We start from the raw sequence: 57,671 nt of genomic DNA, 5'->3' as shown, positions 1-57,671 counted from the left end.
GATGACCGAGGAGCAGGTCGCCCGCATCTGGCGGGTGAACGTGGACGGTGTGCTGTGGGGCATCCAGGCCGCGGCGGCGTCCTTTCTCGCCCGCGGGGTGCGGGGCCGCATCGTCAACGCGTCGTCCATCGCCGGCCACGACGGGTTCGAGATGCTCGGCGTCTACAGCGCCACCAAGTTCGCGGTACGCGGGCTCACGCAGGCCGCGGCGAAGGAGTACGCCTCGGCGGGCATCACCGTGAACGCCTACTGCCCGGGCGTCGTCGGCACCGACATGTGGGTGGACATCGACCAGCGGTTCGCCGACCTGACCGGAGCACCGAAGGGTGCGACCTACGAGAAGTTCGTCGGCGGGATCGCCCTTGGCCGCGCTGAGACACCCGAGGACGTCGCCGGGTACGTCTCGTTCCTCGCGGGCCCCGATGCGGCCTACATGACGGGCCAGTCGGGTCTGATCGACGGCGGGCTGGTCTATCGGTGAGCGAGGGCGCGCCGACCCACCCCGGGGTGGCCGCGCGATGTGACGCGGAGCACAATCGATGACGATGACCCCCACCGCCGATCCCGAACCCGCCGTGTCCGCCGGGGAGGACCCGCGTCGCTACGCGCGACTGCTCACCGAGGTCTACGACGCCACGATGTCCGGTCGACGCGCCCCCGCGCGGCCCCGCGAGGTCATCGGTGACTCGTGGCGACGGGTCGCGGGGCTGGGCGTCGACCCCGATCACGGAGGTCCTGCGGACGCGCTCGGTGCCGGCGAGCTCGAGCGACTCCGCCGGGAATCGGGACTGGAGGAGATACTTCTCGATCTGACCGGCAGCCTGCGGTCGGTGCTGGCGGACTCGGAGAACCTGCTGGTGGTGGCCGACAGCGGGGGTCGGGTCCTCTGGCGCAGCGGTGCGCCCTCGGTGCTCGATCGGGCCGACCGGCTCGGTTTCGTCGAGGGCGCGGACTGGGCCGAGGACAGCGTGGGGACCAACGCGATCGGCACGGCGTTGGTGTCCCGCTCGGCCGTGCAGATCTTCTCGGCCGAGCACTATGTTCGGTCCCACCACGCGTGGACCTGCGCCAGCTCGCCCATCCAGGACCCACGCACGGGACGGGTGATCGGACTGGTCGACGTCAGCGGTCCGGCCTCGTCGGTACACCCGACCACGCTGGCGCTGATCGACGCGGTCTCGCGCCTGGCGGAGGCGCAACTCCGTGAGAAGCACCGGCTCTCCCTCGACACCCTGCGGTCGGTGGCCGCGCCCATGCTCGCCCGGTGCGACCGACCGGCGCTGGCCGTCGACGGACACGGATGGGTCGCCGCCGTTGCGTCGGTGCCGGTGCGCTCACGGGTGATGCTGCCGACCGACGTCGCCGCGGGGCAGCTCTGGGTGCCGTCCCTCGGCGTGTGCGACGTCGAGCCGCTGCCCGGCGGATGGATGGTGCGCCCGGCGGACCCCGCCGACACCGTGGTGGGAGGCGAGAGCGTGCCGACCACTCTGCGGATCGACGTCTCCGACACCGCGCGCACGCTGGTGGAGGTGCAGAGCCGATTCGGGCGGTGGAGTCACGAGGCGACGCCGCGGCACGCGGAGATCCTTTTCCTGCTCGCCGTCCACCGCGACGGCCGCACCGCCGCGGAGCTCGCGGCGGACCTGTTCGGCGATCACGGCCGGGCGATCACCGTGCGTGCCGAGATGTCCCGTCTTCGCAAGGCGTTCGCGGGGGTGGTGCTCGCGCAGCCCTACCGCATCGATCCCGCCGCCGTCGTCGAACTCGTGCTGCCGGACGACCGTGCCCGGTTGCTCCCGCAGTCGTCGGCGCCCGGCGTGCGCCCGTTCCGGGTAGCGCAGTGAGCGCGTGACCGACACTCGACTCGAACGCGAGGCGATCCGTGCCCGGCTGGCGGCGTTCGACGCCCGTCCGCTGAGTACCGGCGAGCGTCGCCGGGCGGCGGTCGCTCTCGCCGTGGCGGGGGAGCCGGGTGCCCGTGAGCTGGTACTCACCCGTCGACCGACTCGGATGCGCGCCCATCCCGGCCAGTTCGCGTTGCCCGGCGGCCGACTGGACGAGGGGGAGAGCGCCGAGGACGCCGTGCTGCGCGAACTGCACGAGGAAATCGGCGTGCGGGTCGGCCGCGACGCCGTCCTCGGTCGACTGGACGACTACGCGACGCGCTCGGGCTACGTCATCACCCCGTTCGTCGTGTGGATCGCCGACGTTCCCGGCCCGCTGCGACCGAGCCCCGACGAGGTCGAGGTGCTCTACCGCGTGAGCCTCGACGAGATCGACGTCGACGCGCAGTTCGTCACGATCCCCGAGTCGCCCCGACCCGTCGTGCAGTGGCCCTTCCGCACCACACGCATCCACGCCCCGACCGGAGCCGTGGTCCACCAGTTCCGCGAGGTGGTCCTGCACGGCCGGGCCACGCGCGTCGCCGAGTTCGAGCAACCCGTGTTCGCCTGGCGCTGACCAGGTCGAGACCGGGATGTGCCATGCTCGGGCGATGACGGCACCCGAGCCGGACCGGCCCGCCGGCACGATCGCGACCGTGTTCGCGGACCGCATCGTCACCGTTCCCAACGCGCTCAGCGTGATTCGGCTGATCGGCGTCCCCGTCTTCCTCTGGCTGCTCCTCGTCGACCGGGCCTACGGATGGGCTCTCGCCCTGCTGCTCGTCAGCGGAGCCACCGACTTCCTCGACGGCAAGCTCGCCCGAATCCTCGATCAGTCGTCGGCGCTCGGGGCGCTGCTCGATCCGTTCGTGGACCGCCTCTACGTCGTGGCCACCCTCGCCGGATTCGCGATCGCCGGCATCGTGCCGTGGTGGATCGCGGTGGTGCTCGTCGGACGCGACGCCGTCCTGGCCGCCGCGCTGCTGCTGTACCGGCGGCGCGGCCTCGGTCCGCCCGAGGTGATCTATCTGGGCAAGGCCGCCACGTTCGTCGTCATGGTCGCACTGCCCCTGCTGCTGGCGGCGAACCTGGACACCGCGGTGACCGACGCGGTGCGGCCCGTCGCGTCCGCGCTGCTGATCTGGGGCACGGGCCTCTACGTCTGGACCGGCGCGCTCTATCTGCGGTTGGCGTTCGGTCCCGTCCGGCGTCTGCCGCGACGGACCGGCCGGTGACGGTACGCTCGGCGCGGCAGCGGTGACCCGCCCGGGACGCACGTTCGCCACCCGGTGACCGAAAGGACCGAGATCACGTGAGCCAGACCGACATTCCCGCCGAGCTGCGGTACACGGCCGAGCACGAGTGGGTGCAGCGCACCGGGCCGACCACCGTCCGCATCGGCATCACCGACTACGCGCAGTCGCAGCTCGGCGACGTGGTGTTCGTGCAGCTCCCCGCCGAGGACGACGCCGTGACCTCCGGCGAGTCGTTCGGCGAGGTCGAGTCGACCAAGAGCGTCTCCGACATCTACGCCCCGCTGAGCGGCACCGTGGCCGCCGTCAACGGCGACCTCGACGGCGACCCCGAGCTGGTGAACTCCGACCCCTACGGCGCCGGGTGGCTCGTCGACCTGACCGCGGCGTCCGAGTCGGACCTCGACGACGCGCTCGAGGGGATGCTGGACGCGGAGGCCTACGCGTCCATCACAGCCGCATAACGGCCGACGTCGACGGGTGGGCAAGCATGCCCGTGCGGCCGGGTCCGCAAGGTACGGTCGGTAAGGTCCTCACGTCGGTCGCGGGCCCCACGGCCGAGTGTCCGACAGCAGTAGCCGGCAGTCCGCCGGAGAAGCACCATCGATACGTGCCGAGCCGATCGGTCGAGTCACGACCGATCGGACCGAGGAGGAGAAACGTGAGCGACAACGGCAACGACGGCGTGTACGGAGAAGCCCCGGCGGAGACCACCTCGGTCTTCCGTGCGGATTTCCTGAACGAGATGGATTCCGCTGCCGCGCAGGGGACGTCGTCCGAAGCCCCCGTGTCGGGCGTCGAGGGCCTGCCCGTCGGGTCGGCGCTGCTCGTGGTCAAGCGCGGCCCCAACGCCGGATCGCGCTTCCTGCTCGATCAGCCGACCACCTCCGCCGGGCGCCACCCGGACAGCGACATCTTCCTGGACGACGTGACCGTCAGCCGTCGTCACGCGGAGTTCCGGCAGGACGAGGACAACTTCCAGGTCGTCGACGTGGGCAGCCTCAACGGCACCTACGTCAACCGTGAGCCCGTCGACTCGGCCGTGCTGGCCAACGGCGACGAGGTGCAGATCGGCAAGTTCCGTCTGGTCTTCCTGACCGGCCCGAAGGGTCAGGCCAGCGACGCGGCCGGCGAGGCGTCCGCGGGCAGTCGATGACCGCAGTCGGGCAGCAATCCAGCAGCGGCGGAATGTCGATCGGCACGGTGCTCGATCGACTCCGCCCGGATTTCCCCGACGTCACCATTTCGAAGATCCGGTTCCTCGAGGCCGAGGGGCTGATCTCTCCGGAACGGACGGCGTCGGGCTACCGCCGCTTCTCCGTTCAGGACTGCGAGCGACTGAAGTACGTGCTCACCGCGCAGCGTGACCACTACCTCCCGCTCAAGGTGATCAAGGAGCAGCTCGACGCCCTCGACGAGGGCGCCACCGTGGCGGCCGTCGACGGCCCGGCGCGGGGGCCGCGCAGGGGTCCGCGAGCGCTCGCGCTCGCCCCGGCCGTCTCGCCCACCGAGTTTCTCGGCGAGCGCCGCGTCCGGATGAGTCGGGCGGACCTGCTTGAGCGCGCGGGAGTGGACGAGCCGTTCCTGCTCGACCTGCAGAAGGCGGGCCTGCTGACCGCGGGACCCGCGGGCTACTTCGACGAGGACGCGGTGGTCTTGGTGCGCACCGCCGCGGCGATGGCGCAGTACGGCCTCGAGGTGCGGCACCTGCGAGCGTTCAAGCTCGCGGCGGACCGCGAGGCCACTCTGCTGGCACAGGTGGCGGGCCCGGTGGCGCTGGGTCGCGACGCGGGGGCACGGGACCGGGCGGAAGAGCTGGTTCGCGAGCTCGCCGCGCTGTCGTTGACCCTGCACACGTCGCTGGTGAAAGCGGCCGTGCGGGGCGTGCTGGACTGACGGGGCCCGGCGGACCCGCGACGGGAGTCGGGGTGCGTCACTACACTCGAACGGGTGCGTCGAGCAGGTGGGAGGCAAGCGCGATGAGTGAGATGCGCGTCATCGGAATCAGGGTCGAACAACCCCAGAACCAGCCGGTTCTCCTCCTCCGCGAGGAGGACGGCGAGCGGTATCTGCCCATCTGGATCGGTCAGACCGAGGCCACGGCCATCGCGCTCGAGCAACAGGGGGTGCAACCTCCGCGGCCGCTCACGCACGATCTGATCGGGGACATCGTGACCGCGTTGGGGCGATCCCTGCGCGAAGTCCGCATCGTCGACCTGCAGGAGGGCACGTTCTACGCGGATCTGGTGTTCGACCAGAACGTCCGCGTGTCGGCCCGGCCGTCCGACTCCGTCGCCATCGCCCTGCGCGCGGGGGTGCCGATCCACGCGGAGGAATCCGTGCTCGCCGAGGCCGGTCTGGTCATGCCCGACGAGAAGGAGGACGAGGTGGAGAAGTTCAAGGAATTCCTCGACACCATCTCGCCCGACGACTTCAAGGCCACGGACGGATAACGATCGAGTCTCACCCTCGACTTGAGGTCGAGACTCACCGCGTGGCGCGTTGTGCGGCACCCCGTCGGTCTCTAGCGTTCGGGTCGATGAAGCACGTGCCGTCGGCGCGACTGGCGTAGTCTCGACCCGAGAGGTCGAGTTGTCGGATGTCACGGAGTTCATCGTCGGTTTCACCGCGAGAGACACATCCGAGAGGGAGAGAACAACGTGGCAGATCAGCCGCTGGAGCCGCAGCAGACTCCGCAGTCCGAAAACGGCGCTGCCGGTGCTGTCGGCGTAGTCGGTGCGGACGAGGTGCAGCCCGGCCTCTTCCCCGACGACTCCGTGCCGGACGAGCTGGTCGGCTACCGCGTCCCCAGTGCCTGCCAGATCGCGGGCATCACGTACCGCCAGCTCGACTACTGGGCCCGCACGGGCCTGGTGGTGCCCTCGATCCGCGGCGCGGCCGGCTCCGGCAGCCAGCGGCTCTACTCCTTCAAGGACATCCTGGTCCTGAAGATCGTCAAGCGTCTCCTCGACACCGGGATCTCGCTGCAGAACATCCGTGTCGCGGTCGACCACCTCCGCCGTCGCGGTGTGGCCGATCTGGCGCGCATCACGCTCTTCTCCGACGGCACCACCGTGTACGAGTGCACGTCCGCCGAGGAAGTGGTGGACCTGCTCCAGGGCGGACAGGGAGTCTTCGGCATCGCCGTCAGCGGCGCCATGCGGGAACTCACCGGCACCATCGCCGACTTCCCGGCCGAGCGGGCCGACGGCGGGGAAGCGCAGCCGACCCCCGAGGACGAGCTGGCGTCCCGGCGTAAGAACCGCGCCAACCGCAAGACCGGCTGAGCGCGGCCTATACTCGGCGGTGCGTCGACGCCGCACGGGAGAGCTTCGACCACGGTCCGACCGTAGCCGGTCGCGGCACGGGTCGAGCGCCGAAGGAGCAGCACCTCTCCGTCAATCTCTCAGGCCCCCGGACCGTGCGGGCTCCGACGCCTCTGGAAAGCGGTGGAACAGCCCACCCGCCCACGGGGAAAGGCGCACCCGCGCCGAATCTCTCAGGCGCCCGTGGTCACGGGCACACGACAGAGGGGGAGGGGCGTCCTTCCCTGCGCGGAGGACGTGCACCTCACCGCGAGCCCCTCGGGAGAATTCCGTGACCGCACGTACCTTCGTCGACCGCCACATCGGACCCGATGCCGAGCAGACCGCCCGTCTGCTCGACGTCATCGGCGTCGACAGCCTCGACGCACTGGCCGCCGCGGCGGTGCCCGCCGACATCCTCGACGACGCGCCGCACGGCATCGCCGACGGACTCGAGGCGCTGCCCGAGCCCGTGTCCGAGCAGGAGGCGCTGGCCGAACTCGCCGCCCTCGCCGCGTCGAACACCGTGGCGGTGTCCATGATCGGCACGGGCTACAGTGCGACGCTCACGCCCCCGGTCCTCGTGCGCAACATCCTCGAGAACCCCGCCTGGTACACCGCGTACACCCCGTACCAACCCGAGATCAGCCAGGGCCGCCTCGAAGCCCTGCTCAACTTCCAGACCATGGTCGCCGACCTCACCGGAATGGAGATCGCCAACTCGTCGATGCTCGACGAGGGGACGGCCGCCGCCGAGGCCATGACGCTGCTGCGGCGCGCCGGCAAGTCCAAGTCCGCCCGGCTGATCGTCGACACCGATCTCTTCCCGCAGACCCGCGCCGTGATCGACACGCGCGCCGAGCCGCTCGGCATCGAGATCGTCGAGGCCGACCTGGCCGACGGACTGCCCGACGGCGACTGCTTCGGGGTGATCACCCAGTCACCCGGCGCGTCGGGTCGGCTGCTGGACGTCACCGATCTGTGCGCGGCCGCGCACGAGCGTGGCGCACTGGTCGCGGTCGGCGTCGACCTGCTCGCGGCCACGCTGATCACCCCGGCGGGGGAGCAGGGCGCCGACGCGTGCTTCGGCACCACGCAGCGCTTCGGCGTGCCGATGGGCTTCGGCGGACCGCACGCCGGGTATCTCGCCGTGCGCTCGTCGCATGCCCGGCAGCTGCCGGGACGCCTGGTGGGCGTCTCCAAGGACGCCGACGGCTCCGTCGCCTACCGCCTCGCGCTCCAGACCCGTGAACAGCACATCCGCCGCGAGAAGGCGACCAGCAACATCTGCACGGCGCAGGTGCTCCTGGCCGTCGTCGCTGCGATGTACGCGAGCTACCACGGTGCCGACGGTCTGACCGCCATCGCTCGCCGCGTCGCCGGGCACGCGGCCGGCCTCGCCGCCGGACTTCGCGCTGCGGACGTCGAGGTGGTGCACGCATCGTTCTTCGACACCGTGCTCGCCCGCGTCCCCGGCCGGGCCGCCGAGGTGGTCGCCGCCGCGAAACGCGACGCGGGCATCAACCTGCGGCACGTCGACGACGACCACGTCGGCATCGCGACCGACGAGGCCACGACCGACGAGCACGTCGCCGCCGTCCTGCGCGCGTTCGGAGCGCCCGCCGAGGCGATCGAGGCACTCGAGGTGAGGCACCCGGCCATTCCCGACGCGCTCGCGCGCCGCACCGAGTTCCTCACGCACCCGGCGTTCGTCCGCTACCGCACGGAGACGGCGATGCTGCGCTACCTGCGCTCCCTCTCGGACAAGGACATCGCGCTCGACCGCAGCATGATTCCGCTGGGGTCCTGCACGATGAAGCTCAACGCCACCGCCGAGATGGAGCCGATCACCTGGCCCGGGTTCTCGCAGGTGCACCCGTTCGCGCCTGCCGAGGACGCCCCCGGCCTGCTGCGGGTGGTGCAGGACCTCGAGCAGTGGCTGGTGGCCGTGACGGGTTACGACGCCGTCTCCCTGCAGCCCAACGCCGGCAGCCAGGGGGAATACGCCGGTCTGCTCGCGATCCGGAACTACCACCTCGACCGCGGTGACGACCGGCGCACGATCTGCCTCATCCCGTCCAGCGCCCACGGCACCAACGCCGCGTCCGCCGTGATGGCAGGCATGAAGGTCGTCGTCGTCGCCTGCCGTCCCAACGGCGACGTCGACGTCAGCGATCTGCGCGCCAAGGTCGCCGAGCACGCCGACACGCTCGCGGCCATCATGATCACCTACCCGTCCACCCACGGGGTCTACGAACACGAGATCGCGGACATCTGCGCCGCCGTGCACGACGCCGGTGGTCAGGTCTACGTGGACGGCGCCAACCTCAACGCCCTGGTCGGCGTGGCGCGTCCGGGACGGTTCGGCGGCGACGTCAGCCACCTGAACCTGCACAAGACCTTCTGCATCCCCCACGGCGGCGGCGGCCCGGGTGTCGGGCCGATCGGCGTGCGCTCCCACCTCGCCCGGTTCCTGCCCGGCCACCCGCACGTCGACGGGCTGGGGGAGACCGGCGCCGTGTCGGCCGCGCCCTACGGCAGCGCGTCGATCCTGCCGATCACGTGGGCCTACATCCGTATGATGGGGGCCACCGGCCTGCGCCGCGCGACGCTGACGGCCATCGCGTCCGCCAACTACATCGCCCGTCGGCTCGACGAGTACTTCCCGGTGCTCTACACCGGCGACAGGTCGATGGTCGCCCACGAGTGCATCCTCGACCTGCGGCCCATCACCGCCCGTACCGGCGTGACGGTGGACGACGTCGCGAAGCGGTTGGCGGACTACGGCTTCCATGCCCCCACGATGAGCTTCCCGGTGGCCGGCACGCTCATGGTCGAGCCGACCGAGAGCGAGAACCTCGAGGAGATCGACGCCTTCGTCGACGCCATGATCGCCATCCGCGGGGAGATCGACCGGGTCGCGGCCGGTGAGTGGCCCGTCGAGGACAATCCGTTGCGGGGCGCACCGCACACGGCCCACTGCCTGGTCACGGAGTGGACCCACCCGTACACCCGCGAGGAGGCGGTCTACCCCGCCGGACTCGGGCGGCCCAAGGTGTGGCCGGCCGTGCGCCGGATCGACGGGGCCCACGGCGACCGCAACCTGGTGTGCTCGTGCCCGCCGCTCGAGGCGTTCGCGGAGTAGTCGGGTCAGGCCGCCGTCCGGAGTTCGAGCATCGTGATCTCCGGCGGCGCGCCGATGCGGACCGGCGGCCCCCAGGCCCCGGCGCCGCGAGTGGTGTAGATCGTGGTGTCGCCGATGGTGTCGAGCCCCTGCACGGTGGGCTGCTGCAGCGGCACCAGGTAGGGAATCGGCCAGATCTGTCCGCCGTGCGTGTGCCCCGAGACCTGCAGATCGACCCCGAGGTCCGACGCTTCGACCGCCTGTTTCGGCTGGTGGGCGACAAGCAATTGGAAGTCGTTCCGGTCGGTGCCGTCCAGCGCTGCGGGCAGGTCCGGCTGGTACGGCTCCGGGGCGGTGAGATCCTCGATGCCCACCAGGTCGATCGTGTCGACGCCGCGGGTGAGCCGAACCGACTCGTTGCGGAGCACGGTGGGCCCCAGGGAGTCGAACAGGTCGAGCCACCGTCCGCCGTCTCCGGCGTAGAACTCGTGGTTGCCGCTGGTGACGAAAACCCCCATCGGGGCGTCGAGACGACTCAGGGGCCTCAGCGACGGTCCGACCAGCTCTGTGGTGCCGTCGATCAGGTCGCCCGCCACCAGAATCAGGTCCGGTGACTGCGCCATGATCTCGTCGACCACGCCGTCGACGAAGCGCTCACCGCGCGCAGGACCGACGTGCAGGTCGGACACCACGGCCACCCGCATGACGTCGAACGACGCGGGCAGGCCGGGCAGGCTCACCTCGGTGCGGGTGACCTCGGGCGAGGCCGCGTCCACCACGCCGTAGCCGACGGCCGCAATCGTGCCCAGCACGAGCACGGTGTTGGCCCGACGCACCGTGGTGCGGCGGGCGTCCGACCCGTCCCGACGGGTAACGGCAGCGCCGAGTCGCATCACCCCTGCGAGCAGGGCGACGAGAAGGGACCCGAGCACGAGGTAGAGCAGCACGGCCAACCAACTCAGGCCCGGGTAGGCGATGTACCGGGCCCACGCGGGGTCGAGTACCTCACCGGAGCCGATGCCGACGACCGCCGCTGCCCAGAACAGGACGAGCACCGCATCGACCGCACGCCCCGTGCCGCGACGAAGGCCGCCTGCGACGACCAGGCGTCGGTGGAGCCAGAACGTCACGAGCCCGAGGACGACGGCGAAGACCGCCATGCGGATCACCGGGCGGAGGTCAGTCGCTCGAGGGTCCCGGCCAGGCCGGGGTCGGACGATGCTGTGACGATCACGTCTCCACCTGTCTGCCCCGCGGCGCTGCGCAGGGTGTCGATATCGGAATTGTCCGCCAACGACACGACGTCGAGGCGGACCGGCCGCGCCGGATCGACGGCGCCGGCCAGGGACTGCAGGAACGACGACGACGAGATCGACGTGTCGTCGTTGGGTCCGTCGGTCACGAGCAGGACGGACTGGGGGCCGTCGGGAGTCCAGTTCTCGACGGCGGAGCGGTAGGCGGCGAGCACCGCCGCGTACGTCGAGGTGGCGGTCTGCGGGGTGATGCTCGCCAGGGCGTCCAGACCCGTCCGTGCGCTCTCCGCCGCCGGGCCGAGGGGAGCCAGGACGCGGTACGGGCGGGATCCGTCCAGCCCGCGGCTGTAGATCCACACGCCGAGGCGGCCGTCACCGGACAGCGCGCCCGTTGCCTGGCCGAGGGCCGCGCGGACGTTGTCGAGCCGGGTGCTCCCGCCGTCGATGGACTCCATCGACCCGGACACGTCGAGCAGCAGCGTGGTCGAGGCCGGCTGACTCGGCGCCGCGACAGTTCCGAGCACTGCGGCCCGCGCGTCGGGCGTCGGAACCGGCGCAACCGTGTCGACGGCGGGGAAGTCCAACCCGGCGATCGGCTCCGGGGCGGTATCGGCGGATCCGTCCGTGGCCCCGGCGGATCCTCCGGGAACACGGAACCCGGCCGCAAGGAACGCCTCGCGCCCCGGCGTCGACCGGACGTACTCGAGGAACTCGGCGGCCGCGGCGCGAGCGGTCGGGTCGGCTGTGGCGAGGACCAGTCCGGGATGGTCCGCCATCGGTGTGGGCCCGGACGGTCGGAACGCCGCCAGTTGCTGGCCCTCGCGGACGCGGGTGGCCAGCTGCTGCTCGGTCACGGGGACGGCACCGAGCGGCGCCGCGGCCGGATCCGGTGCCCGAACGATCGCGTCGAGGGCGGTGTCGACGTCGGAGATCTCGGCCGGGACCTCGGCGGCGGCCAGGGCGACGCGGGACACCGCGGAGACCGCGGCGGGCGACGTGGCGCGGTCGACGGTGAGCGGTTGTGTCTCCGTCGCGGGGTCGGTGGCCACCGCCACCACCGTGGCCGCGGTGGTCGGGCCGCCGGGCAGGGCGAGTCGTACGGGGTCGGCCGACGTCACCAGAGCGGGAAGGTCGGTCCACCGCGACTCGGTGGCCGAGAGGCGGTCAGCGGCGGTGGGCGCGGCGCCGAGGACCACGGGGGAGGTGACCACCGATCTCGGGGTGATGTCCGTGCCGCGGGCGGCGACCGCAGCCGCCGCCGAGGCCGTGTCGGTGGGCACCCAGAGCGCGGGCTCCGGTCCCGCGACGGACGGGTCGTACATCGGGGCGGCGAGAGCCTCGGCGGCCACCGCCGTGGGCGTGGCCGTCACCTCGGTGGTGATGCACTGATCCCGTACCACCGGGCCGCCGGCCGTCCAGGACTCGCCGAGCGTGCGCAGCACGTCGGCGATGTCCGGGTCGGCGGTGACGGCCAGGGTCGCCTCACCCTCCACGCAGGCCCGGGCGGCCTGCTGGGCTTCCTCCGCGGACCGGTCGCGAACCGCGAACCAGCCGACCACGGCGGCCGCGAGCAGGACGAGGACCACGACGGTCGCGACGACGCCGCGGGAGACCCCGCGGCGTCGTCGATCCGCGTGACCGCGGCGGTGGTTACCCACAGGACGTCATCGGGCGTTGGCGGCCTTGTACTCGCGACGACGAGCGTGGAGGATCGGCTCGGTGTAGCCGTTGGGCTGCTGCGTGCCGAGCAGGATGAGGTCCTTCGCCGCGTTGAACGCGATGTTGGTCTCGGGGTTCTCGGCGAGCGGCCGATAGGTCGGATCGCCGGCGTTCTGCCGGTCGACCACCGGTGCCATGCGGTGCAGCGAGGCCAGCACGTCGTCCTCGGACACGACGCCGTGGCGCACCCAGTTGGCGAGGAGCTGGCTCGAGATGCGCAGCGTCGCACGGTCTTCCATGAGGGCGACGTCGTCGATGTCGGGCACCTTCGAGCAGCCGACGCCGTGGTCGATCCAGCGCACGACGTAGCCGAGGATGGACTGGCAGTTGTTGTCGAGCTCGCGCTGCTTGTCCTCTGCGCTCCACGAAGTGTCCGCGGCCAACGGGATCTCGAGGATCTGATCGACGGTGGCCCGCTTGGCCTTCGCGATCTCCTCCTGCCGGGCGAACACGTCCACCTTGTGGTAGTGCAGCGCGTGCAGGGTCGCGGCCGTCGGGGACGGCACCCAGGCGGTGTTGGCGCCGGCCTTCGGGTGGCCGATCTTCTGCTCGAGCATGTCGGCCATCAGGTCCGGCATGGCCCACATGCCCTTGCCGATCTGCGCCTTCCCCTCGAGGCCGGCGGCCAGGCCGGTGTCGACGTTCCAGTCCTCGTACGCGGCGATCCACGTCTGCTTCTTCATCTCGGCCTTGCGGACCACCGGCCCGGCCTCCATGGAGGTGTGGATCTCGTCGCCGGTGCGGTCGAGGAAGCCGGTGTTGATGAACACCACCCGCTCCTTCGCCGCGGCGATGGCGGCGGCGAGGTTGACGGTGGTGCGCCGCTCCTCGTCCATGATGCCGACCTTGAGGGTGTTGCGGGACAGACCCAGCAGGTCCTCGACGCGGGCGAACAACTCGTCGGTGAACGCGACCTCGGCGGGACCGTGCATCTTCGGCTTGACGATGTAGAGCGAGCCGGTGCGGCTGTTGGTCAGCTCCACGTCGCCGGTGAGGCTGTGCATACCGCACAGCGAGGTCATGATCGCGTCCAGGATGCCCTCGGGCACCTCGTTGCCGTCGGCATCGAGGATCGCGTCGGTGGTCATCAGATGCCCGACGTTGCGCACGAACAGCAGCGACCGGCCGTGCAGCACCAGCTCGGAGCCGTCGAGGGCAGTGTAGACGCGGTCGGGGTTCATGGTGCGGGTGAAGGTCTTGCCGTTCTTGGTGACCTCCTCGGCGAGGTCGCCGCGCATCAGGCCCAGCCAGTTGCCGTACCCGAGGACCTTGTCCTCGGCGTCGACGGCGGCGACGGAGTCCTCGAGGTCCATGATGGTGGTGACGGCCGACTCGACCAGCACGTCCTTCACGCCGGCGGCGTCGGTGCTGCCGATGGGGCTGTCCGCGTCGATCTGCAGTTCGAGGTGCAGGCCGTGGTGGCGGAACAGGATGCCCGTGGGCGCCGACGGCTCGCCGGTGTAGCCGACGAGCAGGGCGGGGTCGGCCAGGCCGGTGGTCTCACCCGAGGCGAGGGTGACCACGAGGGCGGAGCCGTCGATCACGTAGGACGTGGCGTCGACGTGCGAGCCCGACTCCAGCGGCACGGCCTCGTCGAGGAACGCGCGGGCGTAGGCGATGACCTTGTCGCCGCGGACCCGGTTGTAGGAGGTGCCTTTCTCGGCGCCCCCGTCCTCGGGGATGGCGTCCGTGCCGTACAGGGCGTCGTAGAGCGAGCCCCAGCGAGCGTTGGAGGCGTTGATCGCGAAGCGGGCGTTGAGCACCGGCACCACCAACTGCGGACCCGCGGTGGAGGTGATCTCCCGGTCCACCCCGGAGGTGGTGATCGAGAACGGGGCAGGCTGCTCCTCGAGGTACCCGATCTCCTGCAGGAACGCCTTGTACGCGGCCTTGTCGTACCCGGCGCCCGGGTGCTCGGAATGCCAGGCGTCGAGCTTGCCCTGGATCTCGTCACGGGTATCGAGCAGAGCGCGGTTCTTCGGGGCGAGGTCCGTCAGCAGCGACTCCACCCCGGACCAGAACGCCTCCGCCTCGACACCGGTACCCGGCAGGGCCTTCGACTGCACGAACTCGTGCAGAACAGCGGCAACCTGCAGACTTCCGACCTGGACGCGTTCCGTCATCTGTAGCCCCTCACTCGACTCTCGTCGGCCGCGGCACCGTTGCCGCGCCACGGCTGATGTTACCCACTGGTATTCACGCCGGAGTGCACCAGGAGTGTCCGACACCCGTCGATCACCCGCGCTCGCAGTCCGGTCGCCCGCTCCGCGACGTCCTGCTGCGCCCGCACGTACTCCGCCCGCCCGGCCGGCGTCTCGACCGCGATCGGGGCGTAGCCGTACTCTCGCAGGTCGTACGGACTGGCGCGCATGTCGATCTCGCGGGCGGTCCGTGCCAGGTCGAAGCAGTCCAGCAGGAGGTCGGACGGGAGCAGCGGTCCCAGCTTGGCCACCCACTTGTAGAGGTCCATGGCCGCGTGCAGGCAGCCGGGTTGCTCGGTCCGCAGACGGTGGTCGGGGGAGAGCTCCGTGTCGTTGCGGGGGACGGCGTCGGGGGTGAAGAAGCGGAACGCGTCGTAGTGCGTGCACCGCAGCGGCATGTCCTCCACCACCCGGTCGGTTCCCGCGTGCCCGAGCCGCAGGGGGACGTCGTGGCGCAGGGCGTCGTCGCCGCCCCGGTAGACCATCGCCCACTCGTGCAGGCCGAAGCAGCCCAGCCGGGCCGGTCGCGCCGCGGTACGGGTGAGCAGGGTGTGCACGAACTCGACCGCCGCGAGTCGCTTGACGAGGAACTCGTCGGACACCGCCACCGCGGGAACGCCGCCGACCACGACGGACGTGTAGCCGGTGCGGTCGCGGTAGGCCGCCGCGCCGTCGCCGACGAGCGCGGTGCCGTGGCCGGGATGCCACCGGCGCAGATGCCCCGGCTTGAGGCTGTAGTAGGTGAAGAGGAAGTCGGTGACCGGATGGGTCGCCCCGCTCGCCCGGCGCGCGAGATAGTCGCCGATCGCGTCGTCCACGCGCTGCTCGTGTGCCGCCCGTCGCGTGTCCAGGTCGGCGGGATCCAGCACGATCACGTCTGCTCGTCCGGCCCCGGAACGACGTCCTCCACGCGGTGGGTGCCGTCGCGCACCGTGCCCACGAATTCCTCGACCAGGTCCTCGAGCGCGACGATGCCGATGGTGCCCTGCCCGGGTTCCGCGACCGCCGCGAGGTGGCTCCGGCGACCGCGCAGGCGCGCCAGCGCCTCGTCCAGCGGCGTCCTGCTGTCGACCACCGGCAGCATGCGCACGTCCGACCGCGGGATCACCGTGTCGGCGTCCGCGTTCGGGTCGGCCATGAGGTCGAGCACGTCCTTGAGGTGGAGGTAGCCGATGAGCCCGTCGGCGTCGTCGCGCACGGGGTAGCGAGAGAAGCCCGTCTCGCGCACCGCCTCCTCGATGGCTCCCAGGGTGGGTCCGTCCGGACCGGTGCGCACCGTGCGGGCCCGGTCCAGCGGGATGAGAACCTCGCGCACCGTGCGGCCCGACGTCTCGAGCGCGCGGGCGAGCCGGCGGTGCTCCTCCTCGTCGATCAGGCCTTCGGACCGGGATTCGCCGATCATGTCCGAGAGCTGATCGGCGGACACGGACGATTCCAGTTCGTCGCGGGGTTCGACTCGCAGGGCTCGCAGTGTCGCGTTGGCGCACAGGTTGTAGAAGGCGATCAACGGCTTGGCGACGGCGAGCCAGCGCAGGTGCATCGGCACCAGCAACATCGCGGTCGATTCCGGGCCGGCGATGGCGATGTTCTTCGGCACCATCTCGCCGACGAGGATGTGCAGGATCACCACGATCATCAGCGCCAGCGTGAACCCGACCGGGTGCAGCAATTGCTCCGGCAGTCCGGCCCACTCGAACGGTCGCTCGATCAGATGGGCCACGGCGGGCTCGGCCACCCGGCCGAGCAGGATCGAGCAGATGGTGATGCCGAGCTGCGCCGCGGCCAGCATCAACGACAGGTTCTGGCCGGCCTCGATCACGACCGCGGCCCGCTTCTTCCCCTGGGCCACCAGGCTGTCCAACCGGTCCCGCCGAGCGGAGATCAACGAGAACTCGGCGCCGACGAAGAAGGCGTTGAGCAGCAACAGGATCACGGCGAGGCCCACCGCGGCGACGTCACCCACGGTCGTCCTCCACCCCGGTGCCGCGCAGCCGACCCATCTCCTCGGGACCGGCGGGCCGCACGAGAATCCGGTCGATCCGTCGTCCGTCCATCGACTCCACCCGTGCGATCCATCCGCCGTGCGCGTCGTCCTCGGACTCGCCGACGGCCGTGGGCAGTACCACGCGATCGCCGGCCTCCGGAATGCGAGCGAACCGGGTCAGCACCAGCCCACCGAGCGTCTCGTAGTCACCGCTCGGCGCGGCGTACCCGGTGTGTTCGATCACCTCGTCGATGCGCAGCAGGCCCGAGCACAACCAGCCGTCGCCGACTCTCTGTACGTCGACGTCCGGGGTGTCGTGCTCGTCGCGCACGTCGCCGACGATCTCCTCGATGAGGTCCTCCATGGTGACGATGCCGGCGGTGCCGCCGTACTCGTCGACGACGAGCGCGACCTGCATCCCGTCGGCGCGCACGCGGTCCATCACCGTGTCGCCGTCGAGACTCGCGGGCACCGTCGGGACCCGGGCGGCCAGGGTCCGAACGGGTGTGGTCGCGCGCTCGACGGCGGGCACGGTGAACGCGTGCTTGATGTGCACCACGCCGAGGGTGTCGTCGAGGTCGCCGGCGACGACCACCGGGAATCGAGAGAAGCCCGTGCGGGCCGCGGTGTCGATCAGATCGGCCACCGTGTCCTGCGCGGACAGGGTCTCGATCTTCACGCGGGGTGTCATCAACTCGTCGGCGCTGCGGTCGCCGAACTGCAGTGACCGATCCACCAGCCGGGCGGTGCGCGCGTCGAGCGACCCGTGCTCGGCCGACGTCCGGACGAGGGAGCCGAGTTCCTGGGGAGAGCGAGCCGAGCGAAGTTCCTCGGCCGGTTCGATCCCGAGCCGACGCACCATCCAGTTGGCGGACCCGTTGAGGCCGTCGATGGCCCACCGGAACACGAAGGAGAACGCCGCCTGCGGGCCCGCCGCGACGCGGGCCACACCGATCGGGTTCGCGATGGCGAGGTTCTTCGGCACCAACTCGCCGAACACCATCGACAGTGACGTCGCGATGATCAGCGCGAGGACCAGCGACGCCGCGGTCGCGACCCCGTCCGAGGCGCCGAGCGCGAGCGCCACCGGCGAAATGAACCTCGCGAGAACCGGCTCCGCGATGTAACCGGTGATCAGCGTGGTGATGGTGATCCCGAGCTGTGCTCCCGAGAGCTGGAAGGACAGCGTCTTGTGGGCGCGCAGCACCTGGCGGGACCGCGCGTCGCCGTCGCGGGCGGCCGCCTCGACGGTGCTGCGTTCGAGCGCGGTCAGCGAGAACTCCGCCGCCACGAAGAGGGCGGTACCGGCCGTGAGTGCGACGAAACCGACGAGGCTGAGCACGGGGACGAGCACGGTCACGACGGCACCGGTGTCCTTACTGGTCGAACGGGTCGTGCGAGGTGCGATACCCGGCCGCGGCGTCGGTCAACCGCGGAGTCCGCCGCGATCACCACCCGGTGGGCAGCGGGCGGCCCTCGGCGAACCCGGCGGCCGACTGGATGCCGAGCACCGCCTTCGCGTGCAGGTCCTCGAGGGTGCGGGCGCCGGCGTAGGTGCAGGTGCTGCGGACGCCGGCGCAGATGTGGTCGAGAAGATCCTCGACGCCGGGGCGTTCCGGGTCGAGGCGCATCCGCGAACTCGAGATGCCCTCTTCGAACAGCCCCTTACGGGCCTGGTCGAACGCGCTGTCGGCAGCGGTGCGGGCGGCGACGGCGCGCTTGGACGCCATGCCGAAGCTCTCCTTGTAGGCGACACCCGCCGCGTCGACGCGCAGGTCGCCGGGGGACTCGTGCGTTCCGGCGAACCACGATCCGATCATGACGTTCGAGGCGCCGGCCGCCAGAGCGAGGGCGACGTCGCGCGGGTGGCGGACCCCGCCGTCGGCCCACACGTGCTTGCCGGACTCGCGGGCCGCGGCCGCGCACTCCTCGACGGCGGAGAACTGCGGCCGGCCCACGCCGGTCATCATGCGAGTGGTGCACATCGCGCCGGGGCCGACCCCGACCTTGACGATGTCGGCGCCGGCGGCGATCAGGTCGCGCGTGCCCGCCGCGGAGACCACGTTGCCGGCCGCGAGCGGAACGCCGAGGCCGAGGCCGGCCACGGTGGCGAGCGCGTCGAGCATCTTCTGCTGGTGGCCGTGCGCCGTGTCGAGCACGAGAAGATCGGCTCCGGCGTCGACGAGGTCCTTCGCCTTGGCGGCGACGTCGCCGTTCACCCCGACCGCGGCGGCGATCCGGAGGCGGCCGTGGTCGTCGACCGCGGGACGGTAGATGGCGCTGCGCAGCGCGCCGGTACGCGTGAGGACGCCGGACAGCAGGCCGTCCGGCGTCTCGAGGACCGCGAGGTTCTCGTGCCGCGACTCGAGCAGATCGAAGACCGCCCGCGGGTCGGTGTCCACGGGCGCGGTGACGAACGAGGCGTCCATGACCGTGCCGAGGCGGGCGAAGCGGTCGACATCGGTGCACGCCGCCTCGGAGACGACGCCCACGGCTCGGCCCCGATCGACCACGACGACGACGCCGTGGGCGCGCTTGGGCATCAGCGCCAGGGCATCGGAGACCGACGCGTCCGGAGCGAGGGTGACGGGGGTGTCCGCGACGAGGTGGCGGCTCTTGACGAAGGCGACCGTTTCCGCGACGGCCGCCGTAGGCACGTCCTGAGGCACGACGACGATGCCGCCGCGGCGGGCGACCGTCTCCGCCATGCGCTTGCCGGCGACCGCGGTCATGTTGGCGACGACGACGGGCACGGTGGTCCCCGACCCGTCCACGGTGGCGAGGTCGACGTCGAACCGCGACGTGACGTCGGTCCGGTTGGGAACGAGGAAGACGTCGTCGTAGGTGAGGTCGTACGGCGGGCGGCGATCGTGGAGGAACTGCACGGAGCGTCATCCTACTGCGGGTGGGACACCGTCCGGGGACCGAGCGGTCTGCGGTTCCCCCGCGGTGGCCTGGACGCGGCTGAGCGCGATCGTCGTGACGATCATGACGGCCAGGGCCGCGATCACTACCGGACCGCGGACGCCGCCGACGTCGATCCGTTCCTGCAGCACGACGACGCCCAGTGCCACCGCGGCGAGCGGCTCGCCGATCGTGACGGCCGGCAACGACGCGGCGAGCGGGCCGGCCTGGAAGGCGCGCTGCTGGAGATAGAACCCGGCGACACCGGCGGCGACCAGCGCGTAGGTCTGCCAGGAGGTCGCCGCGACGAGGAGTCCCCGTTCGACGAGATCGGTGACGTACTTGGTGAACGCAACGGCGACGCCGAACAGCAACCCGCCGGCGATGCCGAAGGACAGCGCGGCCCGCGACGCCCGACGGCGGGCGGAGACACCGACGGCGGCTGCGACGAGGGCGATCCCGACCACCACCGCCAACGGAGCCGCCCACGCCGACCACGGCGCGTCGGCGTCGCCCTCGGTCGGCTCGCCGACCGCGACGAAGATCACCAGGGCGGCGGTCAGACCGACCGCGGCGACCCACGTCGACGGACGCATGCGCAGCCCGGAGAACCGCGCCGACAGCGGAAGCGCGAACAGCAGCATGCTGACCAGCACCGGCTGGACCACCGCCACCGATCCGACCGCCAGCGCGGCGACCTGGACGAGATAGCCACCCAGGTCGCCCCCGACCCCGGCCCACCACCGCCCGCTGCGCAGGACGCCGCGGACGAGCGCGCCGTCCGGGACGGCCGCGGCGGCGGACTGCTGGGCCACGGCCGCACAGGCGAAGAGGGCGGCGGCGACCAGCGCGAGGACGATCGCGAGGGAGGACGACGCCGACGAGGTCACGGCCTCACGCCTGGACTTCGGACCGATCCTCGCTCCACAGGGTGTGGAACTTGCCCTCGGCGTCGACCCGTTCGTAGGTGTGCGCACCGAAGAAGTCGCGCAGCCCCTGCGTCAGGGCGGCGGGGAGACGCTCGGCGCGCAGGCCGTCGTAGTACGACAGGGCGGAGGCGAAGCCCGGCACCGGAATGCCGAGCATCGTCGCGGTGGACACCACCCGCCGCCAGCTGTCGACGGCGTTCTCGACGGCCTCGCGGAAGTAGGGCGCCAGGACGAGGCTCGGCAGTTCGGGGTTCTCGTCGTACGCGTCCTTGATGCGGTTCAGGAACCGGGCGCGGATGATGCAGCCGCCGCGCCAGATGGTGGCCAGGTCGCCGGGGTGCAGGTTCCAGTCGTACTCGGCGCTGCCGGCCGCGATCTGGTCGAAGCCCTGGGCGTAGGCGATGACCTTCGAGGCGTAGAGCGCGGAGCGGATGTCCTCGACGAACGCGTCGACGTCCTGCGGCCCGTCGGCCAGCGTGCCCGAGGCGAGCTCCCGCGCGGCGGCGCGCTGATCGCGGGCACCGGACAGCGCCCGAGCGAACACCGCCTCGGCGATGCCGGTGACGGGCACACCGAGATCGAGGGCGGACTTCACGGTCCAGCGACCGGTGCCCTTCTGTTCCGCCGCGTCGACGATGACGTCCACCAGCGGCGCGCCGGTCTTGGCGTCCTTGTGCGAAAGCACTTCCGCGGTGATCTCGACGAGGTAGCTCTCGAGGTCGCCGTCGTTCCAGGTGCGGAAGACGTCCGCGATCGCGTCGGGATCCTTGCCGAGCGCGTCGCGCAGCAGGTGGTAGGCCTCGCCGATGAGCTGCATGTCGGCGTACTCGATGCCGTTGTGCACCATTTTCACGAAATGACCGGAGCCGTCCGGTCCGATGTGGGTGCAGCACGGCGTGCCGTCGACCTGCGCGGCGATGGACTCGAGCAGAGGTCCGACGGACTCGTAGGACTTCGCCGGTCCGCCGGGCATGATCGACGGCCCGTTCAGGGCGCCTTCCTCGCCGCCGGAGATGCCGGCGCCGACGAAGAGCAGACCGCGTTCCTTCAGGTCCGCCTCACGGCGGATCGTGTCCGTGTAGAGCGCGTTGCCGCCGTCGATGATGATGTCGCCCTCGTCCATCACGGCCGCGAGCTCCTCGATCACCGCATCGGTGGGATCGCCGGCCTTGACCATGATCACCACGCGGCGCGGCTTCTCGAGACTCGCGACGAAGTCCTCGATGGATTCCGACGGGACGAAGGTGCCCTCGGACCCGTGGTTCTCGATCAGCGCGGTCGTCTTGGCGCTGCTGCGGTTGTGCACGGCGACGACGTGACCGCGCCGGGCGAAGTTGCGCGCCAGGTTGGAACCCATGACGGCGAGGCCGGTGACGCCGATCGGGGCGAGGGGAGCGGATCCGTCGGAGGTGTCGCGAGGGGAGGTCATGTGCCCAGCTTTCCCTGCCCGGCCCCGGCTGAAAAGTCCGGGGCCGGGCAGGAGCCGGCGAGCGGGTCGGTTCTAGTCGGCCGCGTGCGATGCGCGGCTGCGGAAGCCGCCGCCGGAGGTGCTGCCGGTGTCCCGGCGGGGCGCGGCCTCGCGGCGGGGTGCACCCTCGCGACGGGGTGCGCCCTCGCGACGGAATCCACCGTCACGGCGGGGTCCACCCTCGCGACGGGGTCCACCCTGGCCGCGGTAGCCACCCTCTCGACGCGGCGCGCCGGCGGGACGCTCACGACGCGGCGCCTCCCGCACGGGCTCGCCCGACGGCTTCTGCGCGCCGGTGATGGCGCCGAGCTCGGCCGACCCGGGGGAGACGTTCACCTCGGTTACCTTCACGCCGGCCTGGCCGGTGAGGCGCCCGATGATGCGGCGCTGGTTCGGCAGGGCGATCGCGACGACGGTCCCGGCGGCTCCGGCGCGCGCGGTGCGGCCGGCGCGGTGCATGTAGTCCTTGTGGTCGGCCGGCGGGTCGACGTGGACGACCAGGTCGATGCCGTCGACGTGGATGCCGCGGGCGGCGACGTCGGTGGCGACGAGCACCGGGGTGCGACCGTTCTTGAACCGGTCCAGGACGCGGGTGCGCTGATTCTGCGCCTTGCCGCCATGCAGCGACTCGGCGTGGATGCCGACGGCGCGCAGGCGGTCGGTGATGCCTTCGCAGCCGAGCTTGGTCCGCGCGAACATGATGGTGCGGCCACCCTGACGTGCGGCGATCTCGGACAGCACGATGTCCTTCTGGCCGCGTCCGACGTTGAGGATGTAGTGCTCCATCGACTCGACGGCGGCCTTGCTGTCGCCGGTCGAGTGCTGCACGTGGTCGGGCAGGAACCGGCGGACCAGGGACTGGACCTCACGGTCGAGCGTCGCCGAGAACAGCATGCGCTGGCCGTCGGGTGCGGTCAGTCCGAGGATCTCGCGGACCTCGGGCAGGAAGCCCATGTCGGCCATCTGGTCGGCTTCGTCGAGGGCCGTGATGCACACGTCGTCGAGCAGGCAGGTGCCCTGACGCAGATGGTCGCCCAGTCGACCGGGCGTGGCGACGAGAACGTCGACCCCGCGCCGGAGCTGGTCGGCCTGCCGACCGAACGGGGTGCCGCCGACGGCGGGCCGGACCGACAGGCGAAGCGGGGCGGCGTACGTCTGAAGCGAGTCGACCACCTGGAACGCGAGTTCACGGGTGGGCACCAGGACGAGTGCCCGCGGGCGCTTCGCGGCGGGCGTGTCACCCAGCTCGGCGAGGCGGGCGAGCATCGGCAGGCCGAAGGCCAGGGTCTTGCCGGATCCGGTCTGCGCGCGGCCGAGCACGTTGCGGCCGGCGAGTGCGTCGCCGATCGCCATGGACTGGATGGGGGAGGGAACGGTGATGCCCTTCGCGGCGAGGGCCGTCACCACGGGGGCGGGGAGGCCGAGCTCGGCGAAGGTGGCGACGGCCGCCTCGGCGGCGGCAGGGGACAGCGGTGTTGCGTCGATCAACGCGGGGGACCTCTCGGGTTACGGGCGCGTCGAAGTCGACGGCACCCTCGGGCGCCGATCGACGAGACGAGCCAGGGCACACATCACCTGGCTCGCAGGGCGGGGAATCCCGCCGGACAACGAAAGAAGGTGTCTCGAACGACCACGGAGCCGAATGCGCGGGGCATCACGGTCGGCGGTGAAGGAAATAACGTGCCGTATCGAATATCTGATGGTTCGACGTGCGAACCGCGGTCCAGCCTACGCGACGAGGACGCCCGGCCACGACTCGTGTGAGCAGCGCAACCGTCGCGGGTGTCCGGCCGGCTCTAGTGGCCCATCAGGCGGCGCAACTCCGTCAGCCACGGCACGGCGACGTAGATGGTGGGCACCACGAGGATCGCGGCGGACGCGAGATAGGCGAGCGCGGCGACGCGGTGATCCGGTCCCGGTCGGGCGAGACGCTCGACCCGGACGAGGGTGCTGGGCCCGCCTGCGGCGAGTGCCCCCTTGGGCGCCGCCGAGCCGGCACAGGCGACGAGGGCGCGCGCCAGGGGCTTCGGGCCGGTGACGCGGACGGCGCTGTCGTCGGCGAGCAGTTCGACCAGCAACTGCACCGAGCCGAGTGCGGACCGACTGCGGACCACGCGGGGAAACGCCTGGTTGACGGCCATGAAGGCCTCCAGCACCAGATCGTGCCGCGCCCGCAGGTGCGAACGCTCGTGGGTCAGGATCGCGGCGAGTTCGGCGTCGTCGAGATGGGCCAGGGTGCCCTCGCTGAGGACCACGCGTTGCCGAAGACCGGGGAGGCAGTAGGCGATGGGGTCGAGCGAGTCGAGTACCCGGACGTCCGCGCCGTGCCGAGACGGGGTGTCCGAGCCGCGATCGAGGATGTCCACCAGCGTCCGGTGCCGGGCGCGACGCCGGCGCGTCTTCACCGCCACCAGCGACGTCGCCCAGACCAGTCGCGCACCGATGACGAGAGTGACGACGAAGACCGTGACGTAGACGATCCAGAGCGGGAGACCCAGGGCCGCGATCTCCGCGGTCGGCGCCGTGGTGGGCCGACCGTCCGGGCCGGGGACCAGGAGCTGGCTGGCGATGGCGAGACCCGAGGAGAACGCCGAGAGCACCGCGGCCAGCGCGATCGCCTGCCACAGGACGAGCGCGGCCCGCGGCGTGCGGTGCGGCCACGTCGCCCGCGCCAGCATCGCCGGAACCGGGCCCGCGAGCAGCAACGCCAGTGCGGCGAATACCAGCGCGGTCGGTGCGTTCATGTCCTCGGGTTCGTCGTCGGGCGGTTGCGCTCAGTCGGAGCGGGTGTCGGGGTCCCGCTCGTCCAATGCTGCCAGAGCCTGCCGCAGCGCTGCGGCCTCGTCGGCGCTCACTCGGCCGACGAAGTGGACGAGGGCCGCTGCGCGTCCGCCGGATCGGTCGGCCTGATCGAGCGCATCCACCATGAGGCTCGCCACCAGTTCCTCTCGACCGTGGACCGGGGCGTACCGGTGGGCGCGATCGTCCCGACGTTGAGTGACCAGCTTCTTCTTGGCCAGCCGCTGCAGCACCGTCATGACGGTGGTGTAGGCCAGCTCGCGCTGGGACGCCAGGGCCTCGTGGACCTGTCGCACGGTCTGCGGCGAGTCGCTGGCCCAGAGATGTTCCATCACCGCACGTTCGAGATCGCCCAGGCCTGCCATTCGGCTCATGGTAGTGCTCCTCCGACACGAGTGCGTATTACGGGGTGTAGTAGGGCGCGCCGGGCCACCCGCAGCGAACCGAACGCGGTGGGGCGGGACGGCGCTACTGTGACGCGGTGGCCCTTCTCGACACCTCGCTGGTCAGCGGACCGCTTCCCACCGTCGTGACGTCCGTCGGCGTGGTCGGGCTGGTCGTCCTGGTGGTGTCGCGTCGTCGGCCCCACCTCCTGCGGTCGGTGCCGATCTCCCTGCTCGCCGCCGCCGCACTCACCGCCCTCGGCTGGGTCGTCGTCGAGAAGATCTGGCGGGGGTTCCCGGACCCGATCCAGATCGCGGTCTACGTCTGGATCGGTGTGGGGCTGCTGGGGCTGCTGCTCCTGGTTCCCCGCATCGTCGCCGCACGCCGATGGTGGACGAAGATCCTCGCCGTGCTCGCCGCCGTCGCCGTGGTGGCCACCGCCTCTCTGCAGGTCAATCTCGTCTTCGCGGCCTACCCGACCGTCGGGAGTGCTCTGGGGCTCGACGCCGCCGAGCAGGTCGGACTCGACGAGGCGACGGACCGTTCGACGGATCCGATCACCGGATCGCCGCTCGAGTCGGTCTGGACGCCGCCCCCGGATATGCCGTCCGGGGGTCGCATCCTCGACACCCCGATCCCGGGTACCGCCTCGGGATTCTCGGCGCGCAACGCGCAGGTCTACCTGCCGCCCGCGTACTTCGCTCCGCGTCGTCCCCTGCTTCCCGTCCTCGTCCTCATGGCGGGCCAACCCGGCGCTCCGGACGACTGGCTCACCGGTGGCCGATTGGTGCAGACGATGGACGCGTACGCCGCCGAACACGGCGGGCTCGCGCCCGTCGTCGTGGTGGCCGACGCGACCGGAAGCGCCGTCGCCAACCCGCTCTGCGTCGACTCGCCTCTCGGCAACGTCGCCACCTATCTGTCGACGGACGTGCCCACCTGGGTCCGCGCCACCCTGCAGGTGAATCCGGATCCGAGGTCCTGGGCCGTCGGCGGGCTCTCCTACGGCGGTACCTGTGCGCTGCAGATGGCCACGAACTTCCCGCAGGTCTATCCCACGTTCCTCGTGCTGTCGGGGCAACTCGCGCCGACGCTGGGGGACAAGCAGCGCACGCTCGACGCGGCGTTCGGCGGTAGCGAGGCGGCGTTCGAGGCCGTCAACCCGATGAACCTCATGGCCACCCGCCGCTACGACGGGTCCGCCGGCGTGTTCGTCGTCGGCGCGGACGACCCCGAGTACAAGGGCTACGCCGCGCAGTTGGTGGCCGCCGCACGGGCGGCGGGGATGGACGTGCAGTACCTCGAGGTGCCCGGTGGGCACAGCTATCAGACGTGGTCCGAAGGCCTCCGGCGCGAGATCGGATGGCTGGGAACGAGAACAGGAATCACCGCGTGAACGCCACCCCGAACACCGGCGCCCCGGAACCGGCCGCGACCGTCGAGACCCCGGCCGAGTCACCACCCTCCGCTCTGCGGCGCCTCCGGACGTCCGTCGCGCGCCAGGTGGGCCGCGCGGCACCGACCGTGCGCGACGGTGCCCGACGCGCGCCGGTGACGTTGGCCGTCCTCGCGATCATGTGGGGCGTCTTCGTGGTCGGCATGCTCACCACGCGGAGTGTGCGCAGTTTCGTCGACCACCATCTGGCGCTGGGCATCGTGCCGATCGAGAACATGCGGTTGTGGACCCCGCTGACCTCGGGCGTCGTGGTGGTGGGGTGGCTCGCGGCGATCGCCTCGACCGTGCTGCTGCTCGTGGTCGCGGCGCCCACCGAGCAGCGGCTCGGCTCGCGGCGGTTCGCGCTGGTGGCGGTGCTGACGCAGGTGGGCGGCGCGCTGGTAGCGCTCGCGTTCGCGGCCGCCGCGCAGGTGCTCGACGAGGCGTGGGGGTTCCAGCTGCACCTCGGCGTCTTCTCGGGACCCTTCGCGTGGATCCTCGGCACGCTCATGGCCGCGAGCGCGTCGGCCACCACGCTCTGGCGACGGCGCATCCGGGTCGGGCTGGTGGCGTTCACCGCCGTGCTCGCCCTGTTCGGTGGCCACCTCGGCGACGTCATGGCGCTGGCGACCGTGGCGGTGGGTGCGGTGGTCGGGCCGCTCGTGATCGGCCGGTCCCCGCGTGGATCACGGTTGGCCGGGACGCGGCGCGAGGAGCGCGTGCTGGTCGCTCTGATCGTCGCGGCCAGCGCCCTCGGACCGATGATCGCGGCGTTCTCGCCGAACGCCGTCGGCCCGCTGGCCGTCCTGCGCGAGCTGTTCCGCAGTCAGCCGTGGACGGTGGACGAGGTCAACCTGGTGTGTGCCGCCGATCAGACGTCGGCGGACTGCCGCCGGGGGCTGCTCGATCTCCGCCTCGGCGGCGTCGGGCCCGTGATCGCGAGCGTGCTGCCGTCCGTCTATCTCCTGGTGCTGGCCGACGGACTGCGCCGCGGGCGACGGTTCGCCTGGATCGCGGCCGTCGTCGCGCAGGCGGCGCTGGTGGTGCTGGCCGCCGCCAACGTCCTCATCCGCTTCGTCGACGACAACGACACGATCTTCTACGGCACCGCCGAGCCGACGCTCTACCGCTCGGTGGTGCCCTTCGTGGTCCCCGTACTGGTGCTGGCGCTGCTCGTCGTGACCCGACGGCGTTTCGACGTCGCCGCGCCGCGCGGTACGTACCGCGAACTGTGGACCCTCGTCGCCGCCACCGCCGTCGGACTCGGCGTGCTCTACGTCCTGCTGGGCACCTGGATCCGGCGCAGCTTCGACGGCGACCCGTCGGTCGGCGCGCTGCTGCTCGACTACCCCCAGCGGCTCGTCCCGCCCGTGTTGTTGCAGTGGTTCGACGCACCGTTCCTCCCGAACAGCGGGCCCACCACCCTGCTCTACGAATGGACCGGCATCGTCTTCTGGCTGGTTCTCGTCGTCGCCACGGCGGCGTCGTTCTCCCGCGTCACCTACGGCGTCGACTCCGACGCGGCCGAACGGGCGCGCGAGGTGCTCCGCGCGTCGAGCGGCAGTGCGCTGTCCTGGATGACGACCTGGCGCGGCAACCGGTACTGGTTCACCGACGACGGTCGCAGCTACGTCGCCTTCCGCGTGATCTCGGGCGTCGCACTGACCACCGGGGATCCCGTCGGTCCGCCGGCCGACCGACGATCCGCGATCGTGGGCTTCGCCGAGTACGCCGCCGCCAACGGTTGGTCGCCGTGCTTCTACTCGGTCACGCCGGACGCCGCGGCGATCACGTCGGACCTCGGGTGGGAGAGCATCCAGGTCGGCGAGGAGACGGTGTTGCCGCTGAAGGATCTCGCGTTCACCGGCAAGAAGTTCCAGGACGTGCGCACCGCGGTCAACCGGGCGAAGAAGGCCGGCGTCGAGGCCGAGTGGATCTCGTTCCCGACCGCGCCGCTGGCGGTGACCGATCAGATCACCGCGATCTCGGAGGAGTGGGTCGCGGACAAGGGGATGCCCGAGATGGGCTTCACCCTCGGCGGGCTGGACGAGGTCGACGATCCGGCGGTGCGCTGCCTGGTGGCCATCGACGAGCACCGCACCGTGCACGGAGTCACCTCGTGGATGCCGGTCCATCGTGACGGCGTCGTGGTGGGGTGGACGCTCGATTTCATGCGGCGCCGCTCCGAGGGCTTCCGCCCGGCGATGGAGTTTCTCATCGCCTCGGCCGCGCTGTCGCTGCAGGAGGAGGGCGCGGAGTTCCTCAGCCTGTCGGGCGCACCGCTGGCCAAGGTCGGCGACCCCACCGAGGACAGCCCGCAGGCGACGACCTTGTCCACGATGCTGGAGCGACTGCTCGACGTCGTCGGGCGCACCCTCGAGCCGGTCTACGGCTTCCGGTCGCTGCTCGCGTTCAAGTCGAAGTTCCAGCCCGTGTACGAGCCGATGTACATGACGTTCCCGGACCCGGCGGCCCTGCCGAGCATCGGCAACGCCATCGGCCGCGCCTACCTGCCGGACGTCTCGATCGCGCAGAGCGTGCGGCTGGTGCGCACGATGATGGATCGCTAGGGGAGAAGATTCTCGGCCGGGCGCCGATCGTGGACGTGGCGCGTCCCGATCGGCACCACCAGCGGGCGGTCCGACACCGGATCGTCGATGACGGCGGCGGCCAGCCCGAACACCTCGAGCAGAAGTTTCTCCGAGATCACCTCGGCCGGGGTGCCGGACGCGACGATCGATCCCTCGTGCATCACGACGAGGCGGTCGCTGTAGCGGATGGCGAGATTGAGATCGTGCAACACCATCACGACGGTGCGGCCCATCTCGTCGTGCATCCGGTCGACGAGGTCGAGGACCTCGATGGAGTGCGCGAGATCGAGGTAGGTCGTGGGCTCGTCGAGAAGGAGCACGTCGGTGCCCTGCGCGAGAGCCATGGAGATCCACGCGCGCTGACGCTGACCACCGGAGAGCTGGTCGACCGGCCGCTCCGCCAGTTCCTCGATGCCCGTCAGTTCGAGTGCCCGCGCCACCTCGGCCTCGTCGTCGCGGGACCACTGCCGGATCCACGACTGGTGCGGGTGGCGTCCGCGGGCGACGAGATCCGCGACCGTCAGCCCTTCGGGGGCGATCGGGGACTGCGGCAGGACGCCGAGCGTCCGCGCGACGTCGCGGGTCTTCATACTGCCGATCGCCTTGCCGTCCAACGTCACCTGGCCGGTGCGCGGGGTCAGCAGCCGACCCAGCGCGCGCAGGAGGGTCGACTTGCCGCAGCCGTTGGGTCCGATGACCGTGGTGATGACGCCGGTGTGCACCGCGAGGTCGAGTCCGTCGATCACCACCCGGTCGCCGTAGCCGACCGAGATGCCGTCGGCGGCCAGGCGATGCTCGTGCGCGAGAGGGGAAGCGCTCATACCGACGCCTTTCGATTGGCCTTGATCATCAGATGCAGCAGGAACGGTCCGCCGAGGGCGGAAGTGACGATGCCGACGGGTAGTTCGACCGGCAGGATCGTCCGGGCGACGAGGTCCGATCCCACCACGATCGCCGCGCCGGTCAGCGCCGAGGCGACGATCGGCGGCTCCGGCGATCGGGTCAGGCGCAGAGCGATCTGCGGGGCGGCCAGGGCGACGAAGCCGATGGGTCCGGCGACGGAGGTCGCGACCGCGGCGAGGGCGACGGCGACCACGAGCAGCGCGGCCTGCGAACGCTGCACGTTCACGCCCAGCGAGCGCGCGGTGTCCCCGCCGAGGCGCATGGCGTTCAGGCGGAAGGACAGCGCCAGCGTGGCGGTGCCGAGGACGACGACCACGGCGAGCACCGGCCACACCTGCGTCCAGGTCGCCCCCGCCAGTGTTCCGGTGAGCCACAACTGCGCTCGGGTGACGTCGGTGATGGTGGCGCTGACCAGCAGCCATCCGATGAGAGCGATGTTCATCGCGTTGATGGCGATGCCGATCAGCACCAACCGCATGCCCTCCACGCCGCCGCGCCACGCGAAGACGTAGATCAGCGCTGCCGTCAGGAAGGCACCCACCAACGCCGCGCCCGAGGTGCCGAGGGTGGCCAGCAGCCCGACGGCGGTTCCGCTGCCGCCCAGTACGATCAGGGCGACCGCGGCGACACTGGCACCCGAGGTGATCCCCAGGATGTCGGGGCTCGCGAGGGCGTTGCGGGTGATCGACTGGGTGACCGCACCCGCGACGGCCAGCGCCGCGCCGACCAGGGCGCCGGTGAGGGCGCGCGGCAGCCGGAGCTCCGTCACGACGAAGCGTTCGATGCGCGATCCGCCGCCGAGCAACACGTTCACCACGTCCGGGATGGACAGCGGGTAGTCGCCGCGGCCGATGTTCAGGCAGAAGAGGAGGAACAGCGCCGCGGTGACGCCCAGGGTGATCAGCACCCGTGTGGTGCGCCGCACTGTGGAGAAGCGGCCGATCCGGAACGCCGGGCGCCCCGCGACCCGCGTCTCGGGTGCCGTCGTGTCTAGTGCACTCACAGCGCCACCAGCTTCCGACGCCGGACGAGGGCGATGAAGAACGGCCCTCCGATCAGAGCGAGGACGATGCCGACCTGCAGTTCGCCCGGACGCACGACCACGCGTCCGACGACGTCGGCGACGAGGAGCAGCAGTCCGCCCAACGCGCCGGAGAAGGGCACGATCCAGCGGTAGTCCGGTCCGACGATCGACCGCGCGATATGCGGGACCACCAGGCCGACGAAGGCGATGGGACCGCAGGCCGCGGTGGCGGCGCCGGTGAGCAGGGTGATCGCGACGATGCCCGCGGTGCGGGTCAGCGCGATGTTGGTGCCGAGCGAGCGGGCGACGTCGTCACCGAGGCCGATGGTGTTGAGCGCCGGCGAGCCGGCTGCGGCGACGACGAGGCCGGCGAGGACGAAGGGAAGCACCGTCCAGAAGATGTCGATGCCCCGGCCGGAGACGGAGCCGACGATCCAGAAGCGGTAGCTGTCGAGCGTGGCCTGATCGAGCAGGACGACCGCGTTGGTGAGGGCCTGGAGGAAGAACGCCACGGCGGCCCCGGCGAGCGCCAGGGAGAGGGGGTTGGCCCGGCCACCACCGATGGACGCGCTGCCGAACACGACCACGCTGGCGATCGCGGCGCCGGCGAAGGCGAACCAGAGGTACCCGCCGGGCGAGGTGATGCCGAAGAGATAGATGGCCATCACGACGAAGAACGCCGCCCCCGCGTTGAGCCCGAGGAGCCCGGCGTCGGCAAGCGGGTTCCGGGTGTGGCCCTGGATCAGTGCTCCCGCGACGCCGAGGGCGATGCCGACCAGCAGTCCGAGGGCGGTGCGCGGCAGGCGGAGCGACCGCACGATCACGTCGGTGTCGGTTCCGGTCGAGTTCAGCAAGGCGTGCGCGATCTCGGCGAAGGTCAGCGGCCGGGCACCGACGGCAATGGACATGGCGACCACCAGCACCAGTGCGATCGCGAGGACGAGCAGTCCGCCGGTGCGTCGTCGCCGCGTCGCGGCGGAGGTCGTGTCGGGTGGAATCGCGGTGAAACCGTCGGCGACGGCGATCTCCGTGCGGACCACCTCCGCCGTGCGACCGTCGCGGCGGAAGGCGGCGCGAGTGCCGATGGCACCGCGGTGGTCTCGGTCGCGCAGGACGAGTCCGGCCATGGTCTTGCCGACGCTCTGACCGGCCCGTCCGTCCCGGATGCCGCGGTTCCAGTACGCGATTCCGACGGCGGCGAGCACGGCGAGGGACGCGAACACGGCGCGGTCGATCTCGCCGCCGCCGTTGGCGTCGGTCAGCGAGCGGACGACGACGGCACCGATGACCAGGGGGAGAGCGGGCAGGGCCACGTCGACGGCGAGCGCGACCAGTCGGGGCGTCGCGCCCGGCGGCCGGCGATCGAGGGATGCGTAGTCGCGGTCGGAGGGCAGCGTCGAGACGCGAGCGGTGCGCTCGGACACGGGGCCTCCTGGTCGTCGATCGGGGTTACGCAAGCCTAACCATAGTCCTGCGGAGCCCCTGCGATGGTCGCCTCGGGTCTGTGACGGGTCCCACGCCGAAGTACGGGATCTCATCAGGTTAGGCTTACCTCAATTCGAAACGGAGGTGTGCGATGACCGTCGTCGACGAGGTCGGAGTGGCGGGCGAGTTCGATCGGGCCATGACGTGGCTGCGTGACCTCGACCCCGCAGCTCCCCGGGTGTACGCCGTGGCGAACATGCGTCACCAGACCAAGCGCCGCTGGTGGGCGCTGACCTCGGGGGAGTCGTCGGGCCGGTTCGCGGCCCTGCAGGCGAGAGCGATGGCCGATCGGGGCGATCCGGCGCAGGCCGTGCTCGGGGTCGCCGCCGACCTCGTCCACTGTGTCGTCGGCCGGGTCGCGGCCTCGTTCGTCGGCGTCGGACGGGTTTGGGATCCGGGTCCGGAGAACGTCTGGATTCACCTCGACAGCGACTGCGGTATCGACTGGGTCGGGGTGTGGGACCTCGTGCTGCGTGACAGCGGGTCACTCGCGGGGCGCGCCGGCGTGGTGTCCCTGCCGTGCGAACGGTCGCTCGCGGCCTGGACCGCGCACCGCGCGTCGCGATCTCTGCACGCGGTGACCCGCGGACTGTCGACGCTCGGCCCGATCGACGCGGACGCCGTCGGACGCATCGTCGGCGACTCGGTACTGGGCGCCTCCGTGCGAATCCCGCATCTGGGCACCGTGGACGCGGAGGAAGGGTGGCGCCGAGGTCAGGTGCTGCTCGACGCGTTCACCGACATCGGCATTCCGGTACGAGCCGGATCGACACGCATGACTTAGGACAGCCTGTCCTATATAGTTCGACACGTCGGATCGAGCGGAGTCCTGAGGGCTGCAGTGACACCCGGTCCGCGCCCCGGTGGGCCTCGCGAACAGTGACGTTCGCGAGGCCCACCGTGCATCCGATCCACCGAGGTTGATTGACTGAAGCAATGACCTCCACCGACCCCGACGCTCCCCGCCCGTCGCACGCGGACGTGAGCCCGGACATGGCCACCCTTCTCGACACCGGCTTCGGCAAACTCCTCGGCCTGCGCTTCGTCGAGCTGGGCCCCGACCGCGTGACCGCCACTTACGAGGTGCGCCCCGAGTTGCTGCAGCCGTTCGGCATCGTGCACGGCGGCGTGCACTGCGCCGTGGTGGAGTCACTCGCCAGCACCGGGGCCGGGCTGTGGTTCCAGGACGGCCACGTGGTGGGTGTCAACAACTCCACGGACTTCCTCCGTGCCGCGCGGGAGGGAGTCCTGACCGGTGAGGCGACCCCGATCCACCGAGGACGCACCCAGCAGCTCTGGCTGGTCACGATCACGGACGAGCAGAACCGCCCGATCGCCCGCGGTCAGGTCCGCCTGCAGAACATCGCCGACACGGGCAGCATCGGGCGCTGATCTTCCGTCCCCGATCAGCCCGCGCGTTCGGCGCTGGTCGGGGACGCCCCCGACGCCGCCCGCTTCTCCGTGCTGTCGACCTGCTTGCGTCGCCCCTCGGCGTCGGCGTCGGCCTTCGAATCCCGACGTCCCGCCGCCGAGTTCGCGTCGATGGTGCGCGTGGGGAGAGCAGCGTCGTCGATGCGGTTCTCCTTCTCCAGTGAATTGAGTTGTTCGATGGCCAGTCGGGCGAACACCTGCTGTTCCGTCGACGCCATCTGCGCACGTCCGCGGCCGAGGAACGTCACGAACCACGAGATGACCGTGGTGAGCCGGTTGCGGTATCCCACCTGGTAGAAGAGGTGCAGGCCCAGCCACGCGACCCAGGCGATGAAGCCGCCGAACTCGAGCTTGCCCACCTTGCAGACCGCGCTGAACCGCGACACGGTGGCCATCGAGCCCTTGTCGAAGTAGGAGAACGGCTTGCGCTGGCTCGGCTCCTGCCCGTCGAGGCCGGCCTTGATGGCCTTGGCGGCATAGCGAGCGCCCTGGATGGCGCCCTGCGCCATGCCCGGGACGTCCGGCACGGACATCATGTCGCCCACGACGAAGACGTTCGGGTGGCCCTTGACCGTGAGATCGGGCTCGACGATGACGCGACCGGCGCGGTCGACCTCCGTGCCGTCGGACTGCTCGGCGAGCTGCTTGCCGAGCGGGCTCGCCTGCACGCCGGCCGACCAGACCTTGCACTGCGCCTCGATGCGGCGCTCGCTGCCGTCCTTGTCCTTGACCGTGATGCCGTCGTTGTCCACTCCGGTGACCATCGCGTTCAGCTGGATGTCCACACCGAGCTTGCGGAGGCGGTTCGCGGCCTTCTCGCCCAGCTTCTTGCCCATCGGCGGCAGCACTGCGGGGGCCGCGTCGAGAAGGACCACCTTGGCGTCGCGCGCGTCGATGTTGCGGAATGCGCCGTCGAGCGTGCGGGTCGCGAGTTCGGAAATCTGGCCGGCCAGCTCGACACCGGTGGGGCCGGCGCCGACCACGACGAAAGTCATGAGACGCTCGCGCTCGGCCGGATCGGTGGACAGCTCGGCCTGCTCGAACGCGCCGAGAATGCGCCCACGGAGCTCGAGAGCGTCGTCGATGGTCTTCATGCCGGGGGCGAACTCGGCGAAGTGATCGTTGCCGAAGTACGACTGCTGCGCTCCGGCGGCCACGATCAGGCTGTCGAAGTGGGTCACCGTCTCCCGCTCGAGCAGTCGCGACGTGACGGTGTTGTTCGTCAGATCGATCCGCTCGACGTCGCCCATCAGCACCTCGGCGTTCTTCTGCTTGCGCAGGATGACGCGGGTGGCCGGGGCGATCTCGCCGACGGACAGGATGCCGGTGGCCACCTGGTACAGCAACGGCTGGAACAGGTGGTGGGTGGTGCGGGCGATGAGCGTGACGTCGACGTCGGCCCGCTTGAGCGCCTGCGTGCCGAAGAGGCCACCGAAGCCGGAACCGATGACGACGACGTGGTGGCGCTTCTTCTCGTTCGTCTCGCTCATGTGTATCGCTCCTAGAAAAAAGGTCCGGTGTACGGCTCAACGCTAGTCTTCCGTCCCGACAGGATTCGCGCGAGCCCGACATGGGGGTTCCCGATCCGACTCGTCCGTACGCTCCGGTGTGACCGAAGCATCGGTGACCGGGCACACTCGGTGACCGCCGGAACGAGAGGATCAGCCGTGCATCTCGCCGTCCACTACCCGTATTTCTCCTACCCGGGCGGTGCGGCCGCGACGGCGACCCTGCTGTCCGACACCGCCCGCGCCGCCGAGGACGGCGGGTGCACGCTGTTCACCCTGATGGACCATTGGTTCCAGATGGAGAACCTCGCCACCGCGCAGGACCCGATGCTCGAGGGGTACACCGGCCTGGGGTTCCTGGCCGGTCGGACCGAGTCGATCCGGCTCGGCCTGCTGGTGACGGGAGTGACCTACCGGCATCCCGGGTTGCTCGCGAAGACCGTCACCACGCTCGACGTGCTCTCGGGCGGGCGCGCGATGCTCGGCATCGGCGCCGCGTGGTACGAGCGTGAGCACAAGGGTCTCGGTGTCCCGTTCCCGCCGATGAAGGAGCGGTTCGAGCGGCTCGAGGAGACCCTGCAGATCGTGCGGCAGATGTGGAGCGACGACGACGGCCCGTATCGCGGTGCGCACTACTCCCTCGAGGAGACCATCTGCGAACCCCGGCCGCTGCAGTCGCCGGCCCCGCCGATCATGGTGGGCGGGTCGGGCGAGAAGAAGACCCTCGCGTTCGTGGCCCGCTACGCCTCGCTCTGCAACCTGTTCGCCGCGGACACCGACACCGTGGCGCACAAGCTCGCCGTGCTGCGCGAGCACTGCGAGCGCGAAGGACGCAATCCCGACGAGATCGAGAAGACCATCATCTCCTCCCTCGACCCGGTCGCCGATCGCGACGGGTTCCTCCGCGAGATGGAGACCTACGCCGCGATGGGCATCGACACGGTCTGCCTGAACCCGCACGGCGACGATCCGGCGGGATGGGCTCGGGCGGCGACGGCTGCCGTGGTGGCTCCACTCGCCGAGATGGGGGCGTGAGATGGACCTCGGCAGCAAGCACTTCCTGGTGGTGGGGGCATCCGGCGCGCTCGGACAGCGCATCGTTCGGCGGCTCCGGGACGCCGGCGCGTCGGTCTCCCTGGCCGGACGCGACGCGGACCGGGTCGCCAACGTGGGCGGCGCCGACGCGCACGTGCTCACGGGGGACCTCATCGACCCGACGGTGCCGGGGCGATTCGTCGCCGAGGCCGCTGAGCACGCGGGCCGTCTCGACGGGGTGGTGATCGCGTCCGGCGTGGTGGCCTTCGGCCCCGCGGCCGAGGTCGACGACGACACGGTCGACGATCTGCTGCTCGTCAACCTCATCGCACCGTTGCGCCTGGTCCGCGCCGCGCTCGGCGCGGTCGAGGAAGGCGGCGTGGTGGTCAACCTCGGCGCCGTCGTGGCCGAGAAACCCGTCGGAGGCATGGCCGCGTACAGCGCGTCCAAGGCCGGCATCGGCGCGTTCCTCGCGGCGACGCGCCCCGAGGCCCGACGTCGGAAGATCCGCATCGTCGACGTCCGACCGCCGCACACCGAGACCGGTCTCGCGACGCGACCGGTGGCCGGCGAGGCGCCGCGGATGCCCGAGGGACTCGATCCGGACGTGGTCGCCGACCGCATTGTCGCCGCGATCACCGGCGACGAGACCGACGTGCCGTCGACCGAGTTCGGCTGAGCCCACCCATCAGGGTGTTCCTCGACGTCTGACGTCCGTCGGGGTCCGGCCCCACCAGCGGCGACAGGCTCGCGTGAACGTCGACTGTTCGGCCAGCCCGACGGCGGCGGCGATCTGCGTCATCGGCAGGTCGGTGGTGGTGAGGTAGCGCCGAGCCTCGTCGCGGCGCGCGTCGTCCAGGATCGCGCCGAACGACGTGCCCTCGTCGGCCAGTCGACGTTGCAGGGTCCGCGGGTGCATCGAGAGCAGGTGCGCGGCGCCGGACACCGTCGGCACACCGGTGCCGAGGGACTGGCCGACGATGGCTCGGACGCGGGGGGACACCTCGGGGCCCCCGCCCGGACCCGATTGCGCGAGGAACGCCAACGCCAGGCGGCGCAGCGCGTCGTCGCCGCCGTGCAGGGGCCGCGCGGCCAGGGTCGCCGGCACCCGCAACAGGGCCGCGGCTCGGCCGGGACGGACGGCGACGCCAAAGAACCGCTCGTAGACCTCGAGAGGAGCGGGCGGGTCGTACGGCAGTTCCACCGACCGCAGCCCGTAGGGGCCGCCGACGAGCGCGACGGTCGCGCGGTGCAGGAAGCCCAGCCCGAGATCGGTGCCCTGGATCGGCGCGATCAGGCCCGCGGGCACGCCGTACCGCAGGGCCACCACGCCCGGGGCGCCGTACGGATCCTCCTCCACGGCGAGCGAGAGCGACTGCGCGTGCACGAAGAGGTACCGCTCGGTGCACTCGAGCGCCTCGCCGACGGTGGACGAGTTCTGGATGGCCAGCGCGAGCGGCCCCAGCATCCCGAGGTCCTGCCGGCGGGCGATGCGCAGTCCCAGGTCGGGGCACTGCAGGGCGTTGGCCGCCACCTCGAGGGTGGCCGCCATGGCGATGTCCTCCACGAGGAGGTCGTCCGCGTCCAGCGCGGCCACCGGCAGCCCGGCGGTCCGGGCGAACGCTTCGGCGTCGCCACCGAGTTCCGCCACCGCGGCGCGGAAGCCTCGGAGGCCGGCGGATCTGATGGCGGGCATGTCGCACAGAGTCAAGGACTTGTCGCGTGAAGTCAAGCGTCGGCCGAGTCCGATGGGGACACTGGGTGCCATGACCTCCACCGAACGCGACCACGCCCGCCATCTCGACGTCGTCGTCGTCGGAGCCGGACTGTCCGGCATCGGCGCGGGATACCGCCTGTCCACCGAGCACCCGGACAAGACCTGGGCCATCCTCGAAGCGCGGCAGGCCATCGGGGGCACCTGGGACCTCTTCCGGTACCCCGGGGTGCGGTCGGACTCCGACATGTACACCCTCGGCTACCAGTTCAAGCCCTGGCGCGACGCGAAGTCCATCGCGGACGGGGCGTCGATCCTCGACTACATCCACGAGACGGCGCGCGAGTTCGGCATCGACCAGCACGTCCGGTTCGGCACCAAGGTGGTCGGCGCGAACTTCTCCACGGCGGACTCGCTGTGGACGCTCGATCTGCAGGTCACCGACGAGCAGGGCCGCACCCACTCCGAGACACTGACCTGCACGTTCCTCTACAGCTGCGCCGGGTACTACGACTACGACAAGGGGTACGACCCCGACATTCCCGGTCTCGAGACCTTCGCCGGCACGGTGGTGCACCCGCAGTTCTGGCCCGAGGACCTCGACTGGACGGGCAAGCGGGTGGTGGTCATCGGCAGTGGGGCCACCGCGGTGACCCTGGTGCCGTCCATGGCGCCCGACGCCGAGCACGTCACCATGCTGCAGCGCACGCCCACGTGGATCAGCGCCGTGCCCGGTCGCGACAAGCAGGCGGACGCTCTGCGCAAGTACCTGCCGGCGCAGCTGGCGCACACGGTGATTCGGCTGAAGAACATCGCGTTCTCGACGGCGTTCTACCAGTTCTGCCGCCGTCGTCCGCAGGCCGCCCGAAAGCTGCTGACCAACCTCTCGACCCGGATCCTGAAGGACGAGAAGCTCGTCTCCCAGCACTTCACCCCCGAGTACAACCCCTGGGACCAGCGCCTCTGCGCGGTGCCCGACGCCGACCTGTTCAAGGCGATGAAGAAGGGGAAGGCGTCGGTGGTGACCGACCGCATCGAACGGGTCGAGGCCGACGGCATCAAGCTGGTCTCGGGCGCCACGTTGCCCGCGGACATCGTGATCACCGCGACGGGCCTGCAGCTGCTGGCGTTCGGCGGCATCGAGCTGCGCGTCGACGACTCGCCGGTGACGCTGTCCGAGCAGTTCGTCTGGCAAGGCGCGATGATGACCGGCGTTCCGAACTTCGCGATCTGCATCGGGTACACCAACGCGTCCTGGACGCTGCGAGCCGACATCACCCACCGCCTGGTGTGCCGCGTTCTGGAGTTCATGGACAAGCGCGGTTTCGGTGCCGTGGTTCCCACGCCGGACGGTCCGCTCGAGGAACGGCCGCTGCTCGACCTGCAGTCCGGCTACGTCCAGCGGTCCATCGACGCGTTCCCGCGCCAGGGCGATCGCGGCCCGTGGCAGGTGCGGCAGAACTACGTGCTCGACAGCCTCACCACGCTCCGGGGCGATCTGAGCAAGACGTTGAAGGGCACGCCGCGTCGCGAGCGCGTCGGAGCGTCAACCGCTCGTTGACGATGCGCAGTCGTCAACCTCGACCCATCCCGACGCCCTGGACCGACTGAGCATCGTCGACCAGGCGCGCCGGTCCGGCGCCTCGTGGGCGGACATCGGCAGGAGCATGGGCGTCACCAAGCAGGCGGCGCAGAAGAAATTCGTCCCCAAAGCGTCGGACGACGCGCCGATGGACGCGAGTCAAGGCTTCTCGCGCTTCACGCCGCGGGCGCGAAACGTGGGTTCCTCGCCGCGCAGGGGCCGTCGGCGGACGCGATCCGCGAGGCCGCGCTGGCGGTGACCGGACCGACCCTCGACGCGGATGCCGAGCAGGCACCGCTGATCCCCTTCGACGCCGCCGCCAGGAAGGCGTTGGAACTGACCTTCCGCGAGGCGCTGCGGCTCGGTCACGACTACGTGGGAACCGAACACGTGCTGCTCGCCCTGCTGGAGAACGAGAACGGCGACGGTCTGCTCACGTCGCTCGGCGTGACCAAGGCACGCGTGGAAGCCGACCTGGTCGCCGCTCTCGATCTCTCCTGAGTCTCACATCGCGCGGCGCATCACCGCGTAGTACGACGACGGGAACAGGCGGGCCAGGGCGTCCACGCTGAACGCGCTCGCCGCGATGAGCACGCGCCCCTTCCGCTTCTCGACGCCGTCGAGGATCCGCAGCGCCGCTTTGTCCGCGGGGTACGTGAGGAGCCGGGCGAAGGTGGCCTTGCCGTCGGCGATCTCCTTCTCCGTGGCGCCGGCCGCGGTGCCCGCGGTCTCCGCGATGCGGGTCTTGATGCCGCCGGGGTGCACCGAGGTGACGCCGACGCGACCGACGAGCTCGTGGCGCAGGCTCTCCGTGAAGCCGCGGATGGCGAACTTGCTCGACGAGTAGGCGGACTGCCCGGGCGGGGCGACAATGCCGAACAGCGACGAGATGTTGACGATGTGCGCGCCCGGCGACTTCAGCAGGGTCGGGAGCAGGCGTCGCGTGATCTCGACGGGGGCGGTGAAGTTGATGGTCATCACGGAGTCGAAGTCCTTGGCGCTGAGCTGCTCGAAGGAGCCGCCGAAAGCGATTCCGGCGTTGTTGATCAGCAGGTCGATCCTGGGGTGTCGTTCGAGCACACCCTCGAGCACGAGACCGAGGGCGTCGAGGTCGGACAGGTCGGCCACCACGGCGTCGACGGATCGCCCGGGCGACTGCGCGTGCAGTGCCTTCTCGACGTCCGCCAGCCGTTCCCGATCGCGATCGAGGATCACCAGATCCGTTCCGCGGCGGGCCAATTCGTAGGCCATCTGCTCACCCATGCCGCTGGCGGCGCCGGTGACCAGCGCGACGGAGCCGGGGAAACGGAACGGGGGCAACTTCGGCACGAGCTCTCCTGAGGGTCGACGACACAACGATGCGAATCCCGAGACTGCCGGATGGTCGGACGGTGTTCTTGACTCTGCGCGACAACCGCCTACGCTCCGGTCATGACCTCACCCGCCGGCCCCGCGCTCGCCTCCGGGACCACCACGGTCCGGGTCGCCCCGGACGCGGTGTTCGCCCTCGTCACGGATCTGTCCGGACTGGCCTCGGTCGCGGTCGAGGCCGAGTCGATGGAGTGGGTCTCCGGTACGAGGGCGGCGCCGGGGGCGGTGTTCCGGGGCCACAACCGCAACGGACTGCGTCGGTGGTCGACCCGCTGCACCGTCACCGACACTACCGAGGGCCGGGTCTTCGCCTTCGACGTGGACTACGGCCCCCGCGGAATCGTGCCGATCGCGCACTGGCGCTACGACCTGGAGCCGACCGAGAACGGCACGCTCGTCACCGAACGCATGTGGGACCGTCGGCCGTCGTGGTTCGTCGGGCTCGGCGGGTTCGCGACCGGCGTGCGAGACCGGGCAGCCGGGAACACCGCCAACATCGAGGCGACGCTCGATCGCCTCCGGGTTGTCCTCGAACGCGGCGGGGCACACTGACGTCCATGACGACACCGGACCCTCGCCCCTCCATCGGACTCTGGACCGGCACGCTCGACGGCGTCCCGGCGCGGCAGGCGCAGGACGCCGCACGCGATATCGAGGCGCAGGGGTGGCAGTCCCTGTGGTTCGGCGAGGCCTACGGCCGCGAGGCCCTGACCGCCGCCCAGCTCTACCTGTCCGCCACCGAGCGGCTCGAGGTGGGCACGGGAATCGCCAGCATCTACGCCCGGGACGCGGTGGCGACGGCGGCGGCGTCCCGAACGCTCCATGCGACGTCGGGCGGTCGGTTCGTCCTCGGACTCGGCGTCTCGCACGCACCCCTGGTCGAGCGCATGCGCGGCCACCTGTACGGCAAGCCCGTCGCGGCGATGCGGGACTACCTGGACGCGCTCGACGCGGCGCCGGCCGCAGTGGCGGGGGAGGAGGCGAACGCACCCCGTGTGCTGGCCGCCCTGGGGCCGAAGATGCTCGAGCTCTCGCGGGAGCGGACCGCCGGCGCGCACCCCTACCTCGTGACGCCCGAGCACACGGCGACCGCCCGCGAGATCCTCGATGCCGGAGACGCGGATCGGCCTCGACTGGTCGTCGAGCAGGCCGCCGTGGTCGACCCGGCCGCGGACGCCGACGAGAGCGTGTGGAGCGAGCGTGCGCACGCCCACCTGAACATCTACACCGGCCTGCCGAACTACCGGAACAATTGGGCGCGACTGGGTTTCGGCGAGGAGGACTTCGTCCGCGGAGGCTCTGACCGCTTGGCCGACGCCATGGTCACGCGTGGGCTCGACGCCACCGTCCGCCGGGTCCACGAGCACCTCGACGCCGGGGCGACGACCGTGCTGCTGCAGGTGTTGGGGGAGTCGATGGCGGTTCCGCCGGTCGAGGACTGGCGCCGTCTCGCCGCCGCGCTGGAACTGGGGTAGGTGCCGACGCCGACGCGTCCGAGCCGTGAGGTTAGCCTTACCTCGATCCGTCGTTCCGTCGAAAGGCCCCGCATGCGCCACACCGTCGCCCTCTCCGCCGCCGCCGCGGTTCTGTTGCTCGGCACCGCTGCGTGCAGTTCGGGTGACGACGGCGCTCCCGCCGGCGGATCGTCCGACGGCGCGTTCCCCGCGCAGATCACCGACAAGTTCGGCACGGTCACCGTCGAGTCGGCGCCCGAGCGCGTCGTCACCGCCGGCTACAACGACCAGGACTTCGCGCTCGCGCTGGGTGTGACGCCCGTGGCCACCCGTGGATTCACCGGATACGAGTACCGCACCCGACCCTGGGCGCAGGAGCAGTTGGCAGGAACCGACATTCCGGAGGTCGGCAGCGACACGCTCGACCTCGAGGGCGTGGCGGCGGCGTCGCCGGATCTCATCATGGCCACCTACGCCTACCTCGAGCCGTCGCAGTACGAGCAGCTCGGCGGCATCGCCACCACCGTCGGGGACATCCCCGGAGCGGACGGCGAGGAGACGCCGGGGTGGCGCGATCAACTCGCGGCCTACGGCACGGCCCTGGGACGCGCGGCGGAGGCCGACACCGTGCGGGAGTCGGTGGAGGAGTCGTTCGCGACGGCCACCGCCGAGAACCCGTCGTTCGCCGGCCGCACCGCCGCCGTGGCGCTCTACCTCGACGGCACCTTCTACATCCTCGAGGCGGGCGACCCCCGCAACCGCTTCTTCACCGACCTCGGCTTCGTGACCCCCGAGACCACGGGCACGGTCAGCGCGGAGCGCTACGACCTGCTGAACCAGGACACCCTGGTCCTCCTCGGTGTCGACCGCGAGGACGTCGCGAACGACGCCCTGTTGCAGAGCCTGCCCGTCGTCCGGGAGGACCGGACCGTCTACACCGGCAAGTTCGGGACCGACGTGCCGGCCGCGCTCGGGTTCGCCTCGCCGCTGTCGCTGCCCTACGCGGTCGACGCTCTGGTGCCGCCGCTGGCGCGCGCGACGGACGACGATCCCGCGACCGTCGTGGGCACCGTCGAAGGCTGAATCGACGTCCCGGGGTAGACAGTCCCCATGACTGCACCGCGACCGGTCGAGCCGGAGGACGCCACCGCGGAACCGTGGGTGGTGGAGGAATGGTCGGAAGGTCCGGTGACGCCGCCGGAGCGGGACCCGTTCTACACCGCGCCCGACGGCTGGGAGACCGTGGCGTGCGGAACCGTGCTGCGCACGCGGCCGGTGCGTCTGGCGCTCTTCGGGCGGCTGCGGCAGCGCATCGACGCGTGGCAGTTGCTGTTCCGTACCCGTGATCTGGAGAACCGTCCGCACGTGAGCGTCACCACGGTGCTGCTCCCGGCCGATTCGGGCCGGGGCAGCGCCGGCGGACGACCCCTGCTGTCGTACCAATGCGCCATCGACGCGGTGTCCGGTCGGTCCTTCCCGTCCTACGCGCTGCGGTGGCACGCGCACGCGCGCGGCACGGTGCCGCAGTTCGAATTCCTCCTGGCGCTGCACGCCGTGCGCCTGGGGTGGACCGTCACCATCCCGGATCACGAAGGGGCCGAGGGGCATTGGGGCGCTCCGTCCGAACCCGGGTACTGCACGCTGGACGCCGTGCGGGCCACCCTGTCCTTCGAACGCGCGGCCTCGCCGGCCGACACCCCGGTGGCGCTGTGGGGGTACTCGGGCGGGGGACTGGCGTCGTCCTGGGCGGCGGAGGGCGTTGCGGAGCACGCGCCCGAACTCAACGTCGTGGGGGCGGTGCTCGGCTCTCCGGTGGGCGACCCGGCGTCGGCCTTTCTCCGGCTCAACGGAACTCCGTACGCCGCCCTCCCGATTCTGGTCGTGGCCGGTCTCCGCCGCACGTACCCGGAATTCGACCGGCTGTTGCACCGGTACGTGACCGCGGAGGGCCTGGCCGTCCTGACCTCGGTCGAGCGAATGACCACGATGGCCGCCATCGTCCGGCTGCGGGGGTACGACTTCTCCCGCCACACCACACTGCCGCTCACCGAGCTGGTGGCACTGCCGGAGATGGTGGCGATCTTCGACGAGATCCGCCCCGGCGGTACGGCTCCCGAGTTCCCGATGCTCGTGGTGCAGGCGACGCACGACCAGATCATCGCCGTCGACGACGTCGACGGGCAGGTGCGGCGCTACCGGGACGCAGGAGCGTCGGTGGAGTACCTGCGTGACCGGACCAGCGAACACATCACGTTGTTGCCGCTCTCGGTGCCGTTGTCCCTCGCCTGGCTCGCGGACCGCGTCGCCGGGCGACCGCCGGGCCCGGGGACCACGACGACGGTGTTCTCGATCGCGCTGCAACGACGAAGCGTCGCGGGGTACGGCTCGATGGCGTCGACGCTCCTGCGCGCGGTGCTGCGCCGACCCATTCGCTCGCACACACGGCGGCGCCCCCGCACTCGGTGAGTACGGGGGCGCCGCTGTCGGTCGCGTGACCGCGATCCGGACGGATCAGGAGAGCTCGAAGCGATCGAGCATCATGACCTTGTCCCAGGCCGCGACGAAGTCACGGACGAACTTCTCCTTGGCGTCGTCGCAGGCGTAGACCTCGGCGAGGGCGCGCAGCTCGGAGTTCGAGCCGAACACCAGGTCGTTGCGCGTACCGGTCCAGCGGACCTCGCCCGTCGCCGCGTCCTTGCCCTCGTAGATGCCCTCCTCGGCGGTCGGGACCCACTCGGTGCCCATGTCGAGCAGGTTGACGAAGAAGTCGTTGGTGAGCGTGCCCACCGAGTTCGTCAACACGCCGTGGGTGGAGCCGCCGTGGTTGGCGCCCAGGACGCGCAGGCCGCCGACCAGGACCGTCAGCTCGGGAGCGCTGAGCGTGAGCAGGTTGGCGCGGTCGACCAGCGAGTACTCCGCGGGGAGGCGCTGGCCTTTGCCGAGGAAGTTCCGGAACCCGTCGGCCTTCGGCTCGAGGTCCGAGAACGAGTCGACGTCGGTGTTCTCCTGCGTCGCGTCCATGCGGCCCGGCGTGAACGGGACGGTGACGGCGACGCCGGCCTCCTTCGCGGCCTGCTCGACGGCGGCGACGCCACCGAGGACCACGAGATCGGCGAACGAGACGGTCCCTGAGAAGGACTCCTGGATGCCCTCGAGCACGCGGACGACCTGTGCGATCTCGTCCGGCTCGTTGACTTCCCAACCGATCTGCGGCTGCAGGCGCAGGCGACCACCGTTGGCACCGCCACGCTTGTCCGAGCCTCGGAACGACGACGCCGCGGCCCAGGCCGCCTTGATCAGCTGCGTGGGGGTGAGCTCCGAGTTCAGGATCGTCGACTTGAGCTCGGCGATCTCCGCCTCACCGATCAGCTCGTGATCGACGGCCGGGATCGGGTCCTGCCAGAGCAGGGTCTCCGACGGCACCTCGGGTCCGAGGTAGCGGGACACCGGTCCCATGTCGCGGTGGGTGAGCTTGAACCAGGCCTTCTGGAATTCCTCGGCCAGCTCCTCCGGGTGCTCGAGCCAACGGCGCGTGATCTTCTCGTAGATCGGGTCGACGCGCATCGCGAGGTCGGAGGTGAGCATCATCGGCTGGTGGCGCTTGTTCGGGTCCGCCGGATCCGGAACCAGGTCGGCTCCGGCGCCGTCCTTCGGACGCCACTGCCACGCGCCGCCCGGTCCCTTGTGGACCTCCCACTCGTAGCCGTACAGCGTCTCGAGGAAAGTGTTGTCCCACTTCGTGGGCGTCGGGGTCCAGGTGCCCTCGAGGCCGCTGGTGATGGCGTCGGCGCCGTGGCCGGTGCCGTAGCTGTTCTTCCAGCCGAGGCCCATCTGTTCGATGGGAGCGCCCTCCGGCTCCGCACCGACGTACTTGTCGGGATCGGCGGCACCGTGGACCTTGCCGAAGGTGTGTCCGCCGACGGCCAGTGCGGCGGTCTCGACGTCGTTCATCGCCATGCGGCCGAAGGTCTCGCGGATGTCCAGCGCCGACTGCTGCGGGTTGGGCTCACCGTTGGGGCCCTCGGGGTTGACGTAGATCAGACCCATCTGGACCGCGGCGAGGGGGTTCTCGAGGCTCGTGCGATCACCGGAGTAGCGCTCGTCGCCCAGCCAGGTCTGCTCGGGGCCCCAGTACACGTCCTCCTCGGGCTCCCACGAGTCGACGCGGCCGCCGGCGAAGCCGTAGGTCGGCAGACCCATGTCCTCGATGGCGACGTTGCCGGTGAGCACGATCAGGTCGGCCCAGGACAGCTTGCGGCCGTACTTCTGCTTGACCGGCCAGATCAGACGACGTGCCTTGTCGAGGCTGGCGTTGTCCGGCCAGCTGTTCAGCGGCGCGAAGCGCTGCATGCCGGAGCCGGCGCCGCCGCGCCCGTCCTGCTTGCGGTAGGTGCCCGCGGCGTGCCACGCCATACGGATGAAGAAGGGGCCGTAGTGGCCGAAGTCGGCGGGCCACCAGGGCTGCGACTGCGTCATCAGCGCCCGGATGTCCTCCTTGACCGCGTTCAGGTCGAGGGACTCGAACTCGGCCTTGTAGTCGAAGTCCGCGCCCATCGGATCGCCCACGGCGGGGTTCTTCTTGAGAATCTTGAGGTTGAGCGACTTCGGCCACCACTCACGGTTGCCGCCACCCTCGACCGGGGTGGGCATACGGTCGTGCATGACCGGACACTTGCCGCCCTCGGTGACGTCGCCGTCCTGAGGCTGGTGCTCGTTCATCTCTTTTTCGCGAGTGACGTGATCTTCGGTCACGAAATTCCCCTCCGGAGTGTGGGCTGTTCACTGGTGTGTGTCACGGGATGACGCTGGGCGGAACACGTTTCGCATCGACCCCAGTACACGACCTCGGCCTCGTCGACGGTGAACCCGTGCGAGGAGACCGGGGTGAGGCAGGGGGCCGATCCCAACGCACAGTCCACGTCGGCGATCGCGCCGCAGACGCGGCACACGATGTGGTGGTGATTGTCGCCGGTTCGCGTCTCGTAGCGCGCGACGGAACCGGACGGCTGGATCCGACGAAGGAGTCCGTGGTCGGTCAGAGCGTGCAGGACGTCGTAGACGGCCTGCCGGGAGACGCCGGGCAGGGTGGCCCGGACGGCTCCGAACACGGTCTCGGTGTCGGCGTGCGGGTGGTCGTGAACCGCTCCCAGCACCGCCAGGCGGGGCCGGGTGACGCGAAGGGCCGCACCGCGCAGCATCTCCGTGTACGTCGTCGTGGTCACGGGACCCAGTATGCCTCGCAAACTGGAATGGTTCAAGAAAAAGCCCACCCGTGCGCGTCGGCCCGCCGCCGACCGTTCTGGTTCATACTGACCGCCATGACGCTGTTCCAGACCGTGTCCGGTGCCGCCAACACACTCGTGCGGCCGCTCATGCGCGTGCCGGGGCTGGGGTCGCTCCTCGGCCGGAGCCTCGCCACCGTGACCTACACCGGGCGCAAGTCGGGCCGGCGCATCTCCCTGCCGGTCGCCTACTCGAGGCGGGGTGATGTCGTGACCGTCAAAGTGGTTGCGCCGAGCCAGAAGTCGTGGTGGCGGAACTTCCGCCCCGACCCGGCTCCGGTGACCGTCGACATCGCCGGCGTCGAGCACCGCGGGACGGCGCAGGCCACCGAGTCGAACTCCGGCGCGGTCACGGTGACCATCACACTCGACTCGTGACGGGCGCGCTGACCGGGCGACGCCTCCTGATCACCGGGGCGAGCAGCGGAATCGGCGCCGCCACAGCGCGTCTCGCCGCGTCCGCCGGTGCCCGCGTCGCGCTGATCGCCCGTCGTGAAGCGGAACTCACCGAGCTGGCCGACGAGCTCGGCGGCCTCGCCGTCCCGGCCGACGTCACCGACGCGGCCGCGCTGATCGCCGCCGTCGATCGCGCGGCGGCGTACCTCGGCGGCCTCGACGGCGTGATCGCCTCCGCCGGCGTCGCCCGCCCGATCAACGTTGCCACCGACGACCCGGCGGACATGGCGAACCTGGTCCAGGTCAACGTGATCGGCCTCCTCCACACCCTGCGCGCGACGGTCCCGCACCTGATCGCCTCGGGCGCGGGTGACGTCGTCGTGTTGTCCTCGTTGTCGGGACGACGGGTGCCGCGTGACACGATGGGGGTGTACAGCGGAACCAAGTTCGCCGCCCACGCCATCGCCGAGGGATTGCGGCTCGAACTCGCGGACGAGCCGGTCCGCGTCACCACGGTGGCTCCCGGCTACGTCGCCACGCCGATCGCCGACGCCGCCACGGGATCCGACGCCGAGCGGTTCCGCGCCGACGTCGCCGCGCACGGCATGTCGCCGGTGACGATCGCGCGCCTGATCGTCACCGCGCTGACGACACCTCGCGAGGCCGAGCTGGTGGAGCTGGCGGTGCGTCCGACGGGGGAGTAGGCACCCCCGGTTCGAAGCGGATGTGCACCCGCCCTCCGGTCTCCCGGGTGACGACGGCACGCACCCCGTAGACGCGCGCCACGAGATCCTCCGTGAGCACGTCGGCCGGGTCGCCCGCGGCGACCACCCGCCCGTCCTGCATGACGACGACGCGGTCGCAGAACAGTGCGGCGAGGTTGAGATCGTGCAGGGCGACGACGCTCGTGATCGGCAGGCGGGCGATCAAGGCCAGGATCTCGAGCTGGTGGTGGATGTCGAGGTGGTTGGTCGGTTCGTCGAGCAGCAGCTCGCGCGGCTGCTGCGCCAGGGCGCGGGCGATGTGTGCGCGTTGACGTTCGCCGCCGGACAGTCGCCGCCACAGGCACCCGGCCTTGTCGGTCAGTCCCGTCTGCTCGAGCGCGGCGGCGACCGCGCTCTCGTCGTCGGCCGACGGTCCGAACGTCCCGCGGTGGGGGATGCGGCCCAGCCGGACCACGTCCCGCACCGTCACGTCGACGTCGGTGTGCGCGTGCTGGTCCACGACGGCGACCGCACGGGCGATGTGCTTGCGGCGCAGGGTCGTCAGGTCGTCGCCGTCGAGCTCGATCCGCCCCGACGTCGGGGCGGCCGCGCCGGCCATCAGGGTGAGCAGCGAGGATTTGCCCGACCCGTTGGGGCCGAGGAGGCCCATCATCTCGCCGGGCCGCGGATCGATCGTCACGCCGTCGACCACCAGGGCGCCGCCGCGATTCCAGGTGACCGCGGATGCTCGCAACGTCATGCGCGTCGTCCTCTCGCCATGATCGCGATGAACGCCGGCACGCCGACGAGGGCGGTGCCGACGCCGACCGGCAAGGGCGTGGGCGCGAAGGCCACGCGAGAGACGGCGTCGACCCACACCATGAAGATCGCACCGATGAGCGCGGTCGCCGGAATCAGGCGGGCGTGGTTCGGTCCCACGAGCAACCGGGCGGCGTGGGGGAGAACGAGCCCGACGAAGCCGATCGCGCCGGCGACGCTGACGAGCGCCGCGGTGACGAGCGCGGTGCCGACGAGCAGGGCCAGACGGACGCGTCGGACGTCGACGCCCAGCGACGACGCGACCGAGTTCCCGAAGGAGAACGCGTCGAGCACGAACGCGTACCAGCAGCACAGGATCGCGGCGAGGGCCGCGACGGCGGCGCAGAGTGCGACGTCGTTCCACCGCACGCCCTCGAAGGAACCCAGCAGCCAGAACATGACGCCGCGGGTCTCGTCGGAGTCCGCGAACGCGAAGATGACGAAGGACGTCAGCGCCGAGAACAGTTGCGTTGCAGCAACTCCGGCGAGGACCACCCGATCGGTGCTCGCGCCGGACATCCGTGCGAGGAACAGCACCAGAGCGAACGCGACGAGCGCACCGACGAACGCGCCGCCGGACAGTCCCAGCGCGGCGCCGCCGACACCGAGAACACCCACCACGACGGCGCCCGTGGACGCCCCGGACGAGATGCCGAGAACGAACGGGTCGGCTAGCGGGTTGCGCAGCAGCGATTGCATCACCGCTCCGCAGATTCCGAGACCGACGCCGGTGGCCGCGGCAACGAGGGCGCGGGGGAGGCGTTCCTCCCAGACGATGGCGTCCTTGCTCGCCTTCACCGGCACGTCGGTGACGCCGAGGTGGTTCAGCAGGACGTCGCGCACGTTCACGAGCGAGATGTTCGCCGGACCCAGGGTGATGGCGACGAGGACGGAGAACACGCCGAGGGCCAGCGTCCCGACGGCCAACAGGGTCCACCGCAGTCGGCGGGACGGCGGTGCCGACGGCGCAGACCGAAGGACCGGGGTCGGCCGGTCCGTGGCGGGCGCACTCAGGACGACGGGCCCAGCTCGCGCAGACCGGCGGACATCTTCTCGAGGCCGTCGACCAGCTGGATGGAGGGGTTCATCTCGGCGCCGTGCAGCGAGAGGTAGCGCTTCTCACGGACGGCCGTCATGGTGCTGGTGACCGGATCCGACTCGAGGAAGGCGATCTTGTCGGCCAGACGGTCGCCGGGGAAGCGGTCGCGGGTGAGATCGCCGAGCACCAGGATCGAGGGATCCCGGTCCACGACGCTCTCCCACCCGAGAGCCGCCCAGTCGTCCTGGATGTCGGCGCCGGCGTTCTGGATACCGAGCGATGTCGCGAGCAGGTTCGGGGCGCCGTAACCGCCGGCGATGTACGGGCTGGTGGTGTCGGCGAACCAGAACGCCGCCGTCATGTCGCCGCTCTCGACCCCCTCGGTGGCGGCGGCGACGCGCGCCTTCAGGTCGTCGACGAGGGCAGCACCGCGCTCGTTGACGTCGAAGATTGCCGCCAGTTCGGTGATCTCCTGGTACAGCGAGTCCATGGTCAGCGGGTTGGTGCGAGCGGTGCCGCCGTTGACGCTGCGTCCGTTGTCGCAGTCGGTGGGCGACAGGTAGGCCGGAGCACCGACCTCGGTGAAACGCGCACGCTCGGCGACGCCACCCTGCTTGTAGTGACGGCCGAAGGACGCCGTGACGAAGTCGGGCTCGGTGTCGAGCACCACCTCGTAGGTGGGGGCGTTGTCGGCCAGACGCGGCACCGCGGCGTTGGCGTCGGCGAGATTCGCGCGCACCGGGTCGGTCCACGACGCGGTGCCGACCATCCGGTCCTGCAGGCCGAGCGAGAGGAGGATCTCGGTCGAGTCCTGGTCCAGGGACACCACCCGCGACGGCGGGGCGTCGACGGTGACCGTCTCGCCGCAGTTGTCGAGCGTCAGCGGGTAGACGGTGCCGCCGTCCGTGGTGGCCGCGGTGGAGTCCGTCACCTCCTCCGACGCGCCGCAGGCGACGAGAGTGCCGAGGGTCAGGGTTGCGACGGCCACCAGGCCGAGACGACGAGCACGCACGAGTCGAGGGATCCTTCTCCACGGTGATCGGCCGCCGGGTCGTCGACGGGCCGCGATCGCACCGGTGCGCGACCGAGCAGAGGCTAACCTAAGACCCGCGGCGACGAGAAACCGGCGGCGTCAGGCGGACGCGTCCAGGATGTCGATGGTGAAGACCAGGCTGTCGCCGGCCTCGATGCCGGCGCGCGGCTGGCCGTTCGGGTACCCGTCGGCCGACGTCACCGCGACGGCCACCGTCGACCCGACCGTCTGACCGGCGATCGCCTTCTGGAAGCCGGGGACCACGTTCGCGAGCGGGAACGCGACGGGTACGCCTCGCTCGAAGGCACTGTCGAACACCGACCCGTCACGGCCGTTGACGCCCTGGTAGCAGACCGACACCCGCGCGGAGTCGGACACGACCGGACCGTCGCCGGTGGTCAGGGTCTGCACACGGGTCTCGGCCACCGAGAACGGTCCCTGCACGTCGACGCGCGGAGCGGTGTCGGCCGTCGGTCCGACGACGGCGATCGAGCCGGTGTCACCGTCGAGCGTCCAGTCCGCCGCCGCGTCGTCCGCGGGCTCCGCGGTGGGACACGTCGTGCGCGGGGAGTCGGCGGTGCCGGTGCCTGCGGTGGTGGTGGCCGCGGCGGCGGCCGAGGTGGTGCCGGTCGGCGCCGCGGTGTCGCTGCTGCTGCACCCCGCCAGGGCGAGCGAGGCGGTGGCGCAGGCGGCCAGGATCACGGCGGTACGGGAGAGAGTCACGATCGCCCACGGTACAGACGGGGTATGCCGGACCGGGGCGGCGACGAGCGTCGTCGGGAGCGGGGTAGGAGGCGGCATGGGTGCGGTGGTCGTGATCGGGGCGGGTCCGGGAATCGGTCGGGCGGTGGCGCGGCGGTTCGCCGCGACCGGACGGCCGGTGGGCGTCGCGGCGCGCTCGCGCACCACCGTGGACGGGGTGCTGGCCGACCTCGACACCCCGAAGGCCGGGGTTCTCGCGGACGTCGCCGACGAGGCGGGGCTCCGTGGAGCGCTGGGCGATCTGGTGGACCGTCTCGGGGTACCCGAGGTGGTGGTCTACAACGCCGGGGTCATCCGCACCGACCGCGTGACCGATCTCGATGCGCGCACGGTGGCGGACACGTACGCCGTCAACGTCGGTGGGGCGGTGACGGCGGCGGCGTTCCTGCTGCCGCGGATGGCGGACCTCGGCGGCGGATCGTTCCTGGCCACCGCCGGCATGCCGACGCCGTTGCCGACCCTGACCACGCTGTCGCTGGGCAAGGCGGGGCTGCGGCCCGGTGGCGCCCGGCACCGACTACGACCCGGACGTCATTGCCGAGGAATATCTCCGGTTGCACGAGACGCCGGTGACGCAGCGGCCCCTCGATGTTCGCTTCGGAGATCCCGCCGACGCGGCAGGATGACGCCCGGTCGGTTTCCTTCGTATCCTCGTCTCCGACGGACGCCGACGAGCACAGGAGGACGTGATGGTGACCGACATCGTCGAATGGCTGCGCGAGGGTGCATCTGCGGGAGATCCGATTCGCGGACCGCTGTACGTGGCCAGCTTTCTGGTGCTGGGTCTGGTGCACATCCTCGGCGGCGGGTCCTTCTAGCCCCGTTCATCTGTCGAGCCTGTCGGGTGCGGTGAAGTACCTGTGCCCGTGCGGATCTCGGATCGCGACGATGCCGTGGTCCAGCATGCGGTAGGTCCACAGGCCCGCCGTCTTGTCGTTGTGGTGCGTGCGGCACAACGGTTCGAGATTTCTCAGCTCGGTCCAGCCGCCGAGGAGCGGCTCGTCGTGGTCGAACGGCTCGACGTGGTCGAGGTCGCAGTCGGAGCTGGGCACGAGGCATCCCGGCGCGACACAGGTGGCGTATCGAGCCTCGACGACGGCGCGGAGGGCGGCACTCGGTGCGTAGACGAGCGCCGACGGTGGCGGGGGAGTCGCGATCCGATTCGGCGGAAGTAATCGGAAGCGATCCTCCTGGTCGGGATGGGCACGCAGGAAGTCGACCGCGGTGCGCATCGCGGTCCAGGCCGTCGATCGCGCGGTCGATCCGACGTCGGGCACCCATCCCGGTAGCGGACGGGGCCGGCCGCGGCGGTGAGGGTTCGCCACCGGCAGCGAAGAGTCCGCGCGCGAGGACGGTCGATCGAGGCGCGCCGCCGGGTTCGTCGTGGCCTCGGTGATGACGGCCTGCCACGTCGCGTCCGCAGCGATGCGGCGCGCGGTGTCGGCCGGAACCGGGCCCCACCCGAGCAGGTGACCGGGCTCGCCGGACAGGCCGGCCGCGGTGGCGGCGTCGATCACGATGCATGCGCGCGGGATCGGCAGCGCGGCCGTGTCGACGTCACGGTGCGGGCAGGTGGGGTCCGGGCAGGTGCAGGACAGAGCGCTGCGGGTGATCACGGCGTGCGCGGCGTCGAACAGGCGCGCAGGAAGGGGCCGGGAATCGGTGCCGCACAGCCGTCGCGCGGCGTCGGTCACGCGCCGACTCATGTCCGCGATCATCTCGGCCGGCCCGCGCAGTCGCAGTTCGGCCTGGCCGCGGGGGAGCCGCCGCACCGTCATCCCGCGCTCGGCGGTGGCCGCTTCCCGGGCCTTTCGATGCCAGGTGGCGTCGTACTCCGCCAGGACACCGTCGATGGCGGCGGGCACTGTGCCCGGAGTGGCGCCGCACGCGGCGTCGATCAATCGGCCGAGCAGCCGCTCGTCACGATGAGTCGTGCCCGCGAGCGCGCGGCACAGTGCCCGGAACGCCGCCCACGGCAGCAGTCCCGAGTGGAATGCGTCGCGCACGGCAGGTGGTGCCGCGCAATAGGTTCCGATCCAGTCCAGCACGGTGCGGCGGCTGACCGTGAGCCGTGCGGCCACCTCGGAGACGAGGGCGCGTTCGACGGCGTCGGCGTCGTGATGACCCGAGGGGGTCTCGGTGATGTAGGCGACCGCGCCGCGCACGGTCGCCGCGTGCGCGGCGTAGGCGGCGCGCTGTGAGGCGAGGACGTCGTCGATCACGGTCACGCCCCACCCCCGTACGGTCTCGGCCGATCAGGTGCCCCCCGACACCGACGACAGATTAGACCGACCCACCGACAGAAATCGAACATACGTTCACACGGGGACGCCGACCTGCACCGCGGCGACCGACGTCACCGCGCCGTCGACGGCCCGCGCGAGCTCGTTCCGCGACGTGGTTTCGGAGGAGTGGACCGTCACCCGCGCGCCGAGACGCGCGCCGCAGTATCCGATCACTCCGGTCTCGAGTTGCGTCGCCATCGCGGCGTCGTAGCCCCGTTTCGCGAATCCTGCCGCGTCCTCGCCGGCGACGGCCACGAGGTGGACGGTGAGGTGTCCGAGCTTGCGCGTCACGGGGACGGTCGTGTCGTCGAAGGCCCACCCGCGCACGAAGACTCGGTCGATCCACCCCTTCAGGGTCGCGGGCACCGACCACCAGTACACGGGGAACACCAGGACGAGGTGGTCGACGTCGTCGAGGCGGCGCTGTTCGGCCTCGACGTCGGAGGGGAGCGGCCCGTCGGCGCTGTACCGCTGTCGGTCCGCCAGGGTGAACCGCGGGTCGAAGCCCTCGGCGTGGAGGTCGGCGATCGCCACGTCGTCGCCTCGGTGGGCGATGTCGTCCGCGAGACGACGGGCGACGTGGTGGGTCAGCGAGGTGGTGTCGGGATGGTCGACGACGACGAGAGTGCGCACGGGAAGGCCCTTCCGGCTATGTACCGATGGTAGGTTTCTCCCCGAAGCTACCACGCGTAAGTTACTGATGGTAGATAGGGCGACGAAGGGGAGTGTCGAATGGTGCGGCAGCGGATGACCAGGGCGAACCGACGTCGTCAGTTGCTGGATCTCGCCTGGACCCTGGTGCGGGAGGACGGCGCTGACGCCCTGACCCTCGGCCGCCTCGCCGACGTCGCGGGCGTCACCAAACCTGTTGTTTACGATCATTTCTCGACACGCGCCGGGTTGGTCGTCGCCATGTTCGAGGAGTACGACGCGGAGCAGTCCGCTGCACTGGATGCGGCGGTGGCGGAGGTCGGCGACGGCGGGGTGGTCCACACCGCGAGAGCCATCGCCGTCTCGTACGTTGACTGCGTGGTGCGCCATGGACGCGAACTCGCCGGGGTGGCCGCCGCCCTGGAGGGATCGACGGAGCTGGCGGACTACAAGCGGCGGGCGGACCAGGCGTACGCGGATCAGTGCCGGCGGATCCTGGCGCAGCACACACGCACCGGCGACGTGTCCACGCCGGCCATGGTCGGCATGCTCGGTGCCGCCGACGCTGTCTCCGCCGCGGCGGCCGAGGGCACGCTCACGGTCGAGGAGGCCTACGACGAGGTGAGTGCCGTCATCGTGTCGGTGGTGGAGCGGTCCTGACCCTGCTCGCTGATCCAAGCTGACATAATGTCGATTATCGGCGGTGTTGAGTAGGGGATCTCTCTGGTTCACATGCACGAGCTGCGGATGCGTACACATGTTGTCGCCGCAGCCGACACAACCTGCGCAGCTGCGGCCGTGAACAGTCGGGGCAGGCACTTCTTCTCGTTTCTGGGCAGCGCTGCGGCGGGCGGGGTGCGCCTGCCCGCCGTGTTCGGGTCACGGTCGGATCAGGACCTCGAGCCTCCGTCGTTCGTCCATGTCGCGGCATCCGGCCGGTACGCCGTCGAGGTCGGCGTCGAAATGACATGGTCAGTCGACCGACCACGAACCGGAGGCTCGGATGCCGGTGGGGCGCGGGCGCCTGTCTTGCACGACCGCATCGTCACCCATGACGGTGTCGGCAGCCGAGGCCCCGGTGGACGGATCGGTTACGAGCATGCGAGCTCTTTCGGTGGGGGTGAATCCACCCCACACACCATGGGGTTCGCGTGTGCGCAGCGCGTGGTCGAGGCACGTTGTGCGAACAGGGCAGCGCCGACACAACGACTTCGCCTTGTCGACGGTCGCGCTCTTCGCCGCACTCGAACCTTCGGGATAGAACGTCGCTGTGTCGTGGGAACGGCACAGGCCGTTCGCTTGCCAGCCCCAGAATCGCAATTGCGCAGGCGGCAGCTCCACCAACGTCCTGCAGAACTGACCCGGATTCACCGCAGCCGATACCACCGTGACCATCGCCCGCGTCAGTTGGGGTCGGTGGTGTCGCCGACGGCGATGACGGCGATGAGGTCGCCGCCTTCGACGCGGGCCACCCCGGACAGGGCGAGGCGGGTGATGGTGCCCGACCGGGGCGCGGTGACGGCCGCTTCCATCTTCATGGCCTCGATGGTGGCGACGGTGTCGCCGGCGGCGACGGTGTCGCCTTCGGCGGCGACGAGGGTGACCACCCCGGCGAACGGCGCCGCCAGATGCGACGGATCACCCGGGTCGGCCTTCTCGGTGGTCGGGACGTCGGCAGAGATCGAGCGGTCCCGCACCGACACCGGACGCAACTGCCCGTTGAGGATGCACATCACCGTCCGCATCCCCGCCTCGTCGGGCTCGCTGATCGCCTCGAGCCCGATCAGCAACTCCACCCCCTTCTCGAGCTTCACCCGGTGCTCGTCGCCCTGGCGGAGCCCGTAGAAGAACTGGTTCGCCGACAAGCCGGAGGTGTCCCCGTACTTCTCGCGGTGCTCGGCCAACTCCTTCGCCGGGCCGGGGAAGAGCAGGTGGTTGAGCCGATCCCGCCGCTCGGCCGA

General features: G+C 70.9%; 54 protein-coding genes, 2 pseudogenes and 1 riboswitch (1 of these 57 running past the window's edge). Of the genes and pseudogenes, 27 read left to right on the top strand and 29 right to left on the bottom strand.

The window, feature by feature from the left end:
• From BMZ18_RS17265 to gcvP, 10 genes are all read left to right on the top strand, one after another.
• Positions 1–481: the 3' portion of an acetoin reductase gene (locus tag BMZ18_RS17265; RefSeq protein WP_068362855.1), read on the top strand. It extends 299 nt beyond the left edge of the window; 481 of the gene's 780 nt are visible here — the last part of the coding sequence; the start codon falls outside the window, past its left edge; its stop codon occupies positions 479–481.
• A 64-nt stretch (positions 482–545) separates the two neighbouring features.
• Positions 546–1,844: a GAF domain-containing protein gene (locus BMZ18_RS17260; RefSeq protein ID WP_068362858.1), complete on the top strand. Its 1,299-nt coding sequence runs from the start codon at positions 546–548 to the stop codon at positions 1,842–1,844.
• 4 nt (positions 1,845–1,848) lie between these two features.
• A complete protein-coding gene (locus BMZ18_RS17255; RefSeq protein WP_068362861.1) occupies positions 1,849–2,460 on the top strand; it encodes an NUDIX hydrolase in 612 nt (203 codons plus the stop codon).
• Positions 2,461–2,494: 34 nt separating this feature from the next.
• Entirely contained in the window at positions 2,495–3,118 is a 624-nt protein-coding gene (locus tag BMZ18_RS17250) for a CDP-alcohol phosphatidyltransferase family protein (protein WP_068101528.1), read from the top strand.
• A gap of 77 nt (positions 3,119–3,195) precedes the next feature.
• Positions 3,196–3,600 (top strand): glycine cleavage system protein GcvH, encoded by a 405-nt coding sequence (gene gcvH, locus BMZ18_RS17245; protein ID WP_068101525.1) that lies wholly within the window; start codon positions 3,196–3,198, stop codon positions 3,598–3,600.
• A gap of 197 nt (positions 3,601–3,797) precedes the next feature.
• The gene (gene garA / locus BMZ18_RS17240) at positions 3,798–4,292 is read left to right on the top strand and encodes a glycogen accumulation regulator GarA (protein WP_068362862.1); all 495 of its coding nucleotides are present in this window, start codon (positions 3,798–3,800) and stop codon (positions 4,290–4,292) included.
• Complete coding sequence (ftsR, locus tag BMZ18_RS17235; RefSeq protein ID WP_068101519.1) at positions 4,289–5,032, top strand: transcriptional regulator FtsR; 744 nt, start codon at positions 4,289–4,291, stop codon at positions 5,030–5,032. Before garA ends, ftsR begins: the two co-directional genes overlap by 4 nt.
• An 83-nt stretch (positions 5,033–5,115) precedes the next feature.
• Positions 5,116–5,589, top strand: coding sequence for a bifunctional nuclease family protein (locus tag BMZ18_RS17230; RefSeq protein ID WP_068101514.1), 474 nt, complete (start codon positions 5,116–5,118; stop codon positions 5,587–5,589).
• A gap of 294 nt (positions 5,590–5,883) precedes the next feature.
• Entirely contained in the window at positions 5,884–6,423 is a 540-nt protein-coding gene (locus BMZ18_RS17225; RefSeq protein ID WP_139204027.1) for a MerR family transcriptional regulator, read from the top strand.
• Between the two features lie 25 nt (positions 6,424–6,448).
• A riboswitch (glycine riboswitch) is annotated at positions 6,449–6,568 on the top strand.
• Between the two features lie 165 nt (positions 6,569–6,733).
• Positions 6,734–9,586, top strand: coding sequence for an aminomethyl-transferring glycine dehydrogenase (gene gcvP, locus BMZ18_RS17220; protein WP_068362865.1), 2,853 nt, complete (start codon positions 6,734–6,736; stop codon positions 9,584–9,586).
• Between the two features lie 5 nt (positions 9,587–9,591).
• Here the strand turns inward: gcvP and BMZ18_RS17215 are convergent, their stop codons facing one another.
• From BMZ18_RS17215 to BMZ18_RS17160, 12 genes are all read right to left on the bottom strand, one after another.
• On the bottom strand, positions 9,592–10,734 hold the full coding sequence (locus BMZ18_RS17215; RefSeq protein WP_068362868.1) for a metallophosphoesterase: 1,143 nt from the start codon (positions 10,732–10,734) through the stop codon (positions 9,592–9,594).
• Complete coding sequence (locus BMZ18_RS17210; RefSeq protein WP_068362871.1) at positions 10,731–12,476, bottom strand: VWA domain-containing protein; 1,746 nt, start codon at positions 12,474–12,476, stop codon at positions 10,731–10,733. The genes BMZ18_RS17215 and BMZ18_RS17210 overlap by 4 nt, the downstream gene beginning before the upstream one ends.
• A 6-nt stretch (positions 12,477–12,482) precedes the next feature.
• Positions 12,483–14,660, bottom strand: a complete 2,178-nt coding sequence (locus tag BMZ18_RS17205; RefSeq protein WP_068362874.1) for a malate synthase G — start codon at positions 14,658–14,660, stop codon at positions 12,483–12,485.
• A 59-nt stretch (positions 14,661–14,719) separates the two neighbouring features.
• On the bottom strand, positions 14,720–15,613 hold the full coding sequence (locus BMZ18_RS17200; RefSeq protein ID WP_068101504.1) for a 3-methyladenine DNA glycosylase: 894 nt from the start codon (positions 15,611–15,613) through the stop codon (positions 14,720–14,722).
• Positions 15,610–16,701, bottom strand: coding sequence for a hemolysin family protein (locus BMZ18_RS17195; protein ID WP_068362877.1), 1,092 nt, complete (start codon positions 16,699–16,701; stop codon positions 15,610–15,612). Before BMZ18_RS17195 ends, BMZ18_RS17200 begins: the two co-directional genes overlap by 4 nt.
• Complete coding sequence (locus BMZ18_RS17190; protein ID WP_068362880.1) at positions 16,694–18,082, bottom strand: hemolysin family protein; 1,389 nt, start codon at positions 18,080–18,082, stop codon at positions 16,694–16,696. Before BMZ18_RS17190 ends, BMZ18_RS17195 begins: the two co-directional genes overlap by 8 nt.
• Positions 18,083–18,170: 88 nt before the next feature.
• Complete coding sequence (locus tag BMZ18_RS17185; protein WP_068362884.1) at positions 18,171–19,607, bottom strand: GuaB1 family IMP dehydrogenase-related protein; 1,437 nt, start codon at positions 19,605–19,607, stop codon at positions 18,171–18,173.
• A 6-nt stretch (positions 19,608–19,613) separates the two neighbouring features.
• Entirely contained in the window at positions 19,614–20,516 is a 903-nt protein-coding gene (locus BMZ18_RS17180) for a DMT family transporter (RefSeq protein ID WP_068101496.1), read from the bottom strand.
• 4 nt (positions 20,517–20,520) lie between these two features.
• The gene (gene gnd / locus BMZ18_RS17175) at positions 20,521–21,984 is read right to left on the bottom strand and encodes an NADP-dependent phosphogluconate dehydrogenase (protein WP_068362890.1); all 1,464 of its coding nucleotides are present in this window, start codon (positions 21,982–21,984) and stop codon (positions 20,521–20,523) included.
• A gap of 72 nt (positions 21,985–22,056) precedes the next feature.
• Positions 22,057–23,511 carry a DEAD/DEAH box helicase gene (locus BMZ18_RS17170; protein ID WP_371828515.1) on the bottom strand — a complete coding sequence of 485 codons (1,455 nt, stop codon included), beginning with the start codon at positions 23,509–23,511 and terminating at the stop codon, positions 22,057–22,059.
• Positions 23,512–23,819: 308 nt separating this feature from the next.
• Positions 23,820–24,767 (bottom strand): M56 family metallopeptidase, encoded by a 948-nt coding sequence (locus BMZ18_RS17165; protein ID WP_068101491.1) that lies wholly within the window; start codon positions 24,765–24,767, stop codon positions 23,820–23,822.
• Positions 24,768–24,797: 30 nt separating this feature from the next.
• Positions 24,798–25,187 (bottom strand): BlaI/MecI/CopY family transcriptional regulator, encoded by a 390-nt coding sequence (locus BMZ18_RS17160; protein ID WP_068362892.1) that lies wholly within the window; start codon positions 25,185–25,187, stop codon positions 24,798–24,800.
• Positions 25,188–25,303: 116 nt separating this feature from the next.
• Here BMZ18_RS17160 and BMZ18_RS17155 point away from each other — a divergent pair, with 116 nt between their 5' ends.
• Complete coding sequence (locus BMZ18_RS17155) at positions 25,304–26,602, top strand: alpha/beta hydrolase (protein ID WP_068362895.1); 1,299 nt, start codon at positions 25,304–25,306, stop codon at positions 26,600–26,602.
• On the top strand, positions 26,599–29,211 hold the full coding sequence (locus BMZ18_RS17150) for a DUF2156 domain-containing protein (protein WP_371828514.1): 2,613 nt from the start codon (positions 26,599–26,601) through the stop codon (positions 29,209–29,211). Before BMZ18_RS17155 ends, BMZ18_RS17150 begins: the two co-directional genes overlap by 4 nt.
• Here BMZ18_RS17150 and BMZ18_RS17145 read toward each other — a convergent pair.
• From BMZ18_RS17145 to BMZ18_RS17135, 3 genes are read right to left on the bottom strand one after another with little or no spacing between them, the layout of a single operon-like run.
• Positions 29,208–30,053 (bottom strand): ABC transporter ATP-binding protein, encoded by an 846-nt coding sequence (locus tag BMZ18_RS17145; protein ID WP_068101482.1) that lies wholly within the window; start codon positions 30,051–30,053, stop codon positions 29,208–29,210. The two genes, BMZ18_RS17150 and BMZ18_RS17145, sit on opposite strands and share 4 nt — an antisense overlap.
• Positions 30,050–31,138, bottom strand: coding sequence for a FecCD family ABC transporter permease (locus BMZ18_RS17140; protein WP_068362898.1), 1,089 nt, complete (start codon positions 31,136–31,138; stop codon positions 30,050–30,052). The genes BMZ18_RS17145 and BMZ18_RS17140 overlap by 4 nt, the downstream gene beginning before the upstream one ends.
• Complete coding sequence (locus BMZ18_RS17135; RefSeq protein ID WP_074922339.1) at positions 31,135–32,553, bottom strand: FecCD family ABC transporter permease; 1,419 nt, start codon at positions 32,551–32,553, stop codon at positions 31,135–31,137. The genes BMZ18_RS17140 and BMZ18_RS17135 overlap by 4 nt, the downstream gene beginning before the upstream one ends.
• A 182-nt stretch (positions 32,554–32,735) precedes the next feature.
• Here BMZ18_RS17135 and BMZ18_RS19825 point away from each other — a divergent pair, with 182 nt between their 5' ends.
• A complete protein-coding gene (locus tag BMZ18_RS19825) occupies positions 32,736–33,428 on the top strand; it encodes a hypothetical protein (RefSeq protein ID WP_068362900.1) in 693 nt (230 codons plus the stop codon).
• 152 nt (positions 33,429–33,580) lie between these two features.
• Complete coding sequence (locus BMZ18_RS17125; protein ID WP_068362903.1) at positions 33,581–34,036, top strand: PaaI family thioesterase; 456 nt, start codon at positions 33,581–33,583, stop codon at positions 34,034–34,036.
• 14 nt (positions 34,037–34,050) lie between these two features.
• Here BMZ18_RS17125 and BMZ18_RS17120 read toward each other — a convergent pair whose 3' ends face one another.
• Positions 34,051–35,565: an NAD(P)/FAD-dependent oxidoreductase gene (locus BMZ18_RS17120; protein ID WP_082833839.1), complete on the bottom strand. Its 1,515-nt coding sequence runs from the start codon at positions 35,563–35,565 to the stop codon at positions 34,051–34,053.
• 177 nt (positions 35,566–35,742) lie between these two features.
• Here BMZ18_RS17120 and BMZ18_RS17115 point away from each other — a divergent pair, with 177 nt between their 5' ends.
• Positions 35,743–36,618: an LLM class F420-dependent oxidoreductase gene (locus tag BMZ18_RS17115; protein ID WP_068362906.1), complete on the top strand. Its 876-nt coding sequence runs from the start codon at positions 35,743–35,745 to the stop codon at positions 36,616–36,618.
• A 1-nt stretch (position 36,619) separates the two neighbouring features.
• On the top strand, positions 36,620–37,297 hold the full coding sequence (locus BMZ18_RS17110; protein WP_068362909.1) for an SDR family NAD(P)-dependent oxidoreductase: 678 nt from the start codon (positions 36,620–36,622) through the stop codon (positions 37,295–37,297).
• Positions 37,298–37,306: 9 nt separating this feature from the next.
• Here the strand turns inward: BMZ18_RS17110 and BMZ18_RS17105 are convergent, their stop codons facing one another.
• Positions 37,307–38,314, bottom strand: coding sequence for an AraC family transcriptional regulator (locus tag BMZ18_RS17105; RefSeq protein WP_068105700.1), 1,008 nt, complete (start codon positions 38,312–38,314; stop codon positions 37,307–37,309).
• A gap of 70 nt (positions 38,315–38,384) precedes the next feature.
• Here BMZ18_RS17105 and BMZ18_RS17100 point away from each other — a divergent pair, with 70 nt between their 5' ends.
• Positions 38,385–39,893, top strand: coding sequence for a flavin-containing monooxygenase (locus BMZ18_RS17100; protein ID WP_068362912.1), 1,509 nt, complete (start codon positions 38,385–38,387; stop codon positions 39,891–39,893).
• Positions 39,894–39,948: 55 nt separating this feature from the next.
• Positions 39,949–40,415 (top strand): annotated as a pseudogene (locus BMZ18_RS17095) (Clp protease N-terminal domain-containing protein); the annotation flags it as partial.
• Positions 40,416–40,418: 3 nt separating this feature from the next.
• On the opposite strand, the gene BMZ18_RS17090 reads toward BMZ18_RS17095, so the two are convergent.
• Positions 40,419–41,243, bottom strand: coding sequence for an SDR family NAD(P)-dependent oxidoreductase (locus BMZ18_RS17090; protein WP_211267482.1), 825 nt, complete (start codon positions 41,241–41,243; stop codon positions 40,419–40,421).
• A 102-nt stretch (positions 41,244–41,345) separates the two neighbouring features.
• Between BMZ18_RS17090 and BMZ18_RS17085 the strand changes: the two genes are divergently transcribed.
• From BMZ18_RS17085 to BMZ18_RS17070, 4 genes are all read left to right on the top strand, one after another.
• Complete coding sequence (locus BMZ18_RS17085) at positions 41,346–41,837, top strand: SRPBCC family protein (protein ID WP_068362915.1); 492 nt, start codon at positions 41,346–41,348, stop codon at positions 41,835–41,837.
• 5 nt (positions 41,838–41,842) lie between these two features.
• On the top strand, positions 41,843–42,760 hold the full coding sequence (locus tag BMZ18_RS17080; protein ID WP_068362920.1) for a TIGR03620 family F420-dependent LLM class oxidoreductase: 918 nt from the start codon (positions 41,843–41,845) through the stop codon (positions 42,758–42,760).
• A 72-nt stretch (positions 42,761–42,832) separates the two neighbouring features.
• Complete coding sequence (locus BMZ18_RS17075; RefSeq protein WP_068101454.1) at positions 42,833–43,822, top strand: ABC transporter substrate-binding protein; 990 nt, start codon at positions 42,833–42,835, stop codon at positions 43,820–43,822.
• A 27-nt stretch (positions 43,823–43,849) separates the two neighbouring features.
• Complete coding sequence (locus BMZ18_RS17070) at positions 43,850–45,205, top strand: lipase family protein (RefSeq protein ID WP_068362922.1); 1,356 nt, start codon at positions 43,850–43,852, stop codon at positions 45,203–45,205.
• A 45-nt stretch (positions 45,206–45,250) separates the two neighbouring features.
• Here the strand turns inward: BMZ18_RS17070 and katG are convergent, their stop codons facing one another.
• Together katG and BMZ18_RS17060 are read right to left on the bottom strand one after the other, a co-directional pair.
• Entirely contained in the window at positions 45,251–47,458 is a 2,208-nt protein-coding gene (katG, locus tag BMZ18_RS17065; protein ID WP_068362924.1) for a catalase/peroxidase HPI, read from the bottom strand.
• 29 nt (positions 47,459–47,487) lie between these two features.
• Positions 47,488–47,937 carry a Fur family transcriptional regulator gene (locus BMZ18_RS17060; RefSeq protein WP_068362965.1) on the bottom strand — a complete coding sequence of 150 codons (450 nt, stop codon included), beginning with the start codon at positions 47,935–47,937 and terminating at the stop codon, positions 47,488–47,490.
• 120 nt (positions 47,938–48,057) lie between these two features.
• Between BMZ18_RS17060 and BMZ18_RS17055 the strand changes: the two genes are divergently transcribed.
• Complete coding sequence (locus tag BMZ18_RS17055; protein ID WP_068101444.1) at positions 48,058–48,399, top strand: nitroreductase/quinone reductase family protein; 342 nt, start codon at positions 48,058–48,060, stop codon at positions 48,397–48,399.
• Positions 48,396–49,121, top strand: a complete 726-nt coding sequence (locus tag BMZ18_RS17050; RefSeq protein WP_068362927.1) for an SDR family oxidoreductase — start codon at positions 48,396–48,398, stop codon at positions 49,119–49,121. Before BMZ18_RS17055 ends, BMZ18_RS17050 begins: the two co-directional genes overlap by 4 nt.
• On the opposite strand, the gene BMZ18_RS17045 is transcribed toward BMZ18_RS17050, so the two are convergent.
• The 4 genes from BMZ18_RS17045 to BMZ18_RS17030 all read right to left on the bottom strand — a co-directional run bounded on the left by BMZ18_RS17045 (position 49,054) and on the right by BMZ18_RS17030 (position 52,735).
• Complete coding sequence (locus BMZ18_RS17045; protein WP_068362930.1) at positions 49,054–49,881, bottom strand: ABC transporter ATP-binding protein; 828 nt, start codon at positions 49,879–49,881, stop codon at positions 49,054–49,056. The genes BMZ18_RS17050 and BMZ18_RS17045 overlap by 68 nt on opposite strands.
• Complete coding sequence (locus BMZ18_RS17040; RefSeq protein WP_244516584.1) at positions 49,878–50,870, bottom strand: FecCD family ABC transporter permease; 993 nt, start codon at positions 50,868–50,870, stop codon at positions 49,878–49,880. Before BMZ18_RS17040 ends, BMZ18_RS17045 begins: the two co-directional genes overlap by 4 nt.
• Before the next feature lie 80 nt (positions 50,871–50,950).
• Positions 50,951–51,991, bottom strand: a complete 1,041-nt coding sequence (locus tag BMZ18_RS17035; RefSeq protein WP_068362936.1) for an ABC transporter substrate-binding protein — start codon at positions 51,989–51,991, stop codon at positions 50,951–50,953.
• A gap of 120 nt (positions 51,992–52,111) precedes the next feature.
• Positions 52,112–52,735, bottom strand: a complete 624-nt coding sequence (locus tag BMZ18_RS17030; RefSeq protein ID WP_068362967.1) for an FKBP-type peptidyl-prolyl cis-trans isomerase — start codon at positions 52,733–52,735, stop codon at positions 52,112–52,114.
• 76 nt (positions 52,736–52,811) lie between these two features.
• Between BMZ18_RS17030 and BMZ18_RS20350 the strand changes: the two are divergent.
• Positions 52,812–53,150, top strand: a pseudogene (locus BMZ18_RS20350) (SDR family NAD(P)-dependent oxidoreductase); the annotation flags it as partial.
• Here BMZ18_RS20350 and BMZ18_RS20110 read toward each other — a convergent pair.
• Positions 53,051–53,257 carry a hypothetical protein gene (locus tag BMZ18_RS20110; protein ID WP_244516581.1) on the bottom strand — a complete coding sequence of 69 codons (207 nt, stop codon included), beginning with the start codon at positions 53,255–53,257 and terminating at the stop codon, positions 53,051–53,053. The pseudogene BMZ18_RS20350 and the gene BMZ18_RS20110 sit on opposite strands and share 100 nt — an antisense overlap.
• Before the next feature lie 209 nt (positions 53,258–53,466).
• On the opposite strand from BMZ18_RS20110, the gene BMZ18_RS20225 reads away from it, so the two are divergent.
• Positions 53,467–53,592: a hypothetical protein gene (locus tag BMZ18_RS20225; RefSeq protein ID WP_261773484.1), complete on the top strand. Its 126-nt coding sequence runs from the start codon at positions 53,467–53,469 to the stop codon at positions 53,590–53,592.
• Between the two features lie 6 nt (positions 53,593–53,598).
• Here BMZ18_RS20225 and BMZ18_RS17020 read toward each other — a convergent pair whose 3' ends face one another.
• Together BMZ18_RS17020 and BMZ18_RS17015 are read right to left on the bottom strand one after the other, a co-directional pair.
• Entirely contained in the window at positions 53,599–55,002 is a 1,404-nt protein-coding gene (locus BMZ18_RS17020) for an HNH endonuclease signature motif containing protein (RefSeq protein WP_068101425.1), read from the bottom strand.
• A gap of 90 nt (positions 55,003–55,092) precedes the next feature.
• Entirely contained in the window at positions 55,093–55,692 is a 600-nt protein-coding gene (locus BMZ18_RS17015) for an NAD(P)H-dependent oxidoreductase (protein WP_068362943.1), read from the bottom strand.
• A gap of 114 nt (positions 55,693–55,806) precedes the next feature.
• On the opposite strand from BMZ18_RS17015, the gene BMZ18_RS17010 reads away from it, so the two are divergent.
• On the top strand, positions 55,807–56,370 hold the full coding sequence (locus BMZ18_RS17010; RefSeq protein WP_244516580.1) for a TetR/AcrR family transcriptional regulator: 564 nt from the start codon (positions 55,807–55,809) through the stop codon (positions 56,368–56,370).
• A 312-nt stretch (positions 56,371–56,682) separates the two neighbouring features.
• Here BMZ18_RS17010 and BMZ18_RS17005 read toward each other — a convergent pair whose 3' ends face one another.
• Positions 56,683–57,105 carry a WhiB family transcriptional regulator gene (locus BMZ18_RS17005; RefSeq protein WP_074922333.1) on the bottom strand — a complete coding sequence of 141 codons (423 nt, stop codon included), beginning with the start codon at positions 57,103–57,105 and terminating at the stop codon, positions 56,683–56,685.
• 8 nt (positions 57,106–57,113) lie between these two features.
• Positions 57,114–57,671: biotin/lipoyl-containing protein (locus BMZ18_RS17000; protein ID WP_342028314.1), on the bottom strand; the 558-nt coding region annotated here is incomplete at its 5' end.

The organism is Rhodococcoides kroppenstedtii (assembly GCF_900111805.1).
Classification (GTDB): Bacteria; Actinomycetota; Actinomycetes; order Mycobacteriales; family Mycobacteriaceae; genus Rhodococcoides; species Rhodococcoides kroppenstedtii.
Note: the sequence above shows the minus strand (reverse complement) of the source record. Positions and strands in the feature narration are given on the sequence as shown.

Excerpts from the sequence above, each read along its gene's own strand:
- BMZ18_RS17260 (WP_068362858.1), top strand. The coding sequence starts at position 546 with ATGACCCCCACCGCCGATCCCGAACCCGCCGTGTCCGCCGGGGAGGAC.
- BMZ18_RS17250 (WP_068101528.1), top strand. The coding sequence starts at position 2,495 with ATGACGGCACCCGAGCCGGACCGGCCCGCCGGCACGATCGCGACCGTG.
- ftsR (WP_068101519.1), top strand. The coding sequence starts at position 4,289 with ATGACCGCAGTCGGGCAGCAATCCAGCAGCGGCGGAATGTCGATCGGC.
- BMZ18_RS17230 (WP_068101514.1), top strand. The coding sequence starts at position 5,116 with ATGAGTGAGATGCGCGTCATCGGAATCAGGGTCGAACAACCCCAGAAC.
- BMZ18_RS17205 (WP_068362874.1), bottom strand. The coding sequence starts at position 14,660 with ATGACGGAACGCGTCCAGGTCGGAAGTCTGCAGGTTGCCGCTGTTCTG.
- gnd (WP_068362890.1), bottom strand. The coding sequence starts at position 21,984 with ATGACCTCCCCTCGCGACACCTCCGACGGATCCGCTCCCCTCGCCCCG.
- BMZ18_RS17165 (WP_068101491.1), bottom strand. The coding sequence starts at position 24,767 with ATGAACGCACCGACCGCGCTGGTATTCGCCGCACTGGCGTTGCTGCTC.
- BMZ18_RS17160 (WP_068362892.1), bottom strand. The coding sequence starts at position 25,187 with ATGGCAGGCCTGGGCGATCTCGAACGTGCGGTGATGGAACATCTCTGG.
- BMZ18_RS17145 (WP_068101482.1), bottom strand. The coding sequence starts at position 30,053 with ATGAGCGCTTCCCCTCTCGCGCACGAGCATCGCCTGGCCGCCGACGGC.
- BMZ18_RS19825 (WP_068362900.1), top strand. The coding sequence starts at position 32,736 with ATGACCGTCGTCGACGAGGTCGGAGTGGCGGGCGAGTTCGATCGGGCC.
- BMZ18_RS17125 (WP_068362903.1), top strand. The coding sequence starts at position 33,581 with ATGACCTCCACCGACCCCGACGCTCCCCGCCCGTCGCACGCGGACGTG.
- BMZ18_RS17120 (WP_082833839.1), bottom strand. The coding sequence starts at position 35,565 with ATGAGCGAGACGAACGAGAAGAAGCGCCACCACGTCGTCGTCATCGGT.
- BMZ18_RS17110 (WP_068362909.1), top strand. The coding sequence starts at position 36,620 with ATGGACCTCGGCAGCAAGCACTTCCTGGTGGTGGGGGCATCCGGCGCG.
- BMZ18_RS17105 (WP_068105700.1), bottom strand. The coding sequence starts at position 38,314 with ATGCCCGCCATCAGATCCGCCGGCCTCCGAGGCTTCCGCGCCGCGGTG.
- BMZ18_RS17100 (WP_068362912.1), top strand. The coding sequence starts at position 38,385 with ATGACCTCCACCGAACGCGACCACGCCCGCCATCTCGACGTCGTCGTC.
- BMZ18_RS17085 (WP_068362915.1), top strand. The coding sequence starts at position 41,346 with ATGACCTCACCCGCCGGCCCCGCGCTCGCCTCCGGGACCACCACGGTC.
- BMZ18_RS17080 (WP_068362920.1), top strand. The coding sequence starts at position 41,843 with ATGACGACACCGGACCCTCGCCCCTCCATCGGACTCTGGACCGGCACG.
- BMZ18_RS17075 (WP_068101454.1), top strand. The coding sequence starts at position 42,833 with ATGCGCCACACCGTCGCCCTCTCCGCCGCCGCCGCGGTTCTGTTGCTC.
- BMZ18_RS17070 (WP_068362922.1), top strand. The coding sequence starts at position 43,850 with ATGACTGCACCGCGACCGGTCGAGCCGGAGGACGCCACCGCGGAACCG.
- katG (WP_068362924.1), bottom strand. The coding sequence starts at position 47,458 with ATGAACGAGCACCAGCCTCAGGACGGCGACGTCACCGAGGGCGGCAAG.
- BMZ18_RS17060 (WP_068362965.1), bottom strand. The coding sequence starts at position 47,937 with ATGCTGCGCGGTGCGGCCCTTCGCGTCACCCGGCCCCGCCTGGCGGTG.
- BMZ18_RS17055 (WP_068101444.1), top strand. The coding sequence starts at position 48,058 with ATGACGCTGTTCCAGACCGTGTCCGGTGCCGCCAACACACTCGTGCGG.
- BMZ18_RS17045 (WP_068362930.1), bottom strand. The coding sequence starts at position 49,881 with ATGACGTTGCGAGCATCCGCGGTCACCTGGAATCGCGGCGGCGCCCTG.
- BMZ18_RS17010 (WP_244516580.1), top strand. The coding sequence starts at position 55,807 with ATGACCAGGGCGAACCGACGTCGTCAGTTGCTGGATCTCGCCTGGACC.
- BMZ18_RS17005 (WP_074922333.1), bottom strand. The coding sequence starts at position 57,105 with ATGGTCACGGTGGTATCGGCTGCGGTGAATCCGGGTCAGTTCTGCAGG.